The organism is Micromonospora sp. DT41 (assembly GCF_049841715.1).
Classification (GTDB): Bacteria; Actinomycetota; Actinomycetes; order Mycobacteriales; family Micromonosporaceae; genus Micromonospora; species Micromonospora profundi.
Window position 1 is genome coordinate 1 of the sequence record NZ_JBNCKU010000026.1, and the last position, 56,727, is coordinate 56,727.

Here is a 56,727-nt window from a genome sequence, read left to right on the forward strand (position 1 = left end):
CACAAGGGGCCCGGCCCTTCGCCATGCCACCGCACCCAAGCAAGTACACCGCAACCCCAGGGCGGTGGCGGGCCAGCCGGCGGCGGACGGCTGGTCCACCAGCACCACGCAGGCACGTCCTGGCGCGGCCCAGGTGGTGGCCGTTGGGCGCGAGGCACTGCCAGATGCCGGCGCGGGGGCAATGCCAACCGCCGGCGCGGGCGCCACGTCGTGGCCGCCGGACGTGGGCGGGCCGGTGGCGCGCGGTCGGACACGAGCGTCCGGGCGTGATCAGGCCGGGCTGGTTTCGGCGGCGAGGACGGTAAGGATCTGGTCGCCGTACTTGGCGAGCTTGTTCTCACCCACCCCGCTGACCCGTGACAGCTCGGCCAGTGAGGTGGGCGCGTCACTGGCGATCTGTCGCAGTGTGGCGTCGTGGAAGACCACGTACGCGGGCACGCCCTGCTCCTTGGCGGTCGCCGCACGCCAGGCGCGCAGTCGTTCGAAGAGCGTCGCGGCGGCCGGCGTCAGGTCGGCGACCACGGTGGCCGCGCCGCGCGGCTTCGACGAGCGACTCGACGTCGGCCGTTCCGGCTCGCGGCGCATCGTCACGACCCGTCGGCGGCCGAGTACGTCGGCGCTGGCCTCGGTGAGGGCCAGTGTGCCGTAGTCGCCCTCCACGGCGAGCAGCCCTTCGGCGAGCAGTTGCCGGACGACGCCGCGCCACTCGGCCTCGCTCAGTTCGGTGCCGATGCCGAAGACGGTTAGGGAGTCGTGGCCGTACTGGCTGATCTTGTCGGTCTGTTTACCGAGCAGGATGTCGATGCAGTGCCCGGCGCCGAACCGCTGGTTGCGTTCGCGGTCGAGGCGAAAGACTGTGGAGAGCAGCTTCTGCGCGGCGACGGTGCCGTCCCAGGACTCCGGTGGGTTGAGGCAGGTGTCGCAGTTGCCGCAGGCGGCCGTCGTGGTCTCGCCGAAGTATTCGAGCAGTTGGACGCGCCGGCAGCGCACCGTCTCGCAGAGCGCGAGCATCGCGTCCAGGTGTGCGGCGAGATTGCGGCGATGGGCGAGGTCGCCGTCGGATGTCTCGATCATTTTGCGTTGCTGGACGACGTCCTGGAGCCCGTACGCCAGCCAGGCGGTGGACGGCAGCCCGTCGCGGCCGGCGCGGCCGGTCTCCTGGTAGTAGCCCTCGACCGACTTGGGCAGGTCGAGGTGGGCGACGAAGCGGACGTCGGGCTTGTCGATGCCCATGCCGAAGGCGATGGTGGCCACCATTACCAGGCCGTCCTCGCGCAGGAAGCGCTGCTGGTTGGCGGCGCGGGTGGCCGCGTCCAGCCCAGCGTGGTAGGGCAGGGCGGCGATGCCGTTGGCGGTGAGGAACTCCGCCGTCTTGTCCACCGAGGCGCGGGACAGGCAGTAGACGATGCCGGCGTCGCCGGGGTGCTCGTCGCGCAGCAGAGCCAGGATCTGCTTGCGGGGCTCCCGTTTCGGCACGATCCGGTACTGGATGTTGGGCCGGTCGAAGCTGGCCACGAAGTGCCGGGCGTCGTCGAGCTTGAGCCGGGTGGCGATCTCGGTGCGGGTGGCGCTCGTCGCGGTGGCGGTCAGCGCGATCCGGGGGACCTGCGGCCAACGCTCGTGCAGCATCGACAGCGCCAGGTAGTCGGGGCGGAAGTCGTGCCCCCACTGGGACACGCAGTGCGCCTCGTCGATCGCGAACAGGGAGATGCGGCCCCGGTCCAGCAGGGCGAGGGTGGAGCGGACGCCGAGCGCCTCCGGTGCCAGGTAGAGCAGGTCCAACTCGCCGTTGACGAAGGCGGCCTCGACCCGACGTCGGGCGTCGAGGGTCTGGGTCGAGTTGAGGAATCCGGCCCGGACGCCGACGGCGGTGAGCGCGTCCACCTGGTCCTGCATGAGCGCGATAAGCGGGGAGACCACGACGGCGACACCGTCGCGGACCAGGGCCGGGATCTGGTAGCACAGTGACTTGCCGCCACCGGTGGGCATGAGCACCAGCGCGTCGCCGCCGGCGACGACATGGTCGATGACCTCCTGCTGGAAGCCGCGGAAGGCGTCGTAGCCGAACACCCGGCGCAGCGCGTCCAGCGCGGCCTCGGCTCGCACGTCGGTGGGGGAAGCCATCCGCGGAGTCTACGAGCCCACTCCGACACCGCCCGTCCGGCGCACCCGGGGGAGCGTCGGGCGGGCGGGTTCCGCGGTCAGCCGGTTTGGCTGGACCGGTTGGCCAGCCCGCGCGGCGGGGCTTTCATCCCCACCACGATGTCGACGATCTCGATGTAGCGGGCCTTGCTGCCCATCCGGAACGCGGTGGCCGCCGCGTTGATCTCTTCGAGGGTGTCGCCCTCGACGATGGTGACCTGGTCGTAGCTGCCGTTCACCCCGGTGCAGACGACGTGGGTGAGTTGTTTGGCGAAGCGCGCCAGATCACGGGCGTGTTCGGCGGAGACCTCGTGGATGCCTTCGCGGCCCAGCGCGAAGTACTCCGGGCTGATCCGCATGAACAGGAAGCCGACGTATTTGTTCTTGTCCGCCAGATCGTGCATCGCACCCTCCAAAAGTGGTCTTGAGCTGCGGCGATCACCCAAATCGTATTGATGATTACTGATCGTTATCAAGGGGTGGTTTTGTCGGGAGGGCGACCTGCGGCCCGGTGCCCCGGTCGACCCGGCAGCGCGTGCCCGTCCGACCCCGGCCAGGGAGATAGAGTCGCTGATTGACCATTCGCGGCCGATGGCGGCCGCGGCGCCACGGCTTGGGGGTATGGGTGAGCGAGGGGCGCACAGTCGGTGACCGGATCGAGGACCCGGCGGTCACCGACGAGCAGTCGACAGCCGAGTCGGAAACCACCCTCGTGGTGGTCACCGGGCTCTCCGGCGGTGGCCGCAGCACCGTCGCGCGGGCGTTGGAGAACGTCGGCTACTACGTGGTGGACAACCTGCCGCAGGCGTTGATGCTGGACATGGCCGAGTTGGCGTTCAAGGCCGGTGGCGCGGCCCGGCGTACCGCGATGGTGCTTGACGTGCGCTCGCGCGCGTTCTCCACGGACCTGGCCGGGGCGATCCGTGAGCTCAAGGAGCGCGGCTTCTCGCCCCGGGTGGTGTTCGTCGACGCCGATGACGAGGTGCTGATCCGGCGGTTCGAGAGCGTCCGGCGTTCGCACCCGTTGCAGGGCGACGGGCGGCTCGCCGACGGCATCGCCGTGGAGCGTGGGCTGCTCGAGGAGGCCCGCGACCAGGCCGACGTGATCATCGACACGAGCCACCTCAACGTCAACCAGCTTCGTCGGCGCATCGAGGAGTTGTTCGGCGGCGAGGACGCCCGCCGCCTGCGGCTCACGGTGCTGTCGTTCGGCTTCAAGTACGGCCTGCCGCCGGACGCCGACTTCGTGCTGGACGCCCGGTTCCTGCCGAACCCGTACTGGGTGCCGGAGTTGCGCGAGCACACCGGGCGGGAGGAGGCGGTAAGCGCGTACGTGCTCGGTCAGGAGGGCGCGGACGCGTTCGTCGCCTCGTACGCCGACCTGGTCAACGCCACCACCACGGGCTTCGAGCGGGAGGGCAAGCGGTACCTCACTGTGGCGGTGGGCTGCACCGGCGGCAAGCACCGCAGCGTGGCCATCGCCGAGGAACTGGCAAGCAGGCTGCGCCACTCCGGGCTGGCGGCCAACGCCCAGCACCGCGACCTGGGGCGCGAATGACGGCGCGCCGGGTGGTGGCGTTCGGCGGCGGTCACGGGCTCTCCGCGTCGCTGCGCGCGCTGCGCCACTGCGCCCCCGAACTCGACCTGGACATCACCGCAGTGGTGACCGTCGGCGACGACGGGGGGTCCAGTGGTCGGCTGCGCGCCGCGCGGGGCGGTCTGCCTCCGGGTGACCTGAGGCAGGCGCTTGTCGCGCTGGCCGGCGACCATCCGGCCACCCGCCGCAGCGCCGGGCTGTTCCAGCACCGCTTCGCCGCCGCCCCGGCTGCGGGCGTACCCCAGACGGGCGGGACAGCCCGGAGCCCGACGGCGGCCGACGGCCTCGACCCCGACGGGCTGGCCGGGCACGCGGTGGGCAACCTGGTGCTCTGCGGCCTGATGGAGCTGCTCGGGGACCCGGTGGCGGCGTTGGAGCACGCCGGGGCGATGCTCGGCGCGGTGGGGCGGGTGCTGCCGATGTCCCGCCAGCCGGTCGGCATCGAGGCACGGGTACGCGGCGCGGACCCGTCCGCTCCGGACGAGGTGTGCACGGTACGCGGACAGCACCAGGTGGCGGTCACCACCGGCCGGGTCGAGTCGCTGCGGCTCACCCCGGCGGCCCCGGCGGCCTGCGCCGAGGCTCTCGCGGCGATCGGCGCGGCGGACTGGTTGATCTTCGGGCCGGGGAGTTGGTACACGAGTGTCCTGCCGCACCTGCTGGTGCCGCAGTTGGCCGATGCGATCGTGTCCAGTTCGGCCCGGCGGCTGGTCACCCTGAACCTGGCGGCGGAGAAGGAGACCCTCGGGCTGTCCGTCGCTGATCATCTGGCGGCGCTGCACTGGTACCTTCCCGAGCTCAAGGTGGATCTCGTGCTCGCCGACGCCAAGGCGGTGGGTGACCCCGAACCGGTCGAACGTGCGGCAGAATCGCTTGGTGCCCGCCTGGTCCTCGCTCCCGTCGCCGTCGCCGACGGCACTCCCCGCCATGATCCGGCTGCCCTGGGCGCCGCGCTGGTGCCTGTCCTGGGTGCCGATCGTTAGACACGTACGTAATCTCCGGCGACACGCCGGAACAGGTCCGTGAGGGGACGCACAATGGCGATGACGGCCGCGGTCAAGGACGAGCTGAGTCGGGTCGACGTGCCCAAGCCCTGCTGCCGGCGGGCGGAGATGGCCGCCCTGCTGCGCTTCGCCGGTGGGCTGCACATCGTCTCCGGCCGCGTGGTGGTGGAGGCTGAGCTGGACACCGGGGCGGTGGCGCGCCGGTTGCGCCGGGAGGTCGCCGAGGTCTACGGCTATCCCAGCGAGATCCACGTGCTGGCCTCCGGCGGGCTGCGCAAGGGCAGCCACTTCATCGTGCGGGTGGTCAAGGACGGCGAGGCCCTGGCCCGGCAGACCGGCCTGCTGGACGTGCGTGGCCGGCCGGTGCGGGGGCTGCCTCCGCACGTGGTGGCCGCGAACGTCTGCTGCGCGGTGTCGGCGTGGCGCGGGGCGTTCATGGCGCACGGCTCACTCACCGAGCCCGGTCGGTCCAGCGCGCTGGAGATCACCTGCCCCGGCCCGGAGTCGGCGTTGGCGCTAGTCGGGGCGGCCCGCCGGATCGGCATCACCGCGAAGAACCGCGAGGTACGCGGGGTGGACCGGGTGGTGGTGAAGGACGGTGACGCCATCGCCGCGCTCCTCACCCGCATCGGCGCGCACTCCAGCGTGCTGGCGTGGGAGGAGCGTCGGGTACGCCGCGAGGTGCGGGCCACTGCCAACCGGCTTGCCAACTTCGACGACGCGAACCTGCGCCGCTCGGCGCGGGCGGCGGTGGCCGCGGCGGCCCGGGTGACGCGGGCGCTGGAGATCCTCGCCGACGAGGCGCCCAACCACCTGACCGACGCGGGCCGGCTGCGCCTGGAGCACCGGCAGGCGTCGTTGGAGGAGTTGGGGGCGCTTGCCGAGCCGCCGTTGACCAAGGACGCCATCGCCGGGCGGATCCGTCGGCTGCTGGCGCTTGCCGACAAGCGGGCCCGCGACCTGGGCATCCCGGATACCGAAGCTGCCGTCACGCCCGACATGCTCGTGGTCTGATAGGACGGTAGGGCCGCACGGTGCGCCCGGGAGCACGACCCGGCGCAGCGTGGTCCCGCACGCTCGGATATGGTCGCTGAGTACGGCAAGGGGGCCGACACAGGCACTCCTCGTCGTGCTCACCGCCTCGGGCGGTCAGGTCCTCAGACCGCGGCGGGGTGGCCGAGATGAACCGTCAACGGCCGGCTCCAGCGGTCGGCGCACACCACTTCGCCGGCCCGTTGTCGCAGCCGGCGGACCAGAACGCGAGGAGATGGGCCTGTGACCATCCGGGTTGGCATCAACGGCTTCGGCCGGATCGGCCGTAACTTCTTCCGGGCAGTGCTGGCGTCGGGCGCCGACGTCGAGGTCGTGGCGGTGAACGACCTGACCGACAACGCCACGCTCGCCCACCTGCTCAAGTACGACAGCATCCTCGGTCGCCTGCCGCACGAGGTCAAGGCCACCGCCGACGAGATCACCGTCGGTGGCAAGACCATCAAGGCGTACGCCGAGCGGGACCCGTCGAAGCTCCCGTGGGGTGACCTCGGTGTCGACGTCGTCATCGAGTCGACGGGCTTCTTCACCGACGCCACCAAGGCCAAGGCGCACGTCGACGGCGGCGCCAAGAAGGTCATCATCTCCGCTCCGGCGAAGAACGAGGACGTCACCGTCGTCATGGGTGTCAACCAGGACACCTACGACCCGGCGAAGCACACAATCATCTCCAACGCTTCGTGCACCACGAACTGCCTCGCCCCCATGGCGAAGGTCCTGCACGACACGTTCGGCATCCAGCACGGTCTGATGACGACGATCCACGCGTACACCCAGGACCAGAACCTTCAGGACGCGCCGCACTCGGACCTGCGTCGTGCCCGGGCCGCCGCGCTGAACATCGTCCCGACCTCGACCGGCGCCGCGAAGGCCATCGGCCTGGTGCTGCCGGACCTGAAGGGCAAGCTCGACGGGTACGCGCTGCGGGTGCCGATCCCGACCGGCTCGGTCACCGACCTGACCGTCAACGTGGGTCGCGAGACCACCGTGGACGAGGTCAACGCCGCGCTGAAGGCCGCCGCGGACGGCCCGCTCAAGGGCATCCTGGTCTACAACGAGGACCCGATCGTCTCCAGCGACATCGTCACCGACCCGGCGTCGTGCATCTTCGACGCGCCGCTGACCAAGGTCGTCGGCAACCAGGTGAAGGTCGTCGGCTGGTACGACAACGAGTGGGGCTACTCCAACCGCCTGGTCGACCTCGTCAAGCTGGTCGGTTCGTCGCTGTGAGCATCCGGACCCTCGACGACCTGCTCGCCGAGGGGGTGTCGGGTCGGCGCGTGCTCGTGCGCGCCGACCTGAACGTCCCGCTCGACAAGCAGACCGGTGACATCACCGACGACGGCCGGATCCGCGCGGTGCTGCCGACGCTCGGCGCACTTGTCGAGGCCGGCGCGAAGGTGGTCGTCTGCTCGCACCTGGGCCGCCCGAAGGGCAAGCCGGACGCGCAGTTCAGCCTCCGCCCGGTCGCCGGGCGGCTCGGTGAGCTGCTCGGCGCGCCGGTGCACTTCGCCACCGACACTGTCGGCGACTCCGCCCGCTCCACCGTGGAGGGCCTGGCCGACGGCCAGGTCGCCCTGCTGGAGAACCTGCGCTTCAACGCGGGGGAGACCAGCAAGGACGAGGCCGAGCGGGGCGCGTTCGCCGACCAGCTCGCCGCGTTCGGCGACGCGTACGTCGACGACGCGTTCGGCGCCGTGCACCGCAAGCACGCGAGCGTCTACGACGTTCCGGCGCGGCTGCCGCACGTCGCGGGTCGACTTGTGCTGCGCGAGGTCGAGGTGCTCTCCACGCTGACCAGCGAGCCCGAGCGGCCGTACGTGGTGGTGCTCGGCGGGTCGAAGGTCTCCGACAAGCTGGCGGTGATCGAGGCGCTCCTGCCGACTGTCGACCGGCTGCTCATCGGCGGCGGGATGTGCTTCACCTTCCTCAAGGCCCAGGGCCTGGAGGTGGGCACCTCGCTGCTGGAGGAGGACATGGTCGAGACCTGCCGCAACCTGCTGGAGCGGTCCTCGGGCAAGATCATGCTCCCGGTCGACGTGGTTGTCGCTGACGCGTTCGCGCCGGACGCCGCGCACGACACGGTCCGCGTCGACGGCATCCCGAGTCACCGGCTCGGCCTCGACGTCGGCCCGGAGACGGTAGCCGGGTTCGCCGCCGCGCTGTCGCAGGCGAAGACCATCTTCTGGAACGGCCCGATGGGCGTGTTCGAGATGGCGGCGTTCGCGAACGGCACCCGAGGCATCGCCGAGGCGATCACCAAGGCCGACGCGTTCAGCGTCGTCGGTGGCGGTGACTCGGCGGCGGCCGTGCGTGCCCTCGGGCTGGACGAGTCGAGTTTCAACCACATCTCCACCGGAGGCGGCGCCTCCCTGGAGTATCTCGAGGGCAAGGCCCTCCCCGGCATCGCGGCCCTGGAGAACTGAATGGCGAGCACGACCCGCCGGCCGTTGATGGCCGGCAACTGGAAGATGAACCTCAACCACCTCGAGGCCAACCTGCTGGTGCAGAAGCTGGCCGCGAGCCTCAACGAGAAGCAGCTCACCGACGTCGAGACGGTGGTCCTGCCGCCGTTCACCGACCTGCGCACCGTGCAGACCGCGGTGGACGGCGACAAGCTGCTGATCGGCTACGGCGGGCAGGACCTGTCCCCGCACGCCGGGGGCGCGTACACCGGGGACATCTCCGGCTCGATGCTCGCCAAGCTCGGCTGCACGTACGTGGTGGTCGGGCACTCGGAGCGGCGGGCGTACCACCACGAGGACGACTCGGTGGTCAACGCCAAGGTCAAGGCGGCGCTCACGCACGGCCTGACCCCGATCCTGTGCGTGGGGGAGGGGCTGGACATCCGGGAGCAGGGCACCCACGTGGCGCACTGCTCACAGCAGCTCGACGGGGGCCTCGCCGGGCTCACCGCCGAGCAGGTCCGCCAGGTCGTGATCGCGTACGAGCCGGTGTGGGCGATCGGCACCGGCAAGACGGCGACCCCGGAGGACGCCCAGGAGGTCTGCGCGGCGGTCCGTCAGCGGGTGGCGGAGCGCTTCGACCAGGAGACCGCCGACCAGGTGCGGGTCCTCTACGGCGGGTCGGTCAAGGCGTCGAACGCCGCCTCGATCATGGCCCAGCCGGACGTGGACGGGGGCCTGGTGGGTGGCGCCAGCCTGGACGCTGAGGAATTCGCGCAGATCTGCAGGTTCCCGGAGCACATCGCTCGCTGATCGCTCGCTATCCTGGACACCGCCCGTCCGCCGGTCGGTGCCGCCGTGCCCGATCAGACCGGGCGAGGATCGCTACGAGAGGACTTCCCCCAGTCATGCCGATCTGGTTCGCATACGTGTTGATCGTGCTGCTGACGATCACCAGCATTTTGCAGATCCTGCTGATCCTGCTGCACCGCGGCAAGGGCGGCGGTCTGTCGAGCATGTTCGGCGGCGGCGTCAGCTCCAGCCTCGCGGGCTCGTCGGTGGCGGAGAAGAACCTGGACCGCTACACCGTCCTGGTGGGGATCATCTGGTTCGCCTGCATCGTCGGGTTGGGGCTCTGGCTCCGCCTCCAGATGAGCGGCGTTGCCTGAGCAGGCTCGCGAAGTCGTACAATCTGCGCGCGGTTCGTCACTCGACGGGCCGCGCGCAGGCTTTTCTCCGCTGCACACCGCGTCGCCCGCCGCCCATCCCTGACGGCTGCGGGTCCCCTCCGACGACAGGAGCGAGCAGCCGTGCCGAATGGCAACGTCATCCGAGGAGCCCGGGTCGGGTCCGCACCGATCCGCCCGGACGAGCGACACCATCCCGCCCCGCGCCGGGACGTCACCTACTGGTGCCGCAACGACCACCGAACCGACATCCGGATCGCGGCGGAGGCTGCGGCGCCCCCGGTGTGGGACTGCCCGCGCTGCGGCCTCCCCGCCGGGCAGGACGAACAGAACCCGCCCGGTCGGGTCCGCGCCGAACCGTACAAGAGCCACCTGGCGTACGTGAAGGAGCGGCGTACCGCCGAGGAGGGTGAGGCGCTGCTGGCCGAGGCCCTCGCCGCGCTGCGCCGCCGCCGAGGTGAGTGAAAGGAAGGGCCCCTTATTAACGCCCAGGCGCTAATAAGGGGCCCTTCCTTTCACTTAGCGCAGGCTGCGCAGGCGTGCCGGCACGTCGGCGGCTGCCGCCCGGTCGAGCAGCCAGCGGGTCTGGTGCACGCCGTGCACACCGGCGGCCGGCAGCTGCACCGGCCCGGCGCCGGCCAGCGCCATACCCACCGCGCGTGCCTTGTCCGCGCCACCGGCCACCAGCCAGACCTCCTCGGCCGTGTTGATCGCCGAAAGGGTGAGCGTGGTCCGCACCGGCGGCGGCTTCGGGCTGCCCCGCACCGCGCTGACCGGCCGGGTCTCGTAATGCACGGGATGCCCCGGAAAGACCGATGCGACGTGACCGTCCTCCCCGACGCCGAGCATCAACACGTCGAAGTGCGGCAGCGTGGCGTGCCCCGGCCGGGCGGCGCGAGCCAGCTCCTCGGCGTACCCGGCGGCGGCAGCCTCCGGGTCGTTGCCGGCCGGGCCGTCGGACGCCGGCATGGGATGCACCCGGGCCGGGTCCAGCGGAACCACGTCCAGCAGCGCGGCGCGGGCCTGGGTCTCGTTGCGCTCCGGGTCGCCGGCGGGCAGGAACCGCTCGTCGCCCCACCACACGTCGACCCGTGACCAGTCCACCGCGTCGCGGGCCGGCAACTGCCCGACAGCCCGGTACACGGCCGCCGCGATCCGGCCACCGGTGAGCACCACAGCGGCCTCACCCCTGTCGGCCTGGGCGTCGAGCAGCTTCACCAGCAGCCGGGCCGCCACGGCCTGCGCCAGCATGTCGGCGTCGGCGTGGACGGCGACACTCGCCTCACTCATCGGTTGTGCCTTCGTTTCCCGACCGCGCACGGCGGTCGCTGTCGCATCGTGCCGGGGCGGGCTGCCCCGGAAGTGCCGGGGCGGGCGCCGGGGACGTCCCGGCCCCGCCCCGCTGACGTGACCCGGCTCAGCGCTCGCTCGTGCCGCTGTGCGCGGTCACCCCGGCCTCGGCGCGCCGGGCGGTTGCCGGATCCTTCCAGACGTGCACCCGCTGCGGAGAACGCTGCTCCAGCCCACGCAGCCCCACCGTGGCGCCCAGCGCCTCCGCGTACACCTGGTCGGCGTCGAGCCGACGCAGCTCCTCGGCCAGTTCGTCACCGAGCGGCCGACGGACGAGAGGCAGCGTCCGGTCGTCCTGGCCCGTCCGCCGGAACACCGCCATGCTGTCCTCGCGGGTGAGCGTCAGACGGTCACCGTTGGCGCAGGTCAACTGCACCTCCCGCATCCGGGGGAACTCGTTGGTGTCCACCCGGGCCGGCTGGATGCCGAGCCGGCTGGACAGCCAGCCCGACATCAGCTCCGCAGTCGGGTCGGTCGGCGGCGCGACAATGGTCGCCTCGGTGACCTTCGCCTGGGTGGTGTCGAACGCGCCGGCAACGAGGGTCCGCCACGGGGTGATCCGCGTCCACGCCAGGTCGGTGTCACCAGGCGCGTAGTCGTGGGCCCGCTGCCGCAGGGCGGCGATCGGATCCGCCGCCTGCGCGCTGTCGGTGATCCGCCGGTCGGCGACCACGCCGAGGAAGTCGGTGGCGATCTCCGCCGGAGGCGGACCGTGCCACCAGGTCACCACGGGTACGTCAGGCACCAGCAGGGGCATCACCACCGACTCGGCGTGCAGGGCGAGCCGCCCGTACATCCGGGTGACGACAGCCTCGCACGGGCCGAGCCGGCCGCCGACCACGATCTCCGCGTCCAGCCGGTTGCGTTCCCGCTCGATGTCGGAGCGGACCACCACCAGCAGCCGGCACGGGTGGGCTGCGGCGGCGATCGTCGCCGCAGCCTCTGCCTCCCGTACCCGCTTCTCGTCGACCACCACGATGAGGGTGAGCGCCATGCCACTGGCCACACCGCCGGCGCTGCGCCGTTCGGCGGCGAGCGCCTTGACCACCTCGTTGCCGGTGGTGTCCCACAGCCCGATCACTGGAGCCTCCTGGTCTGCTCGCTCACGCGCGTCGCCATGCCCGGCCCTCGCGGGCCAACATCTCGTCGGCTGCCCGCGGCCCCCATTCACCAGCGCGGTACGGCTCCGGCGTCGTGCCCGCCCAGGCGTGCTCCAGCGGGTCGATGACCTGCCAGCTCTGCTCGACCTCGGCCGCGTCGGGGAACAGCGTGCGGTCGCCGATCAGCACGTCCAGCACCAGCCGCTCGTACGCCTCGGGGCTGGACTCGGTGAACGCCTCGCCGTACTGGAAGTCCATCGCGATGTCGCGGACCTCCATCGTGGTGCCCGGCACCTTCGAGCCGAACTTGAGCACCACACCCTCGTCGGGCTGCACCCGGATCACCAACTGGTTGTTGCCCAGCGACTCCATGTCGGCGTCGTTGAACGGCAGGTGCGGCGCCTTCTTGAACATGATGGCGACCTCGGTGACGCGCCGGGGCAGTCGCTTGCCGGCCCGGATGTAGAACGGCACCTCGGCCCACCGGCGGTTCTGGATGCCCAGCCGCACCGCCACGTACGTCTCCGTGGTGGAGTCGCTGGGGACGTCCTGCTCTTCCAGGTAGCCGACAGCGCGTTCGCCGCCCACCCAGCCCGGCAGGTACTGGCCGCGCACGGTGTCCCGGGCCACGTCCTTCGGCAGGGTGATCGCCTTGAGCACCTTCAGCTTCTCGGCCCGGATCTCGTCGGCGTCGAAGCTTGTCGGCTCCTCCATGGCCACCAGGGCGAGAAGCTGGAGCAGGTGGTTCTGCAGCACGTCGCGGGCGGTGCCGACGGTGTCGTAGAAGCCGGCGCGGGTGCCGATGCCGACGTCCTCGGCCATTGTGATCTGCACCGAGTCGACGTACTTGGAATTCCACAGCGGCTCGAACAGGTTGTTGGCGAACCGCAGGGCGAGGATGTTCTGGACCGTCTCCTTGCCCAGGTAGTGGTCGATCCGGAAGACGTCCTGCCTGGTGAACACGTCGTCGACCAGGTCGTTGAGCGCCTTGGCCGACGGCAGGTCGTTGCCGAACGGCTTCTCCACCACCACGCGGCGCCAGCCGCCGGACTTGTCGTTGTCGGCCATTCCGGTGCGGGCCAGCTGCTTGAGCACGACGGGGAACGCGGCGGGGGGGATGGAGAAGTAGAACGCCGCGTTGCCGGTGATGCCGTGGGTCTGCCGCAGGCCGTCAAGCGTGGACGCGAGCTGGTCGAAGGCGGCATCGTCGTCGAACGACCCGCCCACGAACTTGATGTTGCCGGCCAGCCGTGCCCACACCTCGTCCCGCCACGGCGTACGGGCGTGCTTGCGGGCCGCCTCGCACGCGAGGGTCTCGAAGTCGCCGTCACCCCAGTCGCGCCGGGCGAAGCCGAGCACCACGAAGCCGGGTGGCAGCAGACCTCGGTTGGCCAGGTCGTAGACGGCCGGAAGCAGCTTTTTGCGGGCCAGGTCGCCGGTCACCCCGAAGATCACCAGAGCGCACGGCTCGGGGATCCGGGGCAACCGGCGGTCCTGCGGGTCGCGCAGCGGATTCACGCTGCCTTCTCGCTCCGCGTCTGTCACATCGTCCATCCTCACGTGCGCAGCTCACCGGCCGCGTCGAGCAGTTGGGCGACGCCGGCCGCCCGGTCGGTCAGGTGCAGCCGCAGCACCGGGCGCTCCCGGCCCGCGAGGGCCTCCCGGTCGCCGGCGGCCTGCGCCGCCTGCAACTCCCCGAAGGTGTACGGCTTGCCGGGCACCGCCAGGTCCTCGGCGACCGCGCCGGTCACCTGTAGGTAGCTGCCCACCTGCGGGCCGCCCTTGTGGTACTGGCCGGTGGAGTGCAGGAACCGCGGCCCCCAACCGAATGTGACAGGCCGGCCGGCCGCCTCGGCCAGCAGCGGCCGCAGCCGGGCCGCGTCGGCGTCGGCGAAGCGGTCCAGGTACGCCATCACGGCCAGGTAGCCGTCCTCGCCCAGCCCGTCCAGCAGCCAGCGCAGCACGCCGGCCAGGTTGTCCGGGGCGCCCTGCGGCGCGTACACCTCGATCGCGCCCTCGGTGAACGACGGCGACTCCGCCGGCAGACCCGAGGCCAGGATCTTGTTGGTGTTCTCCTTGGACTCGGTGACGTTCGGCTGGTTGAACGGGTCGATGCCGAGCACCACGCCGGCCACGGCGGTGGCGTACTCCCAGGCCAGGAACTGCGCGCCGAGCGGGCCGTTGACGGCCACGTCCGGGTTGGCGCCGCCGCCGGGCATGTCACCGGCGGCAAGCGCGCCGCCGTAGCTCACCGTCAGCACGTCCGGCCCGGTGGCGCCGGGGCTCTGCGGCGACTCCACCACCACCGGCAGGATGCCCACCCCGGCCTTGCCCGTCGACTCGGCGATCAGCTGCTCGGCCCAGTCGCCGAGCCCGTCGATGCCGGTGCCGTCGGACACCAGGGCCACCTTGTCACGGGCCAGCGTCGCTGCGGCGCCCAGCGCGGCGCCAAGCGCCAGCGCCGGATTGTCGCGGTCCCCGTCGAGCGACTGCGCGAGCGCGTCGGCCTGGTCGAGGAGTTCGGCGACCTCGACCCCGGCCAGCGCGGAGGGGACCAGCCCGAACGCGGTGAGCGCGGAGTACCGGCCGCCCACGTTCGGGTCGGCGAGCACTGTGAACGCGCCCATCTCGCTGGCGGTGGTCGCCAGCGGGGAACCCGGGTCGGTGACGATGACGAAGTGTCGACCGGCCTCCGCCTCGCTCATCCCGGCGTCCAGGAACGCCTGCCAGTAGGCACGCCGGTGGCTGTCGGTCTCCACAGTCGAACCGGACTTGCTGGCCACCACCACGACGGTGCGCTCCAGCCGGTCACCGAGGGCCGCCCGGACCTGGCCCGGGTCGGTGGTGTCCAGCACGGTAAGCGGCCGGCCCAGGGTCCGGGTGATCACCTCGGGGGCCAGCGACGAGCCACCCATTCCGGCGAGGACCACGTGGTCCAGGTCGGCCAGCTCCGCGGTCAGCTCGGCCAGCTGCGTCAGCAGCTCCCGGCTGTGCCGGTGGGTGTCCACCCAGCCGAGCCGGATCTTCGCCTCGGCCTCGGCGTCCGGACCCCACAGGCCGGCGTCCTTCGCCGCCAACCTGCCCGGGACGCCAGCCTTTACCAGCGCGTCCCGGGTCGAGGCGGGCGCTGACTTGTCAACGGCGTCCGCGCCGTACACGGCCAGACCACCGGCGGCCTCCACGGGCCCGTCGAGAAGGTTACTCATGCCGCCACTCCGCTTCGCTGCGTGCCGTCATGAGGCACATTCGCACTGAGCCTGCTGATTCGCTCGCTCATGCGTTACCACCGGCCTTCTCTGCGGCCTTGGCGTTGCCCTTGGCGGCCTTGTTCGGCGCGCCCTTGCCCTTCGCCGCAGCCTCCAGCGACTTGCGGACGCCGTCGAGCAGCTCCTGCCAGCTGGCCTCGAACTTCTCCACGCCCTCGCGCTCCAGGGTGGCGATCACGTCGGCCATGTCCACCCCCACCGACTCCAGGTCCGCGAAGACGGCGCGGGCCGCGTCGTAGGCGCCGGTGATGGTGTCCGCGCGGGTCTCACCATGATCGGCGTACGCGTGGATGACCGGCTCCGGCATGGTGTTGACAGTGCCGGGGGCGATCAGCTCCTCGACGTAGATGACGTCGCGGTAGTCCGGGTTCTTCGTCGAGGTGGACGCCCACAGGGGCCGCTGCGGGTGCGCGCCGGCGGCGGCGAGGGCCTTCCACCGGTCGGAGGAGAACACCTCGCTGTACCGCTCGTACGCCAGCTGGGCGTTGGCGACGGCTGCGCGCCCCTTCAGTCCCAGCGCGCGCTCTTTGCCTGCGCTGTCGGCGGCCTTGTCGGCCATCCGATCCAATCTCTTGTCGACCTCGGAGTCGACGCGGGAGACGAAGAACGACGCCACCGAGCCGATGGTGGACAGATCGTGGCCGTTGGCCTTGGCCTGCTCCAGACCGGCCAGGAACGCCTCCATGACCGCCGAGTAGCGGTCCAGGCCGAAGATCAGCGTGACGTTGACGCTGATGCCCTCGGCGAGCGTGGCGGTGATCGCCGGCAGCCCCGCCTCGGTGGCCGGGATCTTGATGAACAGGTTGGGCCGGTCGACAAGCCACCACAGCGCCTTCGCCTCGGCGACCGTCTTGTCGCTGTCGTGCGCCAGGCGGGGGTCCACCTCGATGGAGACCCGGCCGTCGACACCGTCGCTCGCGTCGTACGACGGGCGCATCACGTCGCACGCCCACCGCACGTCGTACGTGGTGAGCATGCGTACCGATTCCTCGACGTCCACGCCACGGACGGCGAGGTCGTGCAACTGCCAGTTGTACTCGTCGGCGTCGCTCAACGCCTTCGCGAAGATCGTCGGGTTGGTGGTCACCCCCGCGACGTGCTGCTCCCGCCGGAGCTTGTCCAACCCGCCGGAGCTGAGTCGTACCCGGGACAGATCATCGAGCCACACCGCCACACCGGCGGCGGTGAGTTCACTCAATTTGTCAGTCATGCCGTCCACGCTCCCTCAGTTGCCGGTCGTGAAACCGGTGATGTCGCCCACCCGGGCCAGCGAGGCGTGAGCCGCCGCCACGATCCGGTCGGGGGTGAACCCGAATTGCTCGAAGAGCACGGTGTGCGGGGCGCTCGCGCCGTAGTGCTCCAGGCTGACGCTCTCGCCGAGGTCACCGACGACGCCGCGCCAGGACATGGCGATGCCCGCCTCCACGCTCACCCGTGCCTTTACCCCGCGGGGGAGGACCGACTCCCGGTAGGCCTCATCCTGCTCGTAGAACCACTCCTGGCAGGGCATCGACACGACCCGGGTGGGGGTGCCGTCGGCCTCCAGCCGCTCCCGGGCGGTCAGGCAGAGCTGCACCTCGGAACCGGTGCCGACGATGATCACCTGCGGCTTGCCGTTTGACGCCTCGGCCAGCACGTAGCCACCCTTGGCCACGCCGTCCGCGCTGCCCAGGACGTCGCGGTCCAGGGTCGGCAGCGGCTGGCGGCTCAGCGCCAGGGCGGTCGGCCGGTCGGTGTGCTCCAGCGCCATCCGCCACGCCCAGGCGGTCTCGTTGGCGTCCGCCGGGCGGACCACGTCCAGGCCGGGGATGGCGCGCAGCGCGGTCAGGTGCTCCACCGGCTGGTGGGTCGGGCCGTCCTCGCCCAGGCCGATCGAGTCGTGCGTCCAGACGTACGTCACCGGCAGCTTCATCAACGCGGCCAGCCGCACCGACGGCCGCATGTAGTCGCTGAACACCAGGAACGTGCCGCCGTACGGGCGGGTGCCACCGTGCAGGGCGATGCCGTTGAGGATCGCGCCCATTGCGTGCTCACGGATGCCGAAGTGCAGCGTGCGGCCGTACTCGTGGCCCGGGAAGTCCTTGGTGGCGTGCGCGGCCGGGATGAACGACGGCTCGCCCTTCATCGTGGTGTTGTTGCTCTCGGCCAGGTCGGCCGAGCCGCCCCAGAGCTCCGGCAGCACCGGTGCGAGGGCCTCCAGCACCTTGCCCGACGCGGCCCGGGTGGCCACGCCCTTGGCGTCGGCGGGGAAGGTGGGCAGCGCGTCGGCCCAGCCGTCGGGCAGCACCCGGCCGGCCATCCGCTCGTAGAGTGCCGCGCGCTCCGGGTTGGCCTTCTTCCAGGCGTCGAACGCGGTGGTCCACTCCTGCTGCGCGTCGGAGCCACGGCCCATCACCTGCCGGGCGTGGCCGAGCACCTCCTCGTCGACCTGGAAGGTCTGCTCCGCGTCGAAGCCGAGGATCTCCTTGGTGGCCTTCACCTCGTCGGCGCCGAGCGCCGAGCCGTGGATCTTGCCGGTGTTCTGCTTGTTGGGCGCCGGCCAGCCGATGATCGTGCGCAGCGCGATGAAGGAGGGGCGCCCGGTCTCGGCCTTCGCCGCCACCAGCGCCCGGTGCAGGGCCTCGGCGTCCTCGTGGTACTCACCCTGGTCGGCGTCACCGCTGCGCCAGTCGACGGTCTGCACGTGCCAGCCGTACGCCTCGTAGCGGGCGGCCACGTCCTCGCTCTTGGCGATCCGGGTGTCGTCCTCGATCGAGATCTCGTTGTCGTCGTAGATCACCGTGAGGTTGCCCAGCTGCTGGTGCCCGGCCAGAGCGCTGGCCTCGTGGCTGATGCCCTCCTCGATGTCACCGTCGGAGACGATGCACCAGATGTCGTGGTCGAAGACCGACGTGCCGGGCTCGGCCTCCGGGTCGAACAGGCCGCGCTCGCGGCGGGCCGCCATGGCCATGCCGACGGCGTTGCCGAGGCCCTGCCCGAGCGGGCCGGTGGTGGTCTCCACTCCGGGCGTGTGGCCGTGCTCGGGGTGACCCGGGGTGAGCGAGCCCCACTGCCGCAGCGACTTCAGGTCATCGAGGCTCAGCGGGTAACCGGACAGGAAGAGCTGGATGTAGAGGGTCAGGCTGGAGTGCCCGGCGGAGAGCACGAACCGGTCGCGGCCCGGCCAGTTCGGGTCGGCCGGGTTGTGTCGCATCACCCGGTTGAAGAGAAGGTAAGCAGCAGGTGCCAGGCTCATCGCGGTGCCCGGGTGACCGTTGCCGGATTTCTCCACGGCATCCATGGCCAGCACGCGGACGGTGTCGACAGCCCGGCGATCGAGGTCGGACCAGTTGAGTTCGGAATGCGCGGGTCGGTTGGCAGCCACGATGGTTGTGCTCCTCGGCAGATGGGCGGAACCCTCACTGATGACCCTATCGAGCGCCCCTAAACGCCCGCCCGGGGATCTCTGCATGCTGTGCAATACGTGGCGCAGCGCGATTCGTTCAACCCCTGTGGTGTGACGGCCCGCACCGTTGTCGGGTCGGCCGGGCAGCCAAAACGACGACGCGTAGTGTGTGGGGCGGTGTGCAGGCCCGCAGCGGGCCAGCCAAACCGATCCCCGTGCCGATGCCGGAAGGTGGCAATCCGTGAGCATGATCACCGAGCGCCCCGCGAGCAACCCCGCCGGGCAACCCCCGGTGCGCTCGGTCGAGCGTCCGGTGGCCCGGCGGGACGTGCGCGCGGTCGTCTCGGCGTACGTGTCGCTCACCAAGCCGCGGATCGTGGAGCTGCTGCTGGTCACGACCGTCCCGGCGATGATGCTCGCCGAGGGGGGCCTGCCGTCGCTGTGGCTGATGGCAGTGGTGCTGATCGGCGGCTCGCTCGCCGCCGGCGCGGCGAGCGTGCTCAACTGCTACATCGACAGGGACATCGACCAGTTGATGCGCCGCACCAAGCGGCGACCGCTGCCGGCGCACACAGTGTCCCCGCGCAGCGCGCTGGTCTTCGGTCTGGTGCTGGCGGCGATCTCGATCGCGTTGATGGCGGTGTTCACGAATCTGCTCGCCGCAGCGCTGACCCTCGCCGCGATCGTCTACTACGACGTCGTCTACACGATGTGGCTCAAGCGCTCGACCCCGACAAACACGTTCTGGGGTGGCGCCTGCGGGGCGGCTCCGGTGCTGATCGGGTGGGCGGCGGTGACCGGCTCCCTGGCGCCTGCCGCGTGGGGGCTGTTCGCTGTGGTCTTCTTCTGGCAGATGCCGCACTTCTACCCCCTCGCGATGAAGTACAAGGACGACTACGCGCGGGCCGGCATCCCGATGCTGCCCGTTGTGGCGTCCACCCGCCGGGTGAACGCCGAGATCCTGATCTTCGCCTGGCTCACGGTGCTCACCTCCCTGGCCGTCTGGCCGCTGGGGCTCAGCGCGATCTACGGCGTGCCTACCCTCGTGGTGGGCGCCATCTTCATCGTCGAGGCGCACCGGCTCTGCCGCCGGGCGACCCGGGGCGAGGCGATCAAGCCGATGCGGCTGTTCCACTGGTCGACGACGTACCTGACGATCGTCTTCGTGGCCGTCGCCCTCGACGCCCTCATCTGACGTTTCCCGCACCCGCACGGCCCGGCGGTGGCTCGTCCGGCCCGGCGGTGGCTCGTCCGGCCCGGCGGTGGCGGAATCCAGTGACTAATCATGGCGATGGATGAGTTGTCCAGGTTTAACGTCACATCAGAGTAACTTTCGTTATGAGTCGGATCGGCTCAACCTGTGGTGCCTCAGGGTTGATTTGACACGGCGTTTCGCCAGCAAAAGTCCGGATATAGGCGGGCAGTTGACCTGTGCTCTTACTTAAACCTGTAGGTAATTGGCATCACAAAAGCTTCATGGTTCTCGCCCGCACGAGTGGAACTCTGCTTAGGCTTCGCGTCATGGCAGATGGTTCCGATACGACGCTGACGGCCGAGCAGACCACCAGCGAGCAGGCGCCGCAGGGCTTGGTTGCGGGCCTCAGGTCGTTTGCCGCCGGGCACGGCGGCGCGAAGGCGGTCATCGAGTACGTCGGCAAGCGTGGCGCGCGAATCGTCCTCGTGGGCTCCGACGGTGCGTGGGGCGACCAGTTCGCCGACGACACCGTCACGGCTCGGGAGGCGTGCGCTCAGGCGGGAGTCACCGTCGAGAACGCCTGGGAGCGTGAACTGATGGACCAGATGCGGCCGAGCAACGACCTCTGGCGGTCGATGGCCCGACGCACGATGGCCCGCTGAAAATAGAAATCTGAAACTGACCGACCACCACAGTCGACCCGGGGGAAACCCCGGGTCGCTTTTTCGTCAGCCGTACCCCTGGCGCCGAAGCGCGCCGGGTGCGGCGCGCCAGGGCGGTGCTGACGGGTGCTACGCCAGGGCGGTGCGCCAGTCGGTGCCGGCGGGTGCCGTGTGGCAGGCGGCGCCGGCGGTGCGGTGCGTCGGGCGGGCTTCGGTGTGCTGGCGGGGCCAGCGGATGCAGTGGGCCACAGCCCAGCTCGACCCCGCAGCCAGCGGTCAGACCGGCCGATCCGTGGGAGATCCACTCGGGTTCCTTGAAACCGGGGCATCCACCTCACCCGGATGCCCCGTTTTCAAGGAAGGCGAGTCGATCAAGGCGTTTCGGCCGTCAGGCGGTGACGGGGACGGCTTCGGCCGGGGCGGCGGCCCGAGGGCTCGGCGCTTCGGCGGGGCGGCGCTCACGTGTCGACCACTGCATCGAGAGGGTGGCAAGCAGCACCAGGCAGGAGCCCAGCATGTGCGCGCCCACCAGGAGCGCCGGCACGTGGGTGAAGTACTGCACGAAGCCGATGACGCCCTGGGACAACTCCACCGCCAGTAGGACGATGGCGGCCCGGGTGGCCCCTGCCGCGCCGACCGCCCGGAACGCGAAGATCAACGCCACCGTCAGGCCGATCAGCAGGAAGACGACGTCGGCGTGGACCTGGGAGATCGACTCCGGGTCCAGCCCGTTGCGGGCCGCGCCGTGGTCCCCGGCGTGCGGGCCGCTGCCGGTGACCCAGGTGCCGACGACGAGCACGGCGACGCTGACGCCTGTGGTGAGCCGGGCCAGGGTGCGCAGCGGCGCAGGCACCACAGCCACCGTGGGGCCGTCCGGCTCGCCGATCCGCCGCCAGAGGGCGTACGCGGCGGAGATCACCGCCATCGAGGCGAGGAAGTGCAGGCCGACGACCCACGGGTTGAGGTTGGTGAGCACCGTGATGCCACCGATGACGGCCTGGGCGGGGATGCCAAGGAAGACGGCGACGGCCAGCGGAAGGAGCCCGCGTCGGCGCGGCCGGTGTGCCAGCACGGCCAGCAGGGTGAGCAGCGCGATCAGGCCCACCGCGAAGGTCAACAGCCGGTTGCCGAACTCGATCACCCCGTACACGCCCATCTCGGGCGTGGTGACGTACGAGTCCTCGGTGCACCGGGGCCAGGTGGGGCAGCCGAGGCCCGAGGCGGTCAGACGGACGGCCCCGCCGGTGACGACGATGCCGACGTTCGCGATGATCGAGGCGAGCGCGAGGCGGCGCAGCAGGGTGCCGGAGACCGGACGGGCGATTCGGTTCACGGCGCAAATCCTACGCACCGTAGTGATCGAGGTTCTTCCGACTCGGTGGGGTCGGTGGTTCGGATCACCGGGACCCGGGTTTGCGGCCCTCCGGGTAATTACGTAACGTTGGCGTTGTGAAAAACGCGGCGGCGCTCTCGGGGCAGCAGCCGACGGCCCCTGCGTCCGTCGGCGCGTCCGTCGTGACCACGCCTGGCGCACTCGCGGCGACCGAGATCTCCACCCGCGACCGGGTCACCCAGCTGCTGCTGGAGCGGGGCGCCACCACCGCCGCACAGCTCGGCATGGCGTTGGGCCTGAGCCCGGCGGCGATCCGCCGACACTTGGACGCGATGCTCGCCGACGGTGACGTCGTCGCCCGGGAGCAGACGGTGCGGGGCAGCCGCGGTCGGGGTCGCCCGGCCAAGGTGTTCCTGCTCACCGATGCGGCACGGGGTCGTTGCGGCACCCACCACTACGACAACATGGCCACCGCCGCGCTGCGCTGGATCGCCCGCAGCGGCGGCTCGGACGCCGTCGAGGCGTTCGCCACCGAGCAGGTGTCCGCCCTGGAGTCGCGGTGCCGCGCCGCCATGGAGGACGCCGGCGACGACCCCCTCGCGCGGGCGGAGGCACTCGCCGGAGCGCTCACCGCCGAGGGTTACGCTGCCAACGCGACCACGATCGCCTCCGGTGGCCAGCTCTGTCAGCACCATTGCCCGGTGGCGCATGTGGCCGCCGAGTTTCCCCAGCTGTGCGAGGCCGAGACCGCGGTGATCTCCCGCCTGGTCGGCACCCACGTGCAGCGCCTGGCCACCATCGCGCACGGCGACGGGGTGTGCACCACGCACATCCCGACCCAACCGAGCCGCGCACAATCCGGTAATCCCGTCACCACTGTGAGGACAGATAGATGACCGAGCAGATCGTCCAGCCCCTGACCCAGGAAGAGCAGCTCGCCGCCCTGGGTCGCTACGAGTACGGCTGGTCCGACCCGGACGCCGCCGGGGCGGTCGCCCAGCGCGGCATCAACGAGGCGGTGGTGCGGGACATCTCGGCCAAGAAGAACGAGCCGGCCTGGATGCTCGACCTGCGTCTGAAGGGTCTGCGGCTGTTCGGCCGCAAGCCGATGCCGGCCTGGGGCGCGGACCTCACCGGCATCGACTTCGACAACATCAAGTACTTCGTGCGGTCCACCGAGAAGCAGGCCACCAGCTGGGAGGACCTGCCCGAGGACATCAAGAACACCTACGACCGGCTGGGCATCCCGGAGGCGGAGAAGCAGCGGCTGGTCGCCGGCGTCGCGGCGCAGTACGAGTCCGAGGTCGTCTACCACAAGATCCGTGAGGACCTTGAGGAGCAGGGTGTCCTCTTCCTGGACACCGACACGGCGCTGCGCGAGCACGAGGACGTCTTCAAGGAGTACTTCGGCACGGTGATCCCGGTCGGCGACAACAAGTTCGCCGCGCTGAACACTTCCGTGTGGTCCGGTGGCTCGTTCATCTACGTGCCGAAGGGTGTGCACGTGGAGATCCCGCTGCAGGCCTACTTCCGGATCAACACGGAGAACATGGGCCAGTTCGAGCGGACGCTGATCATCGTCGACGAGGGTGCGTACGTGCACTACGTCGAGGGCTGCACCGCGCCGCTCTACTCCTCCGACTCGCTGCACAGCGCCGTCGTGGAGATCATCGTCAAGAAGAACGCACGCTGCCGCTACACGACCATCCAGAACTGGTCGAACAACGTCTACAACCTGGTCACCAAGCGCGCCGTCTGCCACGAGGGCGCGACCATGGAGTGGGTCGACGGCAACATCGGCTCCAAGGTGACGATGAAGTACCCGGCGGTCTACATGACCGGCGAGCACGCCAAGGGCGAGGTGCTCTCGGTGGCGATGGCCGGCGAGGGCCAGCACCAGGACGCGGGCGCCAAGATGGTGCACGCCGCGCCGCACACGTCCTCGACGATCATCTCCAAGTCGATCGCCCGGGGCGGCGGCCGCACCTCGTACCGGGGTCTGGTGCAGGTGCTTGAGGGTTCGCACCACAGCCGCAGCACTGTCAAGTGCGACGCGCTGCTGGTCGACACGATCTCCCGCTCGGACACCTACCCGTACGTCGACATCCGCGAGGACGACGTGGCGATGGGGCACGAGGCGACCGTCTCCAAGATCAGCGACGATCAGCTCTTCTACCTGATGAGCCGGGGTCTGAGCGAGGACGAGGCGATGGCCATGATCGTGCGTGGCTTCATCGAGCCGATCGCCAAGGAGCTCCCGATGGAGTACGCCCTGGAGCTCAACCGCCTGATCGAACTCCAGATGGAGGGCGCGGTCGGCTGACCCAGCCGGCAGATCCCGCCTGACCCGTCGGGCGAAACGCGGCCCCTGTCCGAGCCCTGCCCGGCGGGCCGGGCCGCGACCAACCCCGACCGACCCTCCGCTCAATCGCAGAACAGACCAAGGAAGACATGACTACCCAGGCTTCCGCGCCACCGCCCAGCACCAAGTCGCAGGCGCTGCGCTCGTACGACGTCGCCGACTTCCCGGCCCTCACCGGCCTGGAGGAGGAGTGGCGTTTCACCCCGCTCAAGCGCCTCCGCGGCCTGGCCACGGCTGACACCTCGGCCGCCACCGGTCGGGGCGTCACTGTGGAGCACCCGGACCTGCCGGCCGGGGTGTCGGTGCGGCTCGTCGAGCCGTCCGACGCCAGCGTCGCGTCGGTGCTGGTGCCTGTCGACCGGGTCAGCGCGCTGGCCCACGGCGGGGCGGCGCGGGTCGCGCTGGTCGAGGTGGCGGCCGAAGCAGTCGTGGCCGAGCCGGTGGTCGTGCGGCTGCTTGGCGCGTACCCCGAGGAGCTGTCCCTGGCCCGCACGCAGGTGCAGGTGGGCCGGTTCGCGGAGGCCACAGTCGTGTTCTCCCAGGAGGGCTCGGTCACGCTCGCCGACAACGTCGAGGTGACGGTCGCCGACGGGGCGAAGCTGACCCTTGTCACCGTCGCGGACTGGGCCGAGGACGCGGTGCAGGCGCAGCACCTCAAGATCAAGCTTGGTCGGGACGCCCGGGTGGTGCACGTCCAGGTCACCCTCGGCGGCAACCTCGTCCGGCAGTTCACAAGCGTGGAATACACCGGTCGCGGTGGCGAGGCGGAGCTGTACGGCGTCTACTTCGCCGACTCCGGCCAGCACCTCGAGCACCGGCAGTTGGTCGACCACAACGTGCCGGACTGCCGCAGCTACGTCGGCTACCGGGGCGCCCTGCAGGGCGAGGACGCGCGCACCGTCTGGGTGGGCGACGTGCTGATCCAGGCCGAGGCGACAGGCACCGACACGTACGAGATCAACCGGAACCTGCTGCTCACCGACGGCGCGCGGGCCGACTCCGTACCCAATCTGGAGATCGAGACCGGCGAGATCGCCGGCGCCGGTCACGCCAGCGCGACAGGCCGCTTCGACGACGAGCAGCTGTTCTACCTGATGGCCCGGGGCATCCCGGAGGGCGAGGCCCGCCGCCTGGTGGTCCGCGGCTTCTTCGCCGAGCTGATCAACAAGATTCCGGTGGAGTCGCTGCGTGAGCGCCTCGGCGACGCCATCGAGGCCCGGCTCACCAAGGCCGGCGCCTGATGATCCGGATCTGCTCCACCGAGGACGTGCCGAAGGGCACCGCGATCAGCGCGGACGTCGACGGCACCCCGATCGCGCTTGTGCACGGCGAGGACGGCGAGTTCTACGCCGCGTACGACGAGTGCTCGCACGCCGCTGTCGCCCTGTCCGAGGGTGAGGTCGACGGCTGCACGCTGGAGTGCTGGCTGCACGGCTCCCGCTTCGACCTGCGCACCGGCGAGCCCACCGGCCTGCCGGCCACCGAACCCGTACCCGTCTACCCCGTCGAAGTCCGCGACGGCGACATCTACCTCAGCCTGACGCCGAGTAATGGAGTGACCCGATAATGAGCACCCTGGAGATCCGCGACCTGAAGGTGTCGGTCAAGCTGCCCGAGGGTGAGCTCAAGCCGATCCTGGCCGGTGTCGACCTGACCGTGAAGTCCGGTGAGACCCACGCGATCATGGGGCCGAACGGCTCCGGCAAGTCCACCCTGGCGTACTCGATCGCCGGTCACCCCAAGTACGAGATCACCGGCGGCACCGTCACGCTCGACGGCGAGGACGTGCTGGCCATGACCGTCGACGAGCGGGCGCGCGCCGGCCTCTTCCTGGCCATGCAGTACCCGGTCGAGGTGCCCGGCGTCTCGGTGGCCAACTTCCTGCGTACCGCCAAGACCGCCATCGACGGCGAGGCGCCGAAGCTGCGCACCTGGGGCGGCGAGCTGCGCGGCGCCATGGAGCGCCTCCAGATGGACCCGGCGTTCGCCCAGCGCAACGTCAACGAGGGCTTCTCCGGTGGTGAGAAGAAGCGGCACGAGATCGTCCAGTTGGAGCTGCTCAAGCCGAAGATCGCGATTCTCGACGAGACCGACTCGGGCCTCGACGTGGACGCGCTGCGCGTGGTCAGCGAGGGCGTCAACCGGGTCCGCGACACCGGCGACACCGGCGTGCTGCTGATCACCCACTACACGCGGATCCTGCGCTACATCAAGCCGGACTTCGTGCACGTCTTCGTGGCCGGCCGGATCGTCGAGCAGGGCGGCCCGGAGTTGGCCGACAAGCTCGAAGCCGAGGGCTACGAGCGGTACGCCGCCGGAGCTGGCACGGCCCGGGCCTGACCGAGAGAGGCGCTGCCGAGATGACCAGCATCGCGATCCCCCAGGGGATGCCGCAGTACGACGACGAGCCGCGTTTCGACGTGGCCCGGGTACGCGCCGACTTCCCGATCCTGGAACGGGAGATCAACGGCCACCCGCTGGTCTACCTCGACAGCGCCAACACCTCGCACAAGCCCCGGCAGGTGCTCGACGTGCTCGCCGAGCACTACGCGCGGCACAACGCCAACGTGTCGCGCTCGGTGCACACCCTGGGCACCGAGGCCACCGAGGCGTACGAGGGCGCACGGGCCAAGATCGCCGCGTTCATCAACGCGCCGAGCCCGGACGAGGTGGTGTTCACCAAGAACTCCACCGAGGCGATCAACATCGTGGCGTACGCCTTTTCCAACGCCTCGCTGCGCCCCGACGGTGACCCCCGGTTCCGGCTCGGCCCCGGCGACGAGGTGGTGATCTCCGAGATGGAGCACCACTCGAACATCGTCCCGTGGCAGCTGCTCTGCGAGCGGACCGGCGCGACCCTGCGCTGGTTCCCGGTCACCGACCAGGGCCGGATCGACGAGTCGGGCCTTGACGACCTGGTCACCGAACGGACGAAGATCGTCTCGCTGGTGCACATGTCGAACATCCTGGGCACTGTCAACGCCACGTCCCGGATCACCGCGCGGGTCCGTGAGGTGGGCGCCCTGCTGCTGCTGGACTGCTCGCAGTCGGTGCCGCACCTGCCCATCGACGTGGTCGACCTGGACGCCGACTACATCGTGTTCACCGGGCACAAGATGTGCGGCCCCACCGGCATCGGCGTGCTCTGGGGCCGGGGTGAGCTGCTCGCGGCCATGCCGCCGGTGTTCGGCGGCGGCTCGATGATCGAGACGGTCACCATGGCGCGGTCGACGTTCGCCGCGCCGCCGGCCCGGTTCGAGGCGGGCACCCCGCCGATCGCCGAGGCGGTGACGCTCGGCGCGGCGGTGGACTACCTGACCGGGATCGGCATGCAGGCCATCCAGTGGCACGAGAAGGAGCTGACGGCGTACGCGCTGGACGCTCTCGGCTCGGTGCGTGACCTGCGGATCTTCGGCCCGACAGTGCCTGTCGGCCGGGGCGGCACCATCTCGTTCGCGCTCGGTGACGTGCACCCGCACGACGTGGGTCAGGTGCTCGACTCGCTCGGCGTGCAGGTGCGGGTGGGCCACCACTGTGCCAAGCCGGTGTGCAGCCGGTTCGGTGTCCCGGCGATGACCCGGGCCTCGTTCTACCTCTACACCACCACCGAGGAGATCGACGCTCTGGTGGCCGGTCTGGAGCAGGTGCGGAAGGTGTTCGACTGATGGTGCAGCTCGACCAGCTCTACCAGGAGATCATCCTGGATCATTACAAGCATCCGCACGGGCGTGGCCTGCGCGACGCCGACGACGCGGGTGACCGGGTCGCGGAGGCGCACCACGTCAACCCGACCTGCGGCGACGAGGTCACCGTCCGGGTGGCCACCGACGGCACCGTGCTGCACGACATCTCGTACGACGGGATGGGTTGCTCGATCAGCCAGGCCTCGGCGAGCGTGCTGCACGAGTTGCTGCGCGGCCGGGACGCCGGGGAAGCTTTCGAGGTGCACGAGGCGTTCGTCGAGTTGATGTCCGGTCGTGGTCAGGTCACGCCGGACGAGGACGTACTCGGTGACGGGGTGGCTTTCGCGGGTGTCGCCCGCTATCCCGCCCGGGTCAAGTGCGCGCTGCTGCCGTGGATGGCGTTCAAGGACGCCGCGGCACGCGCCGGTGTGGGCGCGAGCCCGGAGGTGAAGGCGTGAGCGACCGGCAGCGCGGGAATCACAGGTGCAAAGCGGTGGTGCCGGATGGCATCACGCAGCGAAGCGGAGGGACGGCATGAGCGAGAACACCGCTACCGCGGCGACGCCGGAGGCTGGTGACGCCACCGCGGCGCCGCAGACCGACGCGGTTACGACCGACGGTGCCGCGACGACCGACGGTGCCGCCACCTCGGGTGCCGGCGACGCCGCCGCCCCGACGGCCGGCGTCAGCAAGGCCATGATCGCCGACATCGAGGAGGCGATGAAGGACGTCGTCGACCCGGAGCTGGGCATCAACGTGGTCGACCTCGGTCTGGTGTACGGCGTGCACGTCGACGACGAGAACATCGCCACCCTGGACATGACGCTCACCTCGGCGGCCTGCCCGCTTACCGATGTGATCGAGGACCAGGCTCGGCAGGCGCTGACCACCGGCCCCGGCGGCGGCCTGGTCAACGACATCCGGATCAACTGGGTGTGGCTCCCGCCGTGGGGCCCCGACAAGATCACCGACGAGGGCCGGGACCAGCTCCGTTCCCTCGGCTTCAACGTCTGAGTCGACTCCGGTCGGCTCTGCCCGTCGAGCGCGATGCCCCCTGGGGCATCGCGCTCGACGCGTTCCGCCCACACCAGGTCGAAGATCCGCGCAACATCAGCGATAGTGCTGTCTCCGGCACCTCGGAGGCAGCAACATCCCCGAGGTTGCGCGAATCTTGGTCGCCGCCAAGGTGGAAGGCGCGGGAAATCCGGTGGCGCGGGCGTGGATTCGGCGCGCAGGATGCGCGTGTGATTGAGGCGTACCCGATGCAGGTCCCTGTCCGTGCGGCCACCGCCGTACGTCGACAGCGGCCGGTCCGGGGACGGGCCTCGACCCGACACCGACGCCCGTGAGCGGGGCGCTCCTGGCCGGTCTGGTGGCCGGCTACGGCGTCGCCATCCCCGTCGGCGCGATCGCGATCCTGATCATGGGCCTGAGCGCGCGTACCTCGTTTCGGGTCGGCGCGGCCGCGGCGCTCGCGGTGGCGACGGCCGACGGGCTCTACGCGGCGGCCGCCGCGCTCGGAGGTGCGAGCCTGGCCGGGATCATCGCGCCGGTCGCCGGGCCGCTACGGGTGGTCGCCGCCGTTGTCCTGCTCGGTCTGGCCACGCACGGTCTGTGGCGGACCTGGTCCGCCCACCGGTCGCGGCATACGCCGACGGCACCCGTCGGACGGGGTCTGAGCACGCCCGGGCGGGCTTACGCGGCACTGCTCGGGTTGACCCTGCTGAACCCGATGACGGTGCTCTACTTCACCGCGTTGGTGCTCGGTCGTCGGGACACCGCCGCTGCGGGCCCGGGCGCGGCAACGCTCTTCGTGGCCGGTGTGTTCCTGGCGTCGGCGAGCTGGCAACTGCTCGTCGCGGGCGGCGGCACGATGGTCGGGCGGGCACTGACCGGACCGCGCGGGCGGCTGCTCACCGGCCTGGTCTCCAGCGCGCTCATCGCCGCGCTTGCGGTGGCCGCCATGCTGCCCGGCTGACCGGTCCGGGCCGCCCCGTCACCCGGCAGTCGCCCTATCGCGCCGCGCCTCGCCGGCCCACGACGCCGGCGTCGTACTCGTCGTCCTCGTCGCTCAGCGGCCAGCCCTGGATGAAGGCTCGCCCTGGCGCTACGCCGACGCCCTCGGGAGGCGACACCCGGGCTGTCATGACCAGGCGGGCGGTCGTCTGCCCGGTGCGGGCGTCGAGGACTGTGACGAGGTAGGCCGTCCTCTTGTCCCCGATCAGGGGATGCCCGGCGAGTTCGGTGAGCCTGCCGTCCAGTAGGGAGGTCACCACGACGGTTCCGTTTCCGACGCCGGCTGGAAGGTTGCCCGGTGCGTCGTGGGTCCAGAGTTCCCTGCCGGTGGCGGCGTCCACGGCGGTGAGCCGCGAACCGTGCCGCTCGACCCAGACGTCGTCGCCGGCCACGCCTGCCGTGGCCGCGGGCAGCGAGTAGTCCGAGCTGCCCGTCAGGAGCGGGCCCGTCATCCGCCACTGCCCGTCGTCGAGGTTGACGGTGGCGGTGCCGGTCATCTCGCCGTCGGTGAACGTCGGCAGGTAGAGACGGCTCTTGTAGTAGCGCGGCGGGTGGGTGCGGTCGCCCGTGCGTTCCTCGCAGGGCATGCCCCGGGTGGTCCAGAGGATCTGACCTCCCCGGGCGGCGGCGAACTGGCAGTCGCCGACGTCCAGCACCACAGTGTCGCCGATGACGGCTTTCGCGTCGCCGCGCATGGTGCCGATCACCTGCCCGTCGGCCCCGCGTACGACTGTCGACCCGGGCACACGCGATCCCCGGACTTTCTCCTCGGCGGTCATCGTGACGACTGTGGGGGCGACGGTGATGCCGTCGGTGGTGATTGATTTCCGGTGGGACATGGCGCCGATCACGGGCTTGCCGTCGTGGCCCGACAACGTCCACGCCACGCCCCCGGTGGTCCCGTACCCGGTGTAGACGCATCCGGGGCCGGGGATGAGGCAGTCGCGCAGCACGACGATGCCGGTGCCCATGGCGACCACCTCCTGGACAAGGACCCTGGTTCTGGTGGATGTGCGAGAAGGTAGCGCCTGCTCCCACAGCAGCGAGCCCTTGGCGTCGAAGTACCTGCTCTGCTCCCTGTTCTGCACGAAGATGCCACCGTCCGGGCCGACGTAGACCCGGCCGTTGCTCCTCTTGATCGTGAAGATCTCCGCGCCCGTCTCCGGGTCGTGCCCCCACAGGCTTCGGTCGTCGCTCGTGAGCAGCACCTGTGGCAGGACCTCGACTTCGAGAACGGGTCCCGGCATCCGCCACAGGAAAGGGGCGTCCAGCCGGGCCATGGCCACTCGCGGCGCGGTGATGAGCGCCCCGGCCACCACCGTCGCGAGAGCCACAGTGACGACGAGCACCGGGCGCGGCCGGGTGGTGAGCATCCCTGCGCAGATCCTGAAGACCACCGTCGCGACACCTGCCGGCGCCATCACGCAGCCGACGACGTACGCCTCTCGGAGGGGGAGCAGCACACCGAGGAAGAGCAGGGCCAGTCCCAGCGGGAACCAGACCAGGTCCCGTACCCGCAGGCGCCGGACGCCTGCCGCCGCCGCGCCGCCGGCCGGGGCGGCGGCCTGGGTGTCGGCCGGATCCTCCGTCTGCTCCTTCGTCGGCTCCACGCGCGTCTCCTCGTCGATGGGCGCGGCGGCGACCGCTGTCGGCAGCGGGCCGGTACCGCCATCCGTCAGCGGCGAGGGTACTGCGGGCAGTCGATGTCTTGATGTTGAGGGATCAGGCCGATGTTCCGCCTCCGCGCGAACACCACGGCGTCTGGTCGGGCGATGCGGGTGGCCGGGCGGGCCGCCGGCACCGCGGTGCCGTAGGTTCGGGCCCATGAGCAGCCGACCCGCAGCCGGAGGGGGCCGCTGGGTCGAGGTCGACCCGGCCCGCGTCGGGCGCTGGGTCCAGGGCTTCACCGACCGGCACGGCCCGCCCACCACGACCATCCAGGGGTACGGGCTGCTGCTCGCCGCCCCCGACGGTGCCACCGCCGAGCTGCACGCCCCGCCGGGCGCGGACCCCGGCGACGACCTGCCCGGGTTCCTCGCCGCCGTCACCGCACCCCGCCGGATCGGGCTGCTGCTGGCGCGCAAGAGCGCTGTCGCGGTGGGCGTGGCGGTGGGCGAGGCCCTGGTGGTCTCCAAGGTGGACAGCAGCTACGTGCAGGGTCGTACCGCCGCCGGCGGCTGGTCCCAGCACCGCTTCGCCCGCCGGCGCGACAACCAGGCGAAGGCCGCCCTCGGTGAGGCTGTCGAACTCGCGGTGCGGCTGCTGCTGCCGGAGGCCGGCACGCTCGACGCCGTGGTGACCGGAGGCGACCGGCGCACTGTGGACGGCATCCTCGCCGACCGGCGCCTGGCTCCGCTCGCCGCGCTGCGGGCCGGGCGGCTGCTCGACGTTCCCGAGCCCCGCCACGCTGTGCTTGTCGCCTCGGTGGCCGCCGCCCGGGCGGTCCACGTCCTGGTCCGGGATCCCGCCCCGCCCGCCTGACCGGGCAGCCACGACGCCACGCCGGTCATGCGAAAGGGCGCCCCGACGGCCGGTGCCGGCCGTCGGGACGCCCACGTCGGCGTCGTCGACCCGTCAGAGCTGGTCGGTGCCGAAGGTGTCGCAGACCTTGGGGTCGCCGCGGTCGTAGCCCTGCTGGAACCAGCGCTGGCGCTGCTCGGAGGTGCCGTGGGTGAACTGGTCGGGGTTGACCCGGCCGCCGGAGCGCTCCTGGATGCTGTCGTCGCCGATCGCCTCGGCGGCCTGCATCGCCTCGCTGATGTCGGCCTGGGTGATGGACTTGAACAGCGGCTCCTGGCCGGTCTTGTCCTTGCTCTCGGTGGCGTACTTGGCCCAGGCGCCGGCGTAGCAGTCGGCCTGCAACTCAAGGCGTACGGAGGCGGAGCGGGGACCGCTCTGGTCGCCCCGGCCGGCCTTCTCGTTGGTGCCGAGCAGATTCTGGACGTGGTGGCCGTACTCGTGGGCGAGCACGTACGGCTGGGCGAACTCGCCCTTGGCGCCGAACCGGGAGGCCAGCTCGTCGTAGAAGCTCAGGTCGATGTACACCTGCCGGTCGGCGGGGCAGTAGAACGGGCCGACGCCCGAGTCGGCCTGCCCGCAGCCGGTGTTCACCGCCGCCTGGAAGAAGTTGGTGTCGGTCGGCTCGTACTTGCCGTTGCCCAATTCGGGGTACGCCTTCTGCCAGTAGCCCTGGATGCTGTTGACGTAGAGCACGTTGCGGCACCGTACGTCGTCGAAGCGCTGGGGGTTGTCACGCGAGCACAGCTGCTCCAGGTCGGTGCCGCCGGCCTGCCCGCCGCCCTCGTCGCCGTTGGTCATGGCGTTCAGGCCGAACCCGCCACCGAGGAGCGCGATCAGGACGGTCACCACGATGCCGATCAGCCCGCCGCGTCCACCGCCGCCGGGCAGGGGAATGCCGAAGCCACCGCCGCCTCCGCCGCCGCGTCCCCGGTCGTTGACCTGGGACGTGTCGAGTTCGGCCCGCTCGTTGAGTTCCATGCTGACCCCGATCGCCGTATGCCGTGAGTGTCGTTTTGATGTCGTTCTGTCATGGCTGTCCGGAAGGGGGTCCGGACAGCGGTTCCGGTACCCGATGATCTTGATTGGTAATCCGGCGGGGCGTCCAGCCGCGCCCGGTACACTTGTCGGGTGCTGCGCTGCGAAGGCTGAACCGCCCCGCGCCGTCGGGCCCTTGAGCCCGCCGGCCGTTTCGCGTGCCCCGAGTCAGCCTTCCGGACCCCGAGAGCGAGCCCCAAACAGATGATCACTGCCACCGGCCTGGAACTGCGCGCCGGTTCCCGGATCCTGCTGTCCGACACCACGCTGCGCGTGCAGCCCGGTGACCGGATCGGCCTGGTCGGCCGCAACGGCGCCGGCAAGACCACCACGTTGAAGGTGCTCGCCGGTGAGGGCCAGCCGTACGGCGGTCAGATCGACCAGCGCAGCGCCATCGGCTATCTGCCGCAGGACCCGCGTACCGGCGACCTGGACGTGACCGGCCGCGACCGGGTGCTCTCCGCCCGCGGCCTCGACGTGCTCATGGCCCAGATGCAGGAGATCGAGGCCCAGCTGGCCGAGGACGCCAACGAGAAGCTGGTCCGTCGCTACGGCGCGCTGGAGGACCAGTTCGCCGCCCTCGGCGGTTACGCCGCCGAAGCCGAGGCCGCCCGGATCTGCGCCAACCTGGGCCTGCCGGACCGCGCGCTCGCGCAGACCATCGGCACGCTGTCCGGCGGTCAGCGCCGCCGCATCGAGCTGGCCCGGATCCTGTTCCGCGACGCTGGCGAGAACGGCGGCGGCATCCTGCTGCTCGACGAGCCGACGAACCACCTCGACGCCGACTCGATCACCTGGCTGCGCGGCTTCCTCGCCAACCACAAGGGCGGCCTGATCGTGATCTCCCACGACGGCGCGCTGCTGGAGTCGGTGGTCAACAAGGTCTGGTTCCTCGACGCCACCCGCTCCGTCATCGACGTGTACAACCTGGGCTGGAAGGCGTACCTGGAGGCTCGGGAGACCGACGAGCGTCGCCGCCGCCGGGAGCGGGCCAACGCCGAGAAGAAGGCCGGCGCGCTGATGGCGCAGGCTGACAAGATGCGGGCCAAGGCCACCAAGACCGTCGCCGCGCAGAACATGGCCCGCCGCGCCGAGAAGCTGATCTCCGGCCTGGAGGAGGTGCGGGTCGCCGACCGGGTGGCCAAGGTGCGCTTCCCCAGCCCGGCGCCGTGCGGCAAGACGCCGCTCACCGCTACCGGCCTGTCCAAGTCGTACGGCTCGCTGGAGATCTTCACCGACGTCAACGTGGCTGTCGACAGAGGATCCCGGGTGGCCATCCTGGGCCTCAACGGCGCCGGCAAGACGACGCTGCTGCGGATGCTCGGCGGGCTGCTCACCCCGGACACCGGCGAGGTGCACGCCGGGCACGGGCTGCGGCTGGGCTACTACGCGCAGGAGCACGAGACGCTGGACGTGGAGCGGACGGTGCTGGAGAACATGCGCGCCGCCGCCGTCGAGCAGTCCGACACCGACCTGCGCAAGATCCTCGGCGCGTTCCTGTTCTCCGGCGACGACGTGAACAAGCCGGCCGGGGTGCTCTCCGGCGGCGAGAAGACCCGGCTGGCCCTGTCCACCCTCGTCTGCTCCGGCGCCAACGTTCTGCTGCTCGACGAGCCGACGAACAACCTCGACCCGGTCAGCCGGGAGCAGGTGCTCGACGCGATCGCCAACTACCCGGGCGCGATAGTGCTTGTCACGCACGACCCGGGCGCTGTGCTGGCGCTCAAGCCGGACCGGGCCATCCTGCTGCCCGACGGCGACGAGGACGCCTGGAGCGACGACCTCCTCGAACTGGTCGAGCTGGCCTGACCGCGCGTCGAGCCGGAGGTTGACTGACCGCGCCCAGCCTGCGCGGTTGAGGCGTGGGCGGTCGTCTCCGGCGGCTCAGCCGAGCAGGTCGACGAGTGCGCCGAGCACTCCGGAGCTGACCAGGATCACCACCCCGATGGCGACGAAGATCGCCGGCACCAGCCAGTGGCCGGCGCGCTCGACCAGGCCGACCACCCTCCGGTGCCCGCCCAGCCACGCCGCGACGGCGCACCACGCCGCGATGAGCAGCGCGAAGACCAGCAGGAACACCACGCTGTCGGCGGGGCCCAGGGCCCGGAACACCGGTACGTAGACGGCCACGTTGTCAGCGCCGTTGGCGATCGTCACCCCTGCGACACCGAGCGTCCCGGTGACGACAGTGGTCGGAGCGTCGTCGTCGGAGCCACGCAGCGCGCGGACGCCGAGGGCGATCGGGAGCAGGCCGAGGAGCCCGGTCCACGGGTCCGGCACCACCAGCAGCCCGGCGGCGACCACCACGCTTGCCAGCGCAAGCGCGCTGATGCCGAGGTATTGGCCGGCGACGATCTGCCAGGTGTGAGGTCGTCCGGTGGTGCGGGCCGCGACAAAGAAGATCGTCAGGATGACGATGTCGTCGATGTTGGTGGCGGCGAAGACGACTGCCGCGCCGGCCGCGGTGCCCACCAGGTCGATCACGGCCGAAGGCTACGGGGTGCGGCCCGATGTCGCCGTACCCGACCGGCGCGGGGGAGCCGATTGTGAGGATCACTCTATCGGGAAGCTGACATTGCATAGCGTGTCGGTTGGCGAAGAGTTGATATCTGGCGCATGATCGTTCAAGGCGGTCTAATAGGTGGGACCGTATCCGAACCGCACAGTCTGGGACGTGAGGACACAGCATGGCAGCCACTGGCACAGCCACCAGCACTGAGAAGGGTCGCCGGATCGTCGGAGCCGAGCGTCAGACGCTCGCCAAGGACCTGGTAAAGCGGTACACCTCGGGGGAAAGCATCCGCGCGCTGGCGGCCTCGACCGGCCGCTCCTACGGGTTCATCCACCGAGTGCTCACTGAGTCCGGGGTGCAGCTGCGCCAGCGCGGCGGCGCCCGGCGCCGCAAGAAGGCGTGACCCGCCACTCCGCGTCGTTCACCAACGCCGCGCCCCGGGTTGCCCGGTGACCGCCGAGGCGACCGGGGTTCGGCTGGCCTGCGACGGGCCGGTCGCCACGGTGACGTTGTGCCGGCCCGACGTGCTCAATGCCCAGACGCCCGCGATGTGGCGAGCGATGAGCGACTTCTCCCGCGACCTGCCCGGCGATGTGCGGGTCGTGGTGGTCCGTGGCGAGGGGCGTGCGTTCTCCGCCGGCCTCGACCTCGCTGTGGCCGGCGCGTCCGGCCCTGGCTCGTTCGCCGAGCTGGCCACGCTGTCCGAGCAGGAGTGCGCGGCCCAGATCGCCGAGCTTCAGGCCGGTTTCACCTGGCTGCACCGACCGGACATCATCTCCGTCGCGGCCGTGCAGGGCCACGCGATCGGCGCCGGTTTCCAGCTGGCGCTCGCCTGTGACCTGCGCGTCCTGGCCGCCGACGCGAAGCTGTCGATGGCCGAGGTGACCCTGGGTCTGGTGCCTGACCTGGCCGGTACGAAGCGTCTCGTCGAGCTGGTCGGCTACTCCCGGGCACTGGAGATCTGCGCGACCGGCAGACGGTTGGACGCCACCGAGGCGGACCGGATCGGGCTGGCCACACTCGTCGTACCCCCGGGTGATCTTGACGGTGCGGTCCGTGACCTCACGGCGGGCCTGCTCGCCGGCGCCCGCGACGCGGTGGTGGAGATCAAGGCGCTGATTGCCGGCGCCGCCGGGCGGTCGCACGCTGATCAGCAGCGCGCCGAGCGGGAGGCGCAGACCCGCCGCCTGCGGGACCTCGCCGGCCGCGGCGAATAGTAAGGACCGTCCGGGAAGATCCGGGTTACGACTGAGGTTGTCACACTCGTCGGGAGAATTGGCCTGACGGTGCGGTGCGCCCGATGACCCGGAGGTGAGCGTGTCCAACCACATGTCCGGCGGTGGCATGGCCGGGTGGAGCATGCTCCGGTCGCTGCGCAACCGCGACGAGGTCTCCACCCACCGGCTCAAGAGCGGGGTGGCCCGGCGCATCGTGGCGTTCGCCCAGCCCTACCGGCGCGACATCATCGTCTTCCTGGTCACAGTGGTCCTGGCCGCCATCATCGGCGTGGCCACCCCGGTGCTCGCCGGTGACGTCATCAACGCGATCAACAGGGGTGGCACCGAGGCCGGCCGGCTGGTGATCCGGCTGGCGCTGTTCATCGCCGCGCTCGCGGTCGCCGACGCGCTGCTCTCCCTGGCCCAGCGGTGGTATTCCGCCCGCATCGGCGAGGGCATCATCCTCGACCTGCGCACCCGGGTCTACGACCACGTGCAGCGGATGCCGTTGCAGTTCTTCACCCGCACCCAGACCGGCGCCCTGGTCAGTCGGCTCAACAACGACGTTCTCGGCGCCCAGCGGGCGTTCACCTCCACCCTGTCCGGCGTGGTCAGCAACGTCATCCAGCTGGTCCTCACCGCCGCGGTGATGTTCACCCTCTCCTGGCAGATCACCGCCCTGTCGCTGGTGCTCCTGCCGATCTTCATCATTCCGGCCCGCCGGGTCGGCCGGCGGCTTGCCGACATCACGCGCGAGGCGTACAACCTCGACGCCAAGATGAACGCCACGATGACCGAGCGGTTCGGCGTGGCCGGCGCGCTGCTGGTGAAGCTCTTCGGGCAGCCCGACATCGAAGCCCGCCGGTTCGCCGGGCGGGCCGAGCGGGTGCGCGACATCGGCATCCAGTCCGCCATGTACTCGCGGACGTTCTTCGTCGCGATGCTGCTTGTCGCCTCGCTGGCGCAGGCGCTCACCTACGGCCTCGGCGGCTGGCTCGCCGTGACCGGTGGTGTCAGCGCGGGCACCGTGGTGACCCTCGCGCTGCTGCTGACCCGCCTGTACGGGCCGCTCACCGCGCTCTCCAACGTCCGGGTGGACGTGATGAGCGCGCTTGTCTCCTTCGACCGTGTCTTCGAGGTGCTCGACCTCAAGCCCGGCATCGTGGAGAAGCCCGACGCGGTGCCGGTGCCCCGTGGCAGCGGCCGTGTCGACTTCCGCGACGTGCGGTTCCGCTACCCGAGCGCCGCCGAGATCTCCCTCGCCTCCCTGGAGGAGGTCTCCACCCTCGACCGGACGATAAACGAGCCGGTGCTCAAGGGCGTCTCGTTCAGCGTCGAGCCGGGGCAGATGGTCGCCCTTGTCGGCCCGTCCGGCGCCGGCAAGTCGACGCTGTCGATGCTGATCTCCCGGATCTACGACGTGACCGACGGTCAGGTGCTGGTCGGCGGGGTGGACGTCCGCGACGCCACGCTCGCCTCGCTGCGCGACGAGATCGGCGTCGTCACCCAGGACTCGCACCTGTTCCACGAGACGATCGCCGAAAACCTGCGCTACGCCAAGCCGGACGCCACCGACGACGAGATCTGGGCCGCGCTCGCCGGTGCCCAGGTCGCCGATCTGGTCCGGTCACTGCCCGACGGCCTGGACACCACTGTGGGGGAGCGCGGTTACCGGTTCTCCGGCGGCGAGAAGCAGCGCATCGCCATCGCCCGGCTGCTGCTCAAGGCCCCGTCGATCGTGATCCTCGACGAGGCGACCGCACACCTGGATTCCGAGAGCGAGGCGGCCGTTCAGCGGGCACTTGCTGTGGCGCTTGCCGGGCGTACGGCGCTGGTTATCGCACACCGGCTCTCCACCGTCCGTGACGCCGACCAGATCCTGGTCCTCGACGGTGGGCGGATCGTCGAGCGGGGTCGCCACGACGAGCTGGTAGCGGTCGGTGGGCTCTACGCCGAGCTGTACCGGACCCAGTTCGCCGTCGCCGACTCGCCCCGACCGTTCGTCGACGCGACAGGCCCCGAGCCGATCGTCATGCCGCTGGGCACGTACGTCGCCGACGAAGCGATGCCGCCCGCCGCCGCCAACTGACCCGAGGGTCCGCGCACCTGCCGGTGAGCAGAACGCTCACGCCTGGCGGCGGTCGGGCAGGCCAGTGGCCACCCGCAGTTCGGCGAACGCGGCACCCAGCGTGACAGGCGTGAAGTGTGCGTTGAGGCCACTGGGATTCGGCAGCACCCACAGCCGTGCCCCGGCCAGTGGCTCCGGCTGCGGCCCGAAGGTGGCCTTCGGCCTGCCGAAACCGATTCGGTACGCGGTCACGCCGACCACTGCCACCCAGCGCGGGCGGTTGCGGGTCACCTTGTCGGTCAGGATCGCGGCACCGTCGAGGAGTTCCTCGGCGCTCAGCTCGTCGGCGCGGGCGCTGGCCCGGGCGGCCATGTTGGTGATGCCGAGTCCGAGGGCGGGCAGCTCGTCCTGTTCGCTCGGGTGCAGCAGTCGGGGGGTGAACCCGCCCGCGTGCAGCGCCGGCCAGAACCGGTTGCCGGGTCGGGCGAAGTGCCGGCCGGTGGCGGCCGACCAGAGGCCGGGATTGATCCCGACGAAGAGCACCGCCAAGCCAGGCGTGAGCACGTCGGGGATGGTCCGGTCGGCGGCGGCGGCGAGATCCGCGCGCGTCGGCCGCAGGTGCGCGGCGGCCGGCAAGTCCGCGGCGGCCGGCAGATCCGCGCTCGTCGGCCCGGCTCGGCTGGTGGACGACCGTGCCAGCGTCGGCGGTTCAGTGCCGGCGGCGTCGGAGCGCCGGCCTGCGCCCGCTGTCACAGGCCGCGCAGCGCGCCACCGTCGACCGGCACTGTGAGGCCGGTCAGGTAGCTCGCGGCGGGGGAGAGCACGAATGCGGCCACCCGGCCGAACTCGGCCGGGTCGCCGATGCGCCGCAGCGGGATGCTTGCCTCGGCCTCGGCGCGGGCCTGCTCGGGGTCGCCGGTGGCGGCGAAGAGCTCCCGGTTGCGGTCGGTCATGATCCGGCCGGGTAGCAGACCGACGACGCGTACGCCGCGCGGGCCGTAGTCGTCGGCGATGTCCTTGGCGACACCGACAAGGCCGGGCCGCAGGCCGTTGGAGATGCCGAGACCGGGCACCGGGCCGCGGGCCGAGGTGGAGAGCACAAGCCCGATCGCGCCGCCCTCGGGCAGGGCGGCGGCGACGGTACGCGCCGCGCGGACGCTGCCGAGGAAGACCGTCTCGAAGGAGTGCCGCCACTGCTCGTCGGTGATCGACGCGGCGTTGCCGGGCGGTGGGCCGCCGACCGAGATCAGCGCGCCGTCGACCCGACCGAAGTGCTCCCGTGCCGCCGCGACGAGCTGCTCCGGGGTTTCCGGGTCGGCCAGATCGGCGGCCAACCCGACAGCGTGCTCCGGGCCGCCCAACTGCTGGGCGGCAGCTGCCACCGCGTCGGCGTCGCGGGCCGACAGCACCACCCGCGCCCCGTCGGCGACAAGGCACTGCGCCGTCGCATAGCCCAGGCCACGGGAGGCGCCGGTGAGCACGTACACCCGGTCGGTCAGTCCGAGATCCATGCGGCCGATCCTGCCGCATCCGGTGCGCCATCCTCAACGGGGGCCGGTGGGCGTGGGGCGGGGCGCAGCAGGCGTACCCGACCGGCGATCTGCACCGCGACGGCGCCGCCGGCGCGGCCCACTGCCGGCATCCGGCGCGGACACGGCGTCTGTCGCCCGTCGTAGCGCAGGCCCGCCTCCCGGACGGCCAGCTCCTCGGCGCCCGCCGGAGGCAGCGCGTTGCGCTCGCGGAGGTGCCGGGCCAGGTCCCACCCGTCGCGTAGCGAACCGGCGGTGGGGCGGCCGTCGGCCCAACCGGCGAACGTCGTCCACCACAGCTTGCCGAGGCCGGCGGCGACCAGCGGCCAGTGCCGGGCAACGTCGCCGGCACGCTTGCGCAGCAGCGCCGTTCGGGTGGCGGCCAGCGGTCCGGTGGCGAACCCGGCCGGCGGCGGGCCCCCGGCGACAAGCGCCGCCACCAGCTCCGCCTGCCGCTCGGCGAGGCGACCTCCGGGCGGCCCACCGTCGGTGGGCGGGGGAGCGCCTGTCATGTCACTGCCGGGAAGCCCGCGGCCGCGGCCAGGGCGTCCAGTTCGGCGCGCAGCTCGGCGGCCGGCGGATAGCCACCGTCGCGTTCCAGCAGCAGCGCCGGTGGCCGCTTGCGGGCGCAGAGCGCGCCGACGAGCTCCAGCACCGCCTGCGGCACCGGATCGGTGTGCGTGTCGTGGTAGAAACCGCAGTGCTCCGCCCCGCCGGCCACGTGCACGTAGCCGATCCGTTCCAGCGGCAGCCGGTCGAGAAGCGCGAGCGGGTCGGTGCCGCGGTTACGCGCGTTGGCGTGCACGTTGGCCACGTCCAGCAGCAGCAGGGCGCCGGTCCGGTCCAGGATCTCGGTGAGGAAGTCGGCCTCGTCCAGCTCGTCGTCGGGCCAGTCGAACAGCGCGGCGATCGGTTCCAGCGCGATCGGCACCGGCAGGTCGGCCTGCGCGCGGGCCACGTTGGCGCAGACCGCGTCGACAGCCTCCCGGCTGCGTGGCAACGGCAGCAGATGGCCGGCCTCAAGCCCGCCGGCCCGGACGAACGCGATGTGCTCGCTGACCAGCGGCGCTCCCAACCGCTGTGCCACCTCGGCCAGGTGGGCGACACGGGTCGGGTCGACCGGCTCGGCGCCGCCGAGGGAGAGCCGCACCCCGTGCGGTACGACGCTCACGCCGCGCTCACGCAGCTGCGCCAGCCCAGGCGGGAGCGGCCCGGTGGCGGGCACCGACTCGGCCACCACCTCGACGAACCGCAGCCCGGGCAGCTCGGCCACGAAACCGGCGATCTCCGGGCGCCAGCCGATGCCGACGCCGTACGGGCCGGTCATCCGCCGCACCCACCACCGCCGCAGCCACCACCTCCACCACTGCCGCAGGAGCTGCCGCCCCCGCAGGAGCTGCCGGTGGTACCCGACGATCCGCCGCTGTAGCCCGACGACCAGCCTCCGCTGGCCATCGCCTGCCGTTGGATCTCGGCCTGCTCGGCGAAGCCGGGATCGATCGCCCAGAGCGACGCGGCGCCGTACAGGGCCACGCCCATCGCCGCGCCGGCCGCGCCGTAGGTGGCGTAGGCGGGGGCCGATCCGGGAGCCAGGTGGGTGTGCTGACGGCGCAGGTCGCGCAACGCCGCCCGGCCGGCCCGGGTGGTCTGCGGGATGCGCCAGAGCAGCAGCACCGCCACCAGCACGCCGAACAGGGTGGCCACCAGGTAGCCCACCGGGCGGCCGTTGAACAGACCGGCGGCCAACCGCACCACACCGAGCACCAGCAGGACGGCGAGGATCCGTACCCACCGACGTGCGGTGGCCCGCCGCGCCGCTGTCGGCAACAGCCCACGCTCTTCCAGGCCGGTGCGGAGCTGGTCGAGCGCGGTGCGTACCCGCTGGTCCTGGCCCAGGTCCCGGGCCCGGGAGCGCTGGTGGGCCGCCCAGTGGATGGCCTGGTCCAGCGGGGTGAGGCCGGTCGGCGCCGGGCCGGTGGTGAGCAGCCGACGGTCCGGCCCGACACCGATCGCGCCGCTACCTCGCAGCCCGCCGAGCGCGGCGTGTACGGCGAGCCCGGGCCCACCGTTGAGGTATGCCGCCTGCTGCGGGCCGAGCGGCTCGACGAAGGCGCTCCGGGGGCCGGCTGCCAGCCGGACCCGGTGCCACACCGCGAGCGCGACGACCACTGCGGTCGCCACCAGGTAGAACCGGAGGAAGGTCGGGCCGGGGATGCCCCAGGTGTCGCCCGACGCGGCGTGGACGATCATCGGCTGCTCCTGTCGCCGGAGGGATCGGCGGCCTCATTGTGGAGCACCGCCGCCACGCGGCGAAACGGGCTCAGCGGCGGCGCACGGCCTCCTCGACGAGGTCGAGCACCGGGCCCAGGTCGCCGGCCGGTCGGCCCATCGCCAGGTGCAGCACCAGGCCGTCGTAGGCCAGCTCCAGGAACTGCGCCAGCACGTCGATAGGTACGTCCTCACGCAGCACCCCGGCGTCGCGCTGGCGGGCCAGCCGGTCCCGGGTGGCCTCGGCGATGGCGGCGGACCGCTCCGCCCAACGCCGGGCGAACGCGGGGTCGGTGCGCAGGCGGCGGGACACTTCCAGTTGGCTGCCGAGCCACCCGGTCGTGTCGGGGGAGACGGCGCGGGCCAGCAGATCGCGCATCACCTGCACGAGACCGTTGCGGGCGACCGTCTCGACCATGACGGCGGCGTCGTCCTCGGCGACGGCGAGGAAGAGCGAGTCCTTGTCCCGGAAGTGGTGGAAGATGGCGCCCCGGGAGAGCCCGGTGGCCTCCTCCAGACGGCGGACGGTCGCCCCCTCGTAGCCGTGCCTGGCGAAACACGCGCGCGCGGCGGCGAGGATCTCCTGCCGGCGCGCGTCGAGCTGGTCCTGGCTTACTCTTGGCACGGGTCGATCGTCGCAGGTCACCCCCCGCCGTGCAAACCGTACGTACGGCTTGGTATTTCGCCGGGATCGGCACCGCTACCATCGCCCGGTGACTCCCACCGTGCCCGCCGCGCCGCTGACCGTCGCCGCCGTCCAGGCCACTCCCACGCCCGGTGACGTCGCCGGCAACGCGAGCGCCGCCGCCGGGCTGGTCCGGCAGGCGGCCGGGCAGAACGCCCGTGTGGTCGTCCTGCCCGAGCTGTACCTCTGCGCGTACCACCCGCCGACCCTCGCCGCCGACCCGAGTGGCACCGACGTCGCCGTCGACCCGGCCGGAGCGGTCGCCGACCCCCGGCTCGACCCGCTGCGCGACGCGGCGCGTACGGCCGGGGTCACCGTGGTGGTCGGTGCCGCGGCCCGGCACCCGGACGGCCGGCGGACCATCGCCGCGCTTGTGGCCGACCGGACCGGCGGTATCCGACTCGGGTACGACAAGCAGCAGCTGTGGGGCGGCGAGCGCGACCTGTTCACGCCGGGTGGGCGGGGCGCCACGCTGCTCGTCGACGACTGGCGACTCGGGCTGGGCATCTGCTACGACGGCTGCTTCCCCGAGCACGGCCGCGCCGCAGCGCTCGACGGCGCGCACGCCTACCTGTGCCCAAGCGGCTATCTGGCCGGCTCCGAGCACCGCCGGGACCTGTACTACGCGGCGCGGGCCCTGGACAACACGATGTTCGTGGTCTTCGCCAACGCCGCCGGGGGTGCCGACCCGTGGCGGTTCAACGGCGGCGCGGCGGTGTACGACCCGCAGGGACGGACCCTGGCCAGGGGCGCCGACGAGGGTACGGCGGTGGTGGTGGCGACGCTGGACCCGGCCGTCCTCGCCGCCACCCGGGCCGCCCATTCGATGCTCGCCGACCGGCTGCCGAGCCAGGGCGGCCCACGGGTGTCGCTTACCTGTTGAGCCTGAGCGAGGCCGAAACACACGGCATCTGTTGGCGGACACGTCGGTCCCGTAGGGTGCCCGAGTGCCACTGCTCCTGCTGGACCTGGACAACACCCTGCTGGACCGGGCCGGGCCGTTCCGCCGCTGGGGTGAGCGCTTCCTGGGCGGCATCGGGGCGCCGCCCACCGACATCGACTGGCTGATCTCCCTCGACGCCGACGGGCTGACCGACCGGTGGGACCTGGCCGACGCCATCCGGGACCGGTACGAGCTGCGTATCCCCTCGATCGACCTGGTCGAGGAGCTGCACGACGGCGTGGTGGCGCAGACCCGGCTCGACTCGCTGACCGCCTGCGCGCTGCGCATCGCCGACGACGCCGGCTGGGTGCCCGTGGTGGTCTGCAACGGGACCGTACGCGTCGAGGACGCGAAGATCCGACGGACCGGGCTGGACCGCTACGTCGCCGACTGGGTGATCTCCGAAGAGGCCGGGGTCAGCAAACCCAACCCGCGGATCTTCGCGCTCGCCGCGCAGCGGGTCCGGATGCCGCTGCGTGGCGCCTGGGTGGTCGGCGACAGCCCCGAGGCGGACATCGGCGGCGCGGCAGCGGTCGGGCTGCCCAGCGTCTGGCTGCACCGGGGACGGACCTGGTCCGACGTGCGGTTCGCGCCGAGCCGCACCGTGGACGGCCTGATCGCGGCCGTCGCCACTGTGCTCGCGAGCTGACGCCCCGGCCCCCGTGCGGTGGCGGTAATTCGGTTGACGTGTCGTTCGGGCCGCCGCGAGGATTGGCGGCGCATCGTGCACCCGGGTGTTGGCCCGGTTCGAGGAGAGGGGGTCGGTCATGGCCGTCTTCGCAGGTCGCTTCCAGCTGCCTAACCCAGCCTCGACCAAGGGAACCTCACCACAGTGCGCGATCATGACCTTCCGGCGCTGGAGCGCCGAAGCCGCGGCAAGAGCCGCTTCGACGATGACGAACCGCAGTATCTGAAGCGCGGGCGGCCGATCGAGCTGCCCGCTGACCCCGACGACCAACCCGACCCCGACACGGGCGAGCGGTGGTCGTCCTGGGACGACGCCGTACACGGGCCGGAACCACACCCGCAGTGGCTGGTCACCGAGTTGGCCGCCAAGGACACCGAACTGGGTGTGCTGAAGACCGGCAAGGAGGCGGACGTCCACCTCGTCCGCCGGGCGGTGCCGGACACGGACCGTTCCTGCCTGCTGGCAGTCAAGCGGTACCGGGACGCCGAGCACCGGTTGTTCCACCGCGACGCGGGCTACCTGGAGGGCCGCCGGGTACGCCGGTCCCGGGAGAACCGGGCGATGGCTGGCCGGACGGCGTTCGGCCGGCAGATGATCGCCGGGCAGTGGGCGGCGGCCGAGTTCGCGGCGCTGGCCCGACTCTGGGAGATCGGCGCCGGGCACGACCGGATCGCCGTGCCGTACCCGGTGCAGTTGCGCGGCACCGAACTGATGCTGGAGTTCGTCGGCGACGCCGCGTCGGGGCAGGCCGCGCCCCGGCTGGCCCAGCTGCGACCCGGCCCGACCGAGCTACGTGACCTGTGGGGTCAGCTCGGGGAGGCGCTGCGGGTGCTGGCGCGGGCCGGCTACGCGCACGGCGACCTGTCGCCGTACAACCTGCTCGTGCACTCGGGACGGCTGGTCGTGATCGACCTTCCGCAGGTGGTGGACGTGGTGGCGAACCCGCAGGGGCCGGAGTTCCTGGCCCGCGACGTCCGGGTGGTAAGCAACTGGTTCCTGGCCCGGGGGTTGACCGCCGAACAGGTCGACGTCGGCGCGCTGACCGGGGAGCTGCTGCGCGAGGCGGGCCTGCGCTGATCGGGGCGGGTCGGGTGACCCGAGCGGCCGCCCGACCCGCCCTGCCGGTCACTGGAGGTAGCGCTCCACCTCGGGCTTGGGGCGTTCGCCCTGTGCGTCGGGGTCGCCGTGGGTCTCCCGCGCTGCCCGGCGGCGGCGCAGCAGGTCCCAGCACTGGTCGAGGGACTCCTCCAGGTCGCGTAGCCGCTCGCTGGTCTCGCCCTCGGTGCCCGACTCGTGGGCCTGGGCCGCCGCGCGCAGCCGGTGCTCCTCGTCGACGAGTTCGGAGATCCGGTTCAGGATGGTCTTGTCGTCCATGCTGAGAGCCTGGCACAGGGTGCCCGGCGTCGCCCGGATTCGCAGGGACCGGTGCGTCCGGGCTCACGCGCGCCGGCGCTGTTCGCCGGCCGGTGCCACCCCGCCGACCCGCTGAAGCCCGACGGCACCCAATCGCCGCCGTCGGTGCCCGCAATGCGGTACGGGACCCCAGCGGGCTGTGACGACGCAGTGTCGCTGCTGCGGGCCGGTTTTGGCAGGCCCGGGACAATTCCGGTTTTCTGTCAAGCGGCGCGACCTGCGCCGGAGCCTTACCCTGACCATCCACTTCGGACAAATGAATGTCGTCCACCTTGCGGTGAACCTGGCCCGGACCTGGAATTTCACGGGTCAGAGGTCTAGAGGTGCCTCGGATTTGGTGAGATGCTTCCGTCGCCCAGAAGGTGAAAGTTCCACAGCTCCGACCGGCCGAAGTGGACAGCGGAGGCCGCCGGACCGACGAGGAGACGCCATGCCCCAGGTGTCCGATGCCGGCCCCGCCCCCGTCAGCACCGACCCCCGGATGATCCCGCTCCGTCGCGTCCTGCCCGCGCTGGTCCGCGATCCCCTCGGCGCGCTTGTCGGCTTCGCCGACGACGCCGAGGGTGAGGTCGTTCGCCTCAATCTCGGCTCGTTCCGCCCCTACCTCGTCAGTCATCCGGAGCATTTGCAGCGCGTCCTGAGGGACAACGTTGCCAACTACACCCGCGACGGGGACGGGTTGCTCTGGCGGCCGGTCCGCCGGATCGTCGGCGACGCCATCCTGGTCGCCGAGGGCGAGGTGTGGGAATCCAGCCGGGGTGCGCTGCAACCGCTGTTCACCGCTAAGCGGGCCGAGACGCTCGTCGACAGGATGGCCGAGGCGATCAACGAGGCCGTCGACGAGTGGCTGGAGCCCGCCCGGGAGGGCCGACCGCTCGATGGCGGCGCCGAACTGACCAAGATCGTGCTGCGGACCACCATGCGGGTGCTCTTCGCCGACCGGATCTCGGTGCCCGACGCGCTGCGGATCAGCGCCGCGCTGGACACCCTCACCACCGCGATGCTCCCGCGCCTGCTGGTGCCCTTCGTGCCGTACGCGGTGCCGATGCCCCGCGACCGCGCCTTCAACGAGGCGGTGAGGACCATCGACGAGGTGGTGCTGCCGATCATTCGGGAGGCCCGGGCCCGACCCACCGACGGCGACGACATCATCTCCACCCTCTGCCGGCCGCGCGCCGACGGCAGCGAACCCGACGAGTACGCGATCCGCGGCGACGTGGTGGCCATGTTCTCCACCGCCACCGAGACCACGATCGCCCTGCTCTCCTGGCTCTGGCCGGTGCTGGCGTCCCGACCCGACGTGGCCGAGCGGATGACCGACGAGATCGAGCAGGTGGTCGGCACCGAACGGGTCGGCCGCGCGCACCTGCCCGAGCTGCGGTACGGCCGGATGGTCCTCGACGAAATGTTGCGGCTCTACCCGGCCGGCTGGATGATCCCCCGGACCGCGGTCGGCGACGACGTGCTCGGCGGCGTCCGGATCAAGGCCGGTGGCACCGTGCTTGTCAGCCCGTACGTCACCCAGCGGATGTCGACGTTCTGGACCGACCCGGCGCTCTTCGACCCGGAGCGGTTCGCGCCGGAGCTGCCGCGGCGGCGCTACCGCTACTCCTACTTCCCGTTCGGCGGGGGCCCGCACCAGTGCCTCGGGCAGTACCTGTTCCTGCTGGAGGCGCAGCTCATCGTCAGCACCGTGCTGAGCCGCTACCGCTTCCGGCTGCGCGGACCGGTCGATCTGACTCCCCGGATGGGCGCCTCGCTGCAGCCCAAGCAGCGGGCCGAGCTGATCCTCACCCCGGTCGCCGGCACGGTCGTGCCGTGACCGGCGCACCGTGGCCGGTGCAGACCGGTCCCGATCCGGTCGCCGAGCAGGGCCGGGTGTGCGCGCTCGCCGTGCGCGGTGTCCGCGACCTCCAAGGCGTCACCGCCGCCCACCCGGAGCTGTTCGACGCGGCACCGTTCGACCCGGCGCTACTCAGCTCGGTGGCCACCGTGGTCGCCTTCATCGCGCCGTGGCACACCGCCGCCGAACTGCGGATCACCACCCGTACCGTGCTCTGGGTCTTCGCGGCCGACTGGCAGATCGACTACCTCGCCCGGTCCGTGGACGACGTCCGGCAGGTGGTGACCGACTGCCTGTCGGTGGCCGACGGCGCGGCGCCCCCACCGGGGCGACACCTGGCCGGGCTGCTGGCGGACCTGCGCGACGAGCTGGCCACCGTGCCGGCGTTCGCCCGGCTGCGCCCGATCTGGCGCGACGAGTTGGCCCGGATGCTTGCCGCCGCGGCTCGGGAGTGGGACTGGAAGAACCTGCCGACCGACCCGACCACCGGGCGACGCCTGCCGGACCTGGACCGCTACCTGGAGAACGCCGACAACTCTGGCAGCTCCTTCGTCAACGTCACCCACTGGATAGCCACCGGCGACGAGAAGACCCTCGCGCAGCTGACCGACCTGCTGGACGCCGGACGTGGCGTCCAACGGGTGCTGCGACTGGTCAACGACCTGGCCACCCACGGTCGGGACGCTGAGTGGGGCGACCTGAACGCCCTGCTGCTCGTCGACGACCCGGCGCAGGTGCACGCCCGACTGGCCGAACTCACCACCCGCTCCCGGGGAGACCTGGCCGCCCTCGCGCAACGGTGCCCCCGCCAGGCGGACTACCTGCACCGGCAGATCTCCTTCACCGGCGGCTTCTACCAGGTGTCGGACTTCTGGGGGGAACGCGATGAGTGACGGCGCCTTCCGCGTCCTGGCCGACCCCGCCACCGGCCGCGACCCGGCGACCGACGCCGCCCGCGAGCTGATCGCCGGCCTCGCGCTACGGCCGTGGGGGCGGGTGGCCGCCTCGGTGTACGAGAGCGCCCGGCTGGTCGCCGACGCGCCCTGGCTGCCCGGGCACGACGAGCGGATCGGTTTCCTCCTGCGCGCACAGCGCCTGGACGGCGCGTGGGGGCCACCCGAGGGGTACGCCCTGGTGCCCACGCTGAGCGCCACCGACGCGCTGCTCGCCGTGCTGGCCGACGGTGGAGGGACCAGGACGCGCCTGCTCGCCCCGGCGGCCCGAGGGCTGGCGGTGCTCAGCGACCGGCTGCTCGCCGCCGACGCGCGGACGCTGCCGGACACCCCGGCACTGGACCTCATCGTCCCGGCGCTTGTCGAGTCGATCAACGACCGGCTGGACCGGGTGACCTGGGAGCAACTGCCCACCCCGCCGCTGACGCTGCCCCCGGGCCTCGGGGGCGACCGGCTGCGGGCGGTGCGGGCGGCGGTGGCCGCCGGGGCGGCACTGCCCACGAAGCTGGCTCACTTCTACGAGGTGCTCGGTGCGATGCCCACCGACGCCGGCCCGACCCTCACCGCCGTCGGCGCGTCACCGGCGGCGACCGCCGCCTGGTTGAGCGCGGCCGGCCCGGACGCCGGTCCCAGCGCCCACGCGTTCCTGCGAGAGTTGATCCGGGACGGCCGTGGCCCGGTGCCCTGCCCGACCCCGATCACCGTGTTCGAGCGGGCCTGGGTGCTCAGCGGGCTGCGCCGGGCAGGCGTCACTGTCAACCCGCCGGCCGCCGTGTTGGACACCCTGACCGCCGCCACCGCCGGGACGGGCGTGGCCACCGGCGAAGGGCTGCCCGCCGACGCCGACACCACCTCGGTGGCCCTGGACGCGCTGGCCCGACTCGGTCGACCGGCCGACCCGGCCGGCCTGTGGGCGTACGAGACGACGGACGGTTTCTGCACCTGGCCGGGGAGCGAGGACGGCTTCTCGGTGACCACGAACGCGCACGTGCTGGACGCGTTCGGCCAGCACGTGGCCGCGCATCCCGACGCCGACGCGCGATACCACCGGACGGTCGAGCGGCTCAGTGTCCTGCTGCCCACGCACCAGGACGACGACGGCGCGTGGCGGGACCGCTGGCACGCGTCGCCGTACTACGCCACAGCCTGCTGCGTGCTGACACTCGTGGAGTTCGGCAGGGGAGGGGCGGCGGCCGAGGCCGTGGACCGGGCGGCCCGGTGGGTGCTGGACAGCCAGCGCGCCGACGGCTCGTGGGGGCGGTGGGCCGGCACCGTCGAGGAGACCGCGTACGCCCTGCAGGTGTTGCTGGCGGCGCCGACGGGTGCGCCACGGGTCACCGACGCGGTGGCCCGGGGGCACGCCTACCTGCACAGACCAACAGGTCCCGAGCACCCTCCACTGTGGTACGGAAAGGAGCTGTACTGTCCTACCGCAATCGTTCGCTCGGCGGTGCTCGCCGCCTGCCGGCTGGCCGCCGTTCGCCTGCCGGGCGCCGACCGTTCGGTGGTGGATTGTGGTTACCAGGCAACAAAAACATCGACTTGAGGGGTTGTGGGGACACTGCTAGCGTACGCAGAGCCTCAGCCTCGTATGCCCCGCCGTGGCGGGGACGATGCATCCATGATCACCCGTTGATGAGCTGAGTCAACGCCCGGCCTGGGACGGTTCAATGCGTTCTCGCGGTACGAGTATCCGCACCAAGGTTGTCGCCCTGCTGCTCTCCCTGGTCGCGCTCTGGATGTTCGCGGCGTGGATCACCTTGCGGGACGGCTTCAACCTGCTCGGTGTCCAGGTGATCAACAGCAGGGTCTATGCGCCCAGTGAGCCGCTGCTGCAGGAGCTTCAGTTGGAGCGGCGCCTGACGCAGGCGTACCTGAGCAACCCCAGCGCCGAGCAGCGCGCGGCGCTGGAGGCCGAGCAGCGCAAGGCCACGCAGCTCGCCGAGAAGTTCGCCGACTCGGTCCGTCACTGGCAGGTCGACGTGGCCGGCAGCAAGGCCCTCGACGCCCAGTTGGATGCCTCGATCGCCCAGATCGGCGCCCTCGAGCAGACCCGCGCCGAGGTGCTCGGCCGCTCGATCGACAGGGTCTCCGCGGCCGACGCCTACACCGGCGCCATCGAGTCGATCTTCCAGATCTACGACGTCACCGGCAGCCTCGACGACAAGGCGATCGCCGCCGACGCGGCCGCCCTGATCCAGCTCAACCGCATGAAGGAGCTGATCTCCCAGGAGGACGCGCTGCTCAGCGGCCTGTTCGGCAACGGCCGGATGAGCGGGCCCGAGTACGCCCGCTACGTCTCCCTGGTCGGCGCGGAGCGGTTCCTCGGCGAGGAGACCCGCTCCCGGCTCGCCGACGCCGACCAGCGCCGCTACCAGCAACTCGTCGAGGGCGAGGCGTTCACCAGGCTGCGCGCCGTACAGGACAGCATCATCCGCGAGGGCCGACCGGCGACTCAGCTGCCGGTCAGCGCCGAGCAGTGGCGCGGCACCGTCGAGCCGGCGCTGGCCGAGGTGAACGACGTGGTCGTCGCCGGCGGTGAGGGCATCGTGGACCGGGCGACCGGCGTGGCGGTGATGGTCGTCGTCCGGCTCGTGCTCGCCACCGGTCTGGGTCTGCTCGCCGTCATCGCCTCGGTCGTCGTCTCGATCACCACGGCCCGGACCCTGCTGCGCCAGTTGGAGAGGCTGCGCCAGGCGGCCTGGCAGCTCGCCGATGAACGGCTGCCCCGCGTGGTGGAACGACTCGGTCGCGGCGAGGAGGTCGACGTCGCCACCGAGGCACCCCCGCTGGAGTTCGGCACTGACGAGATCGGCCAGGTCGGCAAGGCGTTCAACGCCGTCCAGGAGACCGCTCTGCGCACCGCCGTGGAGCAGGCCGAGCTGCGTCGCAACGTCCGTGACGTCTTCCTCAGCCTGGCCCGGCGCACCCAGGCCCTGGTGCACCGCCAGCTCACCCTCCTGGACGCCATGGAGCGCCGTGAACACGACGCGGAGGAGCTGGAGGACCTCTTCCGGGTCGACCACCTGGCCACCCGGATGCGGCGCAACGCCGAGAACCTGATCGTGCTCTCCGGCTCCACCCCGGGCCGGGCCTGGCGGCGCAACGTTCCGATGGTCGACGTGGTGCGCGGCGCGGTGGCCGAGGTGGAGGACTACACGCGGGTCAACGTGCTGCCGCTCGGCCCTGTCTCGCTCGCCGGCCGGGCGGTCGGCGACATCATCCACCTGCTCGCCGAACTCATCGAGAACGGCCTGTCGTTCTCGCCACCGCACACCACAGTGGAGGTCCGCGGTCAGCTGGTGGCCAACGGGTTCGCCATCGAGATCGAGGACCGGGGTCTCGGCATGAGCGAGGAGGACCTGGCCGCCGCCAACCACCGCATCGTCGACCAGTCCGAGTTGAACCTCGCCAACGCCGCCCGGCTCGGGCTCTACGTGGTGAGCCGGCTGACCGAGCGGCACGGCGTGCGGGTCCGACTGAAGGAATCGGCGTACGGCGGCACCACAGCCGTCGTGCTGATCCCGCTGGAGCTCGTCACCGAGAACGGGGTCGCCCCGGAGGACACCGGCACACCTCCGGCCGGGACCGCCATCGCGCTGCCTGCGGCGCCGATCTCCGGTGCCGGCGACGCCGGCAGTCCCGCCCGGCGCTCGCCGGTCGCGCTGGCCACACCGGCATCGGACCCGACCGCGTCGGTCACCAACACACCGGAAACGCCGCCGCTGGCGACACCGGCACCGGCCGGCAGCGCCGCCGACCAGGCCGACGGGGACGTCGTACTCCCCACCCGGCAACGGACGACCCCGCCCCGCGGGCTGCCGGAGCTGCCCACCCGGACCCGGCGCCCCCTGGGTCAGTCGGCCCTGGAGGGGCCGACTGTCGCCACCGGCCTGCCCGCTATCGACCGCGCGGAGCCGGCGACCGGCCCCGGCGAACCGGCCGCCGACGGTGGCCCGGTGCCGGCCCGGGCGGAGACCGACCGGACCGACTCCGGCCTGCCGGTACGGATCCGGCAGGCGAACATCGTGCCCGAGCTGCGCGACGACCCGGCGGCGACGGAGTCCGACGAGGAGGACGTGGTACGCCCGCCGGAGCAGGTGCGCCGGATGATGAGCTCCTACCAGAGCGGCACCCGACGCGGTCGCACCGACGCGGCACGACTGCTCGGCGGGGCGTCCGGCGCCTCGCCTGCGGCGACGCCCGAGCCGACCGACGAGGAACCGCAAGCCACCTGACCGAGCGTCGGCGCTGCGGTTTCCGCGCGGTGTGACGGTCAGACCCAAGACGAGTACGGCGCAAACTGCCGGGCGAGAAGAGGACGACGAAAGTGGCCCAGAAGACGGCTTCGAGTGCCGACCTGACGTGGTTGCTGGACGATCTGGTGGGGCGGGTGAAGCAGGCCGAGCACGCGGTCGCGCTCTCCTCCGACGGGCTGTTGATGGCTTCCTCGCAGGGATTGAGCCGGGACGACGGCGAGCACCTCGCGGCGATGGCCGCCGGCATCCAGAGCCTGGCCCGGGGCGCCGGCAAGCGCTTCGGCGGCGGGCAGGTGCAGCAGACGATCATCGAGATGCAGTCGTCCTTCCTGTTCGTCACCGCAGCCGGCCGAAACGCCTGCCTGGCGGTTCTGGCAAGCGAGGACGCCGACGTCGGCCTGATCGCGTACGAGATGGCGATGCTCGTCACCCGGGTCGGCAAGTACGTTGCCTCGCCCTCGCGGGACACCGCCCAGCCGGCCGGCGAGAGGTAACGGCAATGACGGTGCAGGGAGAGTCCGCGGACCACCAGTGGGTGGACGACCATGCGGGCCCGGTGGTCCGCCCGTACGCGGTGACGCGCGGGAGGGCCCGCCCGGTCACCGGCACGTTCGACCTGATCTCCCTGGTCACCGCGACCCGAGCCGACGTCACACCGGAGGCGGGCCTCGGACCCGAGCACCTGGCAATCGTCGGCCTGTGCCAGCGAATACAGTCAGTCGCCGAGATCGCCGCCCACCTCGACCTGCCGGTGGGCACCATCCGGGTCCTCCTCGGCGACCTCGCGGCCCGCAGCCTGGTGCAGGTACGCGAACCACAGACCACGGCCGGTCTTCCCGACAACAGCATCTTCGAGGCGGTAATCAATGGACTACGGGCACTCTGACCGGCCGGCGGGAGCGACCCCACTGCCCACCGCGATCAAGATCCTGGTCGCCGGTGGCTTCGGCGTGGGCAAGACCACGATGGTCGGTGCGGTGAGCGAGACCCGGCCGTTGCGCACCGAGGAGGTGTTGACCGAGACCGGGGTCGGCATCGACGACCTGTCCGGGGTGGAGGGCAAGACCACCACCACGGTGGCCATGGACTTCGGCCGGATCACCATCAGCGACGACCTGGTGCTCTACCTGTTCGGTACGCCCGGGCAGGACCGGTTCTGGTTCGTGTGGGACGAGTTGGCGTTGGGTGCCATCGGCGCGGTAGTGCTGGCCGACACCCGCAGGTTGGCCGACTGCTTCCCCTCGATCGACTACTTCGAGGGCCGCGGCACCCCGTTCGTGGTGGCGGTGAACTGCTTCGAGGGTGCCCGGAACTACCGGCTCGACGAGGTGCAGACCGCGTTGAACCTCGACCCGGGCGTGCCGGTGCTGCTCTGCGACGCCCGCCAGCGCGAGTCGAGCAAGGAGGTGCTCGTCACGCTGATGGAGCACGCCATGAAGACCCGTGAGGCCCGGCGCCGCGCCGCCGCTGGCGACTGACCGGGAATCCGGGGAAAATTCTGTCGGCCTCGCTGTCCGGTACGGCCCCGGCCGACCGTCATGCTGACGAAACCCGGACACACGAGGGAGCGTCAGTTGAAGTACATGATGTTCGTCTGCACCGACAGCGAGCCGGACACCGACCCGACCGAACTACCCGACGTCGAGAAGTGGGTGACGGACAACGACGCCAGTGGTCGCCGCATCACCGGCGACCGACTGGCGCCGGCCTCGGCGGCCACCACCGTCCGGGTACGCAACGGTGACCTGCTCGCCACCGAGGGGCCGTTCGCCGAGACCACGGAGGTGATCGTGGGCTTCGACCTGCTGGAATGCGCCGACCTGGACGAGGCCATCGAGGTGGCCCGCGCACACCCGATGGCACGTGAGGGGCGGCTGGAACTGCGCCCGCTCATGATCCTGTCCGACTGACCGGGTGGCCGGGACCGACGACGACCCGGCCGGCCGGCACGACCCGGCTGGCACGGGTACGCACGCCCCGGCCGACGGACACGTCAACGGGGGTGTGGCCGCGGCGGCGCAGGCCGCCGCGGCCGCCGGCGTGCACGCGTACCCCAGGATCGTCGCGACCCTGATCCGCGTGACCGGCGACTGGGCGCTGGCGGAGGACTGCACCCAGGAGGCGCTGACCGCCGCCCTGGAGCGCTGGCCCGCCGACGGCGTGCCGGCCAACCCGGGCGGGTGGCTGATGACTGTCGCGCGCAACCGGGCGATCGACGTGCTGCGCCGGGCCGCCGTGGAGCGCCGCAAGCTGCACGATCTGGCGGTCCTCAGGCCGACCGACGGGCAGCCCGAACCCGAGGCGGGGGAGGACGTGGTGGACGACCGACTACGACTGATCTTCACCTGTTGCCACCCTGCGTTGGCCATCGAGGCGCGGGTGGCGCTGACGCTGCGGACCGTCTGCGGCGTGCCGACCGCCGACATCGCCCGACTCCTGCTGGTGAGCGAATCGACGATGACCCGACGGCTGACCCGTGCGCGGACCCGCATCGCGCAGGCCGGTATCCCGTACCGGGTGCCGAGCGGGCCGGCCCTGACCGAGCGGCTGCCCGGCGTCCTCGCCGTGCTGTATCTGCTGTTCACCAGGGGCTACCTCCCCGACGGTGAGCCGGCCTTCGCCGACGAGGCGGTCCGGCTGGCCCGGCTGCTCGACGCCCTGATGCCGGGGCACTCCGAGGTGGCCGCTCTGCGGGCGTTGATGCTGTTGCAGCACTCCCGGCGCGACGCCCGCCGCGACGGTGCCGGTGACCTCGTCCCACTCGACCGGCAGGACCGCCGCCGGTGGGACCGCGCGGCCGTCGCCGAAGGGCTCACCGCGCTGGCCCGGGTCCGGGACGACGGCCCGTACGCGTGGCAGGCCCGCATCGCCGCCTGCCACGCCACCGCAGCCAGTGCCGAGGAGACCGACTGGCCGGCGGTAGCGCGGGCCTACGACGCGCTGGCAGCCCTCGGGTCGTCACCGGTGGTGGCGCTCAACAGGGCGGTGGCGTACGGCTATGCGTACGGGCCGGAGGAGGGGCTGGCGGCGCTCGACGCGGCACGTGCCGGCGGCGCC

General features: G+C 71.5%; 55 protein-coding genes (1 of these 55 only partly in view). 36 read left to right on the top strand and 19 right to left on the bottom strand.

Annotated features, from left to right (window positions below):
- Nucleotides 1–270 precede the first annotated feature (270 nt).
- Together recQ and ACLQ23_RS29740 are read right to left on the bottom strand one after the other, a co-directional pair.
- A complete protein-coding gene (gene recQ / locus ACLQ23_RS29735; RefSeq protein WP_425735534.1) occupies nt 271–2,124 on the bottom strand; it encodes a DNA helicase RecQ in 1,854 nt (617 codons plus the stop codon).
- A gap of 77 nt (nt 2,125–2,201) precedes the next feature.
- On the bottom strand, nt 2,202–2,546 hold the full coding sequence (locus ACLQ23_RS29740; protein ID WP_355594344.1) for a hypothetical protein: 345 nt from the start codon (nt 2,544–2,546) through the stop codon (nt 2,202–2,204).
- Nucleotides 2,547–2,797: 251 nt separating this feature from the next.
- On the opposite strand from ACLQ23_RS29740, the gene rapZ reads away from it, so the two are divergent.
- The 8 genes from rapZ (at nt 2,798) to ACLQ23_RS29780 (ending at nt 9,850) form a co-directional block, all read left to right on the top strand.
- Nucleotides 2,798–3,700, top strand: a complete 903-nt coding sequence (rapZ, locus tag ACLQ23_RS29745) for an RNase adapter RapZ (RefSeq protein WP_355594534.1) — start codon at nt 2,798–2,800, stop codon at nt 3,698–3,700.
- Nucleotides 3,697–4,722: a gluconeogenesis factor YvcK family protein gene (locus tag ACLQ23_RS29750; protein WP_355594346.1), complete on the top strand. Its 1,026-nt coding sequence runs from the start codon at nt 3,697–3,699 to the stop codon at nt 4,720–4,722. Before rapZ ends, ACLQ23_RS29750 begins: the two co-directional genes overlap by 4 nt.
- Before the next feature lie 54 nt (nt 4,723–4,776).
- A complete protein-coding gene (gene whiA, locus ACLQ23_RS29755) occupies nt 4,777–5,757 on the top strand; it encodes a DNA-binding protein WhiA (protein WP_053656981.1) in 981 nt (326 codons plus the stop codon).
- Between the two features lie 261 nt (nt 5,758–6,018).
- Nucleotides 6,019–7,023 carry a type I glyceraldehyde-3-phosphate dehydrogenase gene (gene gap / locus ACLQ23_RS29760; RefSeq protein ID WP_053656983.1) on the top strand — a complete coding sequence of 335 codons (1,005 nt, stop codon included), beginning with the start codon at nt 6,019–6,021 and terminating at the stop codon, nt 7,021–7,023.
- Nucleotides 7,020–8,219, top strand: coding sequence for a phosphoglycerate kinase (locus tag ACLQ23_RS29765; RefSeq protein ID WP_425735536.1), 1,200 nt, complete (start codon nt 7,020–7,022; stop codon nt 8,217–8,219). Before gap ends, ACLQ23_RS29765 begins: the two co-directional genes overlap by 4 nt.
- A complete protein-coding gene (gene tpiA / locus ACLQ23_RS29770) occupies nt 8,220–9,011 on the top strand; it encodes a triose-phosphate isomerase (protein ID WP_355594350.1) in 792 nt (263 codons plus the stop codon).
- 95 nt (nt 9,012–9,106) lie between these two features.
- Nucleotides 9,107–9,367 (top strand): preprotein translocase subunit SecG, encoded by a 261-nt coding sequence (gene secG / locus ACLQ23_RS29775; RefSeq protein ID WP_355594352.1) that lies wholly within the window; start codon nt 9,107–9,109, stop codon nt 9,365–9,367.
- Between the two features lie 141 nt (nt 9,368–9,508).
- Nucleotides 9,509–9,850, top strand: a complete 342-nt coding sequence (locus ACLQ23_RS29780; protein WP_167943346.1) for an RNA polymerase-binding protein RbpA — start codon at nt 9,509–9,511, stop codon at nt 9,848–9,850.
- A gap of 54 nt (nt 9,851–9,904) precedes the next feature.
- Here ACLQ23_RS29780 and pgl read toward each other — a convergent pair whose 3' ends face one another.
- The 6 genes from pgl to tkt form a co-directional block, all read right to left on the bottom strand.
- A complete protein-coding gene (gene pgl, locus ACLQ23_RS29785) occupies nt 9,905–10,675 on the bottom strand; it encodes a 6-phosphogluconolactonase (protein WP_355594354.1) in 771 nt (256 codons plus the stop codon).
- A gap of 127 nt (nt 10,676–10,802) precedes the next feature.
- Nucleotides 10,803–11,816: a glucose-6-phosphate dehydrogenase assembly protein OpcA gene (locus tag ACLQ23_RS29790; RefSeq protein WP_355594356.1), complete on the bottom strand. Its 1,014-nt coding sequence runs from the start codon at nt 11,814–11,816 to the stop codon at nt 10,803–10,805.
- A 22-nt stretch (nt 11,817–11,838) separates the two neighbouring features.
- Nucleotides 11,839–13,389, bottom strand: coding sequence for a glucose-6-phosphate dehydrogenase (gene zwf / locus ACLQ23_RS29795; protein ID WP_355594358.1), 1,551 nt, complete (start codon nt 13,387–13,389; stop codon nt 11,839–11,841).
- A gap of 2 nt (nt 13,390–13,391) precedes the next feature.
- Nucleotides 13,392–15,041 carry a glucose-6-phosphate isomerase gene (locus tag ACLQ23_RS29800; protein WP_355594360.1) on the bottom strand — a complete coding sequence of 550 codons (1,650 nt, stop codon included), beginning with the start codon at nt 15,039–15,041 and terminating at the stop codon, nt 13,392–13,394.
- A gap of 67 nt (nt 15,042–15,108) precedes the next feature.
- Complete coding sequence (tal, locus tag ACLQ23_RS29805; protein ID WP_355594362.1) at nt 15,109–16,311, bottom strand: transaldolase; 1,203 nt, start codon at nt 16,309–16,311, stop codon at nt 15,109–15,111.
- 15 nt (nt 16,312–16,326) lie between these two features.
- Nucleotides 16,327–18,465, bottom strand: a complete 2,139-nt coding sequence (tkt, locus tag ACLQ23_RS29810; protein ID WP_355594364.1) for a transketolase — start codon at nt 18,463–18,465, stop codon at nt 16,327–16,329.
- Between the two features lie 262 nt (nt 18,466–18,727).
- Here tkt and ACLQ23_RS29815 point away from each other — a divergent pair, with 262 nt between their 5' ends.
- Nucleotides 18,728–19,681: a heme o synthase gene (locus ACLQ23_RS29815; RefSeq protein WP_355594366.1), complete on the top strand. Its 954-nt coding sequence runs from the start codon at nt 18,728–18,730 to the stop codon at nt 19,679–19,681.
- A gap of 326 nt (nt 19,682–20,007) precedes the next feature.
- On the top strand, nt 20,008–20,343 hold the full coding sequence (locus ACLQ23_RS29820; RefSeq protein ID WP_355594368.1) for a hypothetical protein: 336 nt from the start codon (nt 20,008–20,010) through the stop codon (nt 20,341–20,343).
- 388 nt (nt 20,344–20,731) lie between these two features.
- On the opposite strand, the gene ACLQ23_RS29825 is transcribed toward ACLQ23_RS29820, so the two are convergent.
- Nucleotides 20,732–21,694, bottom strand: a complete 963-nt coding sequence (locus tag ACLQ23_RS29825) for a COX15/CtaA family protein (RefSeq protein WP_355594370.1) — start codon at nt 21,692–21,694, stop codon at nt 20,732–20,734.
- A 98-nt stretch (nt 21,695–21,792) separates the two neighbouring features.
- Between ACLQ23_RS29825 and ACLQ23_RS29830 the strand changes: the two genes are divergently transcribed.
- The 9 genes from ACLQ23_RS29830 (at nt 21,793) to ACLQ23_RS29870 (ending at nt 29,699) form a co-directional block, all read left to right on the top strand.
- Nucleotides 21,793–22,572, top strand: coding sequence for a helix-turn-helix transcriptional regulator (locus ACLQ23_RS29830; RefSeq protein ID WP_425736071.1), 780 nt, complete (start codon nt 21,793–21,795; stop codon nt 22,570–22,572).
- Nucleotides 22,569–23,999: a Fe-S cluster assembly protein SufB gene (gene sufB, locus ACLQ23_RS29835; protein WP_355594372.1), complete on the top strand. Its 1,431-nt coding sequence runs from the start codon at nt 22,569–22,571 to the stop codon at nt 23,997–23,999. Before ACLQ23_RS29830 ends, sufB begins: the two co-directional genes overlap by 4 nt.
- A 128-nt stretch (nt 24,000–24,127) precedes the next feature.
- Nucleotides 24,128–25,279: a Fe-S cluster assembly protein SufD gene (sufD, locus tag ACLQ23_RS29840; RefSeq protein ID WP_355632296.1), complete on the top strand. Its 1,152-nt coding sequence runs from the start codon at nt 24,128–24,130 to the stop codon at nt 25,277–25,279.
- Entirely contained in the window at nt 25,279–25,605 is a 327-nt protein-coding gene (locus tag ACLQ23_RS29845) for a non-heme iron oxygenase ferredoxin subunit (RefSeq protein WP_279518066.1), read from the top strand. The genes sufD and ACLQ23_RS29845 overlap by 1 nt, the downstream gene beginning before the upstream one ends.
- Nucleotides 25,605–26,378 (top strand): Fe-S cluster assembly ATPase SufC, encoded by a 774-nt coding sequence (gene sufC / locus ACLQ23_RS29850; RefSeq protein WP_355594376.1) that lies wholly within the window; start codon nt 25,605–25,607, stop codon nt 26,376–26,378. Before ACLQ23_RS29845 ends, sufC begins: the two co-directional genes overlap by 1 nt.
- Nucleotides 26,379–26,398: 20 nt before the next feature.
- A complete protein-coding gene (locus ACLQ23_RS29855; RefSeq protein WP_355594378.1) occupies nt 26,399–27,703 on the top strand; it encodes a cysteine desulfurase in 1,305 nt (434 codons plus the stop codon).
- A gap of 2 nt (nt 27,704–27,705) precedes the next feature.
- Nucleotides 27,706–28,179, top strand: a complete 474-nt coding sequence (sufU, locus tag ACLQ23_RS29860; RefSeq protein ID WP_355594538.1) for a Fe-S cluster assembly sulfur transfer protein SufU — start codon at nt 27,706–27,708, stop codon at nt 28,177–28,179.
- A gap of 76 nt (nt 28,180–28,255) precedes the next feature.
- Complete coding sequence (locus ACLQ23_RS29865; protein WP_355594380.1) at nt 28,256–28,735, top strand: metal-sulfur cluster assembly factor; 480 nt, start codon at nt 28,256–28,258, stop codon at nt 28,733–28,735.
- 331 nt (nt 28,736–29,066) lie between these two features.
- The gene (locus ACLQ23_RS29870) at nt 29,067–29,699 is read left to right on the top strand and encodes a LysE family transporter (protein ID WP_355594382.1); all 633 of its coding nucleotides are present in this window, start codon (nt 29,067–29,069) and stop codon (nt 29,697–29,699) included.
- Between the two features lie 34 nt (nt 29,700–29,733).
- Here the strand turns inward: ACLQ23_RS29870 and ACLQ23_RS29875 are convergent, their stop codons facing one another.
- Entirely contained in the window at nt 29,734–31,347 is a 1,614-nt protein-coding gene (locus ACLQ23_RS29875) for a PQQ-binding-like beta-propeller repeat protein (RefSeq protein WP_425881422.1), read from the bottom strand.
- Between the two features lie 214 nt (nt 31,348–31,561).
- On the opposite strand from ACLQ23_RS29875, the gene ACLQ23_RS29880 reads away from it, so the two are divergent.
- On the top strand, nt 31,562–32,218 hold the full coding sequence (locus tag ACLQ23_RS29880) for an acVLRF1 family peptidyl-tRNA hydrolase (protein WP_355594386.1): 657 nt from the start codon (nt 31,562–31,564) through the stop codon (nt 32,216–32,218).
- Between the two features lie 93 nt (nt 32,219–32,311).
- Here ACLQ23_RS29880 and ypfJ read toward each other — a convergent pair whose 3' ends face one another.
- Nucleotides 32,312–33,235 carry a KPN_02809 family neutral zinc metallopeptidase gene (ypfJ, locus tag ACLQ23_RS29885; protein ID WP_355594388.1) on the bottom strand — a complete coding sequence of 308 codons (924 nt, stop codon included), beginning with the start codon at nt 33,233–33,235 and terminating at the stop codon, nt 32,312–32,314.
- Between the two features lie 261 nt (nt 33,236–33,496).
- On the opposite strand from ypfJ, the gene ACLQ23_RS29890 reads away from it, so the two are divergent.
- Nucleotides 33,497–35,101 carry an ABC-F family ATP-binding cassette domain-containing protein gene (locus ACLQ23_RS29890; RefSeq protein WP_355594390.1) on the top strand — a complete coding sequence of 535 codons (1,605 nt, stop codon included), beginning with the start codon at nt 33,497–33,499 and terminating at the stop codon, nt 35,099–35,101.
- Between the two features lie 75 nt (nt 35,102–35,176).
- On the opposite strand, the gene ACLQ23_RS29895 is transcribed toward ACLQ23_RS29890, so the two are convergent.
- Nucleotides 35,177–35,776: a cadmium resistance transporter gene (locus ACLQ23_RS29895; RefSeq protein ID WP_355594392.1), complete on the bottom strand. Its 600-nt coding sequence runs from the start codon at nt 35,774–35,776 to the stop codon at nt 35,177–35,179.
- 203 nt (nt 35,777–35,979) lie between these two features.
- Between ACLQ23_RS29895 and ACLQ23_RS29900 the strand changes: the two genes are divergently transcribed.
- From ACLQ23_RS29900 to ACLQ23_RS29910, 3 genes are all read left to right on the top strand, one after another.
- Entirely contained in the window at nt 35,980–36,207 is a 228-nt protein-coding gene (locus ACLQ23_RS29900; protein ID WP_007462679.1) for a helix-turn-helix domain-containing protein, read from the top strand.
- A 46-nt stretch (nt 36,208–36,253) separates the two neighbouring features.
- The gene (locus ACLQ23_RS29905) at nt 36,254–37,021 is read left to right on the top strand and encodes an enoyl-CoA hydratase/isomerase family protein (protein WP_355594394.1); all 768 of its coding nucleotides are present in this window, start codon (nt 36,254–36,256) and stop codon (nt 37,019–37,021) included.
- 112 nt (nt 37,022–37,133) lie between these two features.
- A complete protein-coding gene (locus ACLQ23_RS29910) occupies nt 37,134–39,110 on the top strand; it encodes an ABC transporter ATP-binding protein (protein WP_355594540.1) in 1,977 nt (658 codons plus the stop codon).
- A 36-nt stretch (nt 39,111–39,146) separates the two neighbouring features.
- Here the strand turns inward: ACLQ23_RS29910 and mug are convergent, their stop codons facing one another.
- The 6 genes from mug to ACLQ23_RS29940 all read right to left on the bottom strand — a co-directional run bounded on the left by mug (nt 39,147) and on the right by ACLQ23_RS29940 (nt 43,511).
- Entirely contained in the window at nt 39,147–39,743 is a 597-nt protein-coding gene (gene mug, locus ACLQ23_RS29915) for a G/U mismatch-specific DNA glycosylase (RefSeq protein ID WP_425881424.1), read from the bottom strand.
- A gap of 95 nt (nt 39,744–39,838) precedes the next feature.
- Nucleotides 39,839–40,600, bottom strand: a complete 762-nt coding sequence (locus ACLQ23_RS29920; protein WP_425736072.1) for an SDR family oxidoreductase — start codon at nt 40,598–40,600, stop codon at nt 39,839–39,841.
- Nucleotides 40,585–41,130, bottom strand: a complete 546-nt coding sequence (locus ACLQ23_RS29925; RefSeq protein ID WP_425736073.1) for a hypothetical protein — start codon at nt 41,128–41,130, stop codon at nt 40,585–40,587. The genes ACLQ23_RS29920 and ACLQ23_RS29925 overlap by 16 nt, the downstream gene beginning before the upstream one ends.
- On the bottom strand, nt 41,127–41,945 hold the full coding sequence (locus ACLQ23_RS29930) for a DUF692 domain-containing protein (RefSeq protein ID WP_425736074.1): 819 nt from the start codon (nt 41,943–41,945) through the stop codon (nt 41,127–41,129). Before ACLQ23_RS29930 ends, ACLQ23_RS29925 begins: the two co-directional genes overlap by 4 nt.
- Nucleotides 41,942–42,868: a TIGR04222 domain-containing membrane protein gene (locus tag ACLQ23_RS29935; RefSeq protein ID WP_355631398.1), complete on the bottom strand. Its 927-nt coding sequence runs from the start codon at nt 42,866–42,868 to the stop codon at nt 41,942–41,944. Before ACLQ23_RS29935 ends, ACLQ23_RS29930 begins: the two co-directional genes overlap by 4 nt.
- A gap of 70 nt (nt 42,869–42,938) precedes the next feature.
- The gene (locus ACLQ23_RS29940; protein WP_151489832.1) at nt 42,939–43,511 is read right to left on the bottom strand and encodes a TetR/AcrR family transcriptional regulator; all 573 of its coding nucleotides are present in this window, start codon (nt 43,509–43,511) and stop codon (nt 42,939–42,941) included.
- An 88-nt stretch (nt 43,512–43,599) separates the two neighbouring features.
- Between ACLQ23_RS29940 and ACLQ23_RS29945 the strand changes: the two genes are divergently transcribed.
- The 3 genes from ACLQ23_RS29945 to ACLQ23_RS29955 all read left to right on the top strand — a co-directional run bounded on the left by ACLQ23_RS29945 (nt 43,600) and on the right by ACLQ23_RS29955 (nt 46,279).
- A complete protein-coding gene (locus ACLQ23_RS29945) occupies nt 43,600–44,454 on the top strand; it encodes a carbon-nitrogen hydrolase family protein (protein WP_425736075.1) in 855 nt (284 codons plus the stop codon).
- A 64-nt stretch (nt 44,455–44,518) separates the two neighbouring features.
- The gene (locus ACLQ23_RS29950) at nt 44,519–45,163 is read left to right on the top strand and encodes an HAD family hydrolase (protein ID WP_355594408.1); all 645 of its coding nucleotides are present in this window, start codon (nt 44,519–44,521) and stop codon (nt 45,161–45,163) included.
- A 183-nt stretch (nt 45,164–45,346) separates the two neighbouring features.
- Nucleotides 45,347–46,279, top strand: coding sequence for an RIO1 family regulatory kinase/ATPase (locus ACLQ23_RS29955; RefSeq protein ID WP_355594410.1), 933 nt, complete (start codon nt 45,347–45,349; stop codon nt 46,277–46,279).
- A gap of 48 nt (nt 46,280–46,327) precedes the next feature.
- Here ACLQ23_RS29955 and ACLQ23_RS29960 read toward each other — a convergent pair whose 3' ends face one another.
- Entirely contained in the window at nt 46,328–46,576 is a 249-nt protein-coding gene (locus ACLQ23_RS29960; RefSeq protein WP_053657052.1) for a DUF2630 family protein, read from the bottom strand.
- Between the two features lie 523 nt (nt 46,577–47,099).
- Here ACLQ23_RS29960 and ACLQ23_RS29965 point away from each other — a divergent pair.
- The 9 genes from ACLQ23_RS29965 to ACLQ23_RS30005 form a co-directional block, all read left to right on the top strand.
- Nucleotides 47,100–48,437: a cytochrome P450 gene (locus tag ACLQ23_RS29965; protein WP_355631403.1), complete on the top strand. Its 1,338-nt coding sequence runs from the start codon at nt 47,100–47,102 to the stop codon at nt 48,435–48,437.
- Nucleotides 48,434–49,351: a terpene synthase family protein gene (locus ACLQ23_RS29970; protein ID WP_355594412.1), complete on the top strand. Its 918-nt coding sequence runs from the start codon at nt 48,434–48,436 to the stop codon at nt 49,349–49,351. Before ACLQ23_RS29965 ends, ACLQ23_RS29970 begins: the two co-directional genes overlap by 4 nt.
- Nucleotides 49,344–50,957, top strand: coding sequence for a prenyltransferase (locus ACLQ23_RS29975; protein WP_425881423.1), 1,614 nt, complete (start codon nt 49,344–49,346; stop codon nt 50,955–50,957). The genes ACLQ23_RS29970 and ACLQ23_RS29975 overlap by 8 nt, the downstream gene beginning before the upstream one ends.
- A gap of 124 nt (nt 50,958–51,081) precedes the next feature.
- A complete protein-coding gene (locus tag ACLQ23_RS29980) occupies nt 51,082–53,649 on the top strand; it encodes a sensor histidine kinase (RefSeq protein WP_355594416.1) in 2,568 nt (855 codons plus the stop codon).
- A 92-nt stretch (nt 53,650–53,741) separates the two neighbouring features.
- The gene (locus ACLQ23_RS29985) at nt 53,742–54,164 is read left to right on the top strand and encodes a roadblock/LC7 domain-containing protein (RefSeq protein ID WP_053657058.1); all 423 of its coding nucleotides are present in this window, start codon (nt 53,742–53,744) and stop codon (nt 54,162–54,164) included.
- 5 nt (nt 54,165–54,169) lie between these two features.
- Nucleotides 54,170–54,556 carry a DUF742 domain-containing protein gene (locus tag ACLQ23_RS29990; RefSeq protein ID WP_053657059.1) on the top strand — a complete coding sequence of 129 codons (387 nt, stop codon included), beginning with the start codon at nt 54,170–54,172 and terminating at the stop codon, nt 54,554–54,556.
- The gene (locus ACLQ23_RS29995; RefSeq protein WP_355594418.1) at nt 54,537–55,148 is read left to right on the top strand and encodes a GTP-binding protein; all 612 of its coding nucleotides are present in this window, start codon (nt 54,537–54,539) and stop codon (nt 55,146–55,148) included. The genes ACLQ23_RS29990 and ACLQ23_RS29995 overlap by 20 nt, the downstream gene beginning before the upstream one ends.
- A gap of 96 nt (nt 55,149–55,244) precedes the next feature.
- Entirely contained in the window at nt 55,245–55,580 is a 336-nt protein-coding gene (locus ACLQ23_RS30000; RefSeq protein WP_355594420.1) for a YciI family protein, read from the top strand.
- A gap of 94 nt (nt 55,581–55,674) precedes the next feature.
- Nucleotides 55,675–56,727, top strand: the 5' portion of a protein-coding gene (locus tag ACLQ23_RS30005) for an RNA polymerase sigma factor (protein WP_355594544.1). Its footprint extends 162 nt past the window's final position; the window shows 1,053 of its 1,215 coding nt (coding positions 1–1,053); the start codon lies at nt 55,675–55,677; its stop codon lies beyond the right edge, outside the window.

Excerpts from the sequence above, each read along its gene's own strand:
- recQ (WP_425735534.1), bottom strand. The coding sequence starts at position 2,124 with ATGGCTTCCCCCACCGACGTGCGAGCCGAGGCCGCGCTGGACGCGCTG.
- ACLQ23_RS29740 (WP_355594344.1), bottom strand. The coding sequence starts at position 2,546 with ATGCACGATCTGGCGGACAAGAACAAATACGTCGGCTTCCTGTTCATG.
- ACLQ23_RS29750 (WP_355594346.1), top strand. The coding sequence starts at position 3,697 with ATGACGGCGCGCCGGGTGGTGGCGTTCGGCGGCGGTCACGGGCTCTCC.
- whiA (WP_053656981.1), top strand. The coding sequence starts at position 4,777 with ATGGCGATGACGGCCGCGGTCAAGGACGAGCTGAGTCGGGTCGACGTG.
- tpiA (WP_355594350.1), top strand. The coding sequence starts at position 8,220 with ATGGCGAGCACGACCCGCCGGCCGTTGATGGCCGGCAACTGGAAGATG.
- secG (WP_355594352.1), top strand. The coding sequence starts at position 9,107 with ATGCCGATCTGGTTCGCATACGTGTTGATCGTGCTGCTGACGATCACC.
- pgl (WP_355594354.1), bottom strand. The coding sequence starts at position 10,675 with ATGAGTGAGGCGAGTGTCGCCGTCCACGCCGACGCCGACATGCTGGCG.
- zwf (WP_355594358.1), bottom strand. The coding sequence starts at position 13,389 with ATGGACGATGTGACAGACGCGGAGCGAGAAGGCAGCGTGAATCCGCTG.
- ACLQ23_RS29800 (WP_355594360.1), bottom strand. The coding sequence starts at position 15,041 with ATGAGTAACCTTCTCGACGGGCCCGTGGAGGCCGCCGGTGGTCTGGCC.
- tal (WP_355594362.1), bottom strand. The coding sequence starts at position 16,311 with ATGACTGACAAATTGAGTGAACTCACCGCCGCCGGTGTGGCGGTGTGG.
- ACLQ23_RS29820 (WP_355594368.1), top strand. The coding sequence starts at position 20,008 with ATGGCAGATGGTTCCGATACGACGCTGACGGCCGAGCAGACCACCAGC.
- sufB (WP_355594372.1), top strand. The coding sequence starts at position 22,569 with ATGACCGAGCAGATCGTCCAGCCCCTGACCCAGGAAGAGCAGCTCGCC.
- sufD (WP_355632296.1), top strand. The coding sequence starts at position 24,128 with ATGACTACCCAGGCTTCCGCGCCACCGCCCAGCACCAAGTCGCAGGCG.
- ACLQ23_RS29845 (WP_279518066.1), top strand. The coding sequence starts at position 25,279 with ATGATCCGGATCTGCTCCACCGAGGACGTGCCGAAGGGCACCGCGATC.
- sufC (WP_355594376.1), top strand. The coding sequence starts at position 25,605 with ATGAGCACCCTGGAGATCCGCGACCTGAAGGTGTCGGTCAAGCTGCCC.
- ACLQ23_RS29855 (WP_355594378.1), top strand. The coding sequence starts at position 26,399 with ATGACCAGCATCGCGATCCCCCAGGGGATGCCGCAGTACGACGACGAG.
- ACLQ23_RS29865 (WP_355594380.1), top strand. The coding sequence starts at position 28,256 with ATGAGCGAGAACACCGCTACCGCGGCGACGCCGGAGGCTGGTGACGCC.
- ACLQ23_RS29880 (WP_355594386.1), top strand. The coding sequence starts at position 31,562 with ATGAGCAGCCGACCCGCAGCCGGAGGGGGCCGCTGGGTCGAGGTCGAC.
- ypfJ (WP_355594388.1), bottom strand. The coding sequence starts at position 33,235 with ATGGAACTCAACGAGCGGGCCGAACTCGACACGTCCCAGGTCAACGAC.
- ACLQ23_RS29890 (WP_355594390.1), top strand. The coding sequence starts at position 33,497 with ATGATCACTGCCACCGGCCTGGAACTGCGCGCCGGTTCCCGGATCCTG.
- ACLQ23_RS29900 (WP_007462679.1), top strand. The coding sequence starts at position 35,980 with ATGGCAGCCACTGGCACAGCCACCAGCACTGAGAAGGGTCGCCGGATC.
- ACLQ23_RS29910 (WP_355594540.1), top strand. The coding sequence starts at position 37,134 with ATGTCCGGCGGTGGCATGGCCGGGTGGAGCATGCTCCGGTCGCTGCGC.
- ACLQ23_RS29920 (WP_425736072.1), bottom strand. The coding sequence starts at position 40,600 with ATGGATCTCGGACTGACCGACCGGGTGTACGTGCTCACCGGCGCCTCC.
- ACLQ23_RS29925 (WP_425736073.1), bottom strand. The coding sequence starts at position 41,130 with ATGACAGGCGCTCCCCCGCCCACCGACGGTGGGCCGCCCGGAGGTCGC.
- ACLQ23_RS29930 (WP_425736074.1), bottom strand. The coding sequence starts at position 41,945 with ATGACCGGCCCGTACGGCGTCGGCATCGGCTGGCGCCCGGAGATCGCC.
- ACLQ23_RS29935 (WP_355631398.1), bottom strand. The coding sequence starts at position 42,868 with ATGATCGTCCACGCCGCGTCGGGCGACACCTGGGGCATCCCCGGCCCG.
- ACLQ23_RS29960 (WP_053657052.1), bottom strand. The coding sequence starts at position 46,576 with ATGGACGACAAGACCATCCTGAACCGGATCTCCGAACTCGTCGACGAG.
- ACLQ23_RS29975 (WP_425881423.1), top strand. The coding sequence starts at position 49,344 with ATGAGTGACGGCGCCTTCCGCGTCCTGGCCGACCCCGCCACCGGCCGC.
- ACLQ23_RS29980 (WP_355594416.1), top strand. The coding sequence starts at position 51,082 with ATGCGTTCTCGCGGTACGAGTATCCGCACCAAGGTTGTCGCCCTGCTG.
- ACLQ23_RS29990 (WP_053657059.1), top strand. The coding sequence starts at position 54,170 with ATGACGGTGCAGGGAGAGTCCGCGGACCACCAGTGGGTGGACGACCAT.
- ACLQ23_RS29995 (WP_355594418.1), top strand. The coding sequence starts at position 54,537 with ATGGACTACGGGCACTCTGACCGGCCGGCGGGAGCGACCCCACTGCCC.